The organism is Rhodocyclus gracilis, assembly GCF_009617575.1.
Classification (GTDB): Bacteria; Pseudomonadota; Gammaproteobacteria; order Burkholderiales; family Rhodocyclaceae; genus Rhodocyclus; species Rhodocyclus gracilis.
Genome location: NZ_WIXJ01000011.1, coordinates 1 through 55,348 on the forward strand (window position 1 = coordinate 1; position 55,348 = coordinate 55,348).

Sequence of the window (55,348 nt, forward strand, 5' to 3'; positions counted from 1 at the left end):
TCTTTTTGCTCCCGAACTCGCGTCCGGTCACCTCGACAAGCACCCACACCTATCAATTGTCTCGTTTTTAAAGAACTTTGAATTCAAGCACTTGCTTCGAATTCGTTCGCTGCGTCAGCAGCGAAGGAGCGAATTATACAGACACTCTGACTGGCGTCAACACCTTTTTTGAAAATACTCAAAAGCGGCAATTCCACGCCTCCGACCGAGCGATATTCGCCCGCCTCTTACTCTAGGCCGAAGGATGGCGCACCACCCAGCGAGCAGTGCACTCCACACAGCAGCGCGCCCCACACGCAAGAACGGCTTCCATTTTTGGAAGCCGTTCAAATTCTGGTGGCCAGTCGCGGAATCGAACCACGGACACGCGGATTTTCAATCCGCTGCTCTACCAACTGAGCTAACTGGCCAAGAGGGCTCGATTATAACGAGCACTTTTCCGTCCGTCAAAAGAAGTCGTAAAAAAGACGCAACTTTTCGCCATTGCAGGCGGCTCGCCGCCGTTTAGGCGAGGGGCGGACCGCCTTCGGCGGGGGATTGCGGGGCCGAAGGCGCTGGCGATGCCGCCGCTGGCGGATCGACGCGCCAGGTCGGAAACACAACACGCGCGATTGCGCCGGGCGCTGGCGCGGCCCGCCCCGCACGCGGCGCATTGGGGCGCAAGCTGGCGGCGGCACGGTGCAATTCGGCAATCTCGCGGACGATGGCGAGCCCCAAGCCGCTTCCCTCGACGCCGGTGCCATCGACGCGATAGAAGCGATCAAAGACACGGACGGCGTCTTCCTCAGTCAAGCCGATACCGCTGTCTTCCACTTCGAGCACTGCGAAATCGCCCTGGGCGACGATGCGGCATGTCACACAACCGCCTTCGGGCGTGTAGCGCAAGGCGTTATCAATCAGGTTATTAATCAACTCGCGCAATAACAGGGCATTGCCGAGAATGAGCACCTCGTCGTTGGCCGCCTCGTAGCCGAGATCGATGTGCCGGCTCATCGCGCGCGCCACCCAGTCACCGACGACATCGCGCAGCAGCCCATCCGGATCGAGCGGCACCAGCGTCTGCAGAGCGTTCTCGCTCGCCTCGGCTCGCGCCAGCGCCAACAGTTGATCAACAAGATGGGAGGCGCGATCAACACCACTGGCGATCTGCTGCAAAGCGTGCCGCAGATCGTCCGGATCGCGCTCACGCATCGCCAGCTGCGCCTGCATCTTCAGCCCCGTCAGCGGCGTGCGCATCTGATGCGCCGCGTCGGCGACGAAGCGCCGCTGCACATCCATATTGTGTTGCAAGCGGGCGATCATGGCATTGAACGCGTCGGTGAGCGGCTGCAGTTCCTCAGGTACACGGCGCGCGGAAATCGGCGACAGATCGCCCTCGGCCCGCGATTCGATCCGTTCGCGCAGGCGAGTGAGCGGCCGTAGCCCCTGCGAGAGGCCGAACCACACGAGGATGACGGCCAGCGGGATGATGACGAATTGCGGCAGGATGACGCTGGCGATGATCTTGTTGGCGAGCTGCGAGCGCTTGTCCATCGTCTCGCCCACTTCGACCCGCAACCATTTCTCGCGCGGCGCACTGGCCTCGGCGAGATGCAGATAGGCCACACGCAGGTCGCGGCCGTCGGCTTCTGCATCGCGGAAATACACCTCCCCCGCCTCCTCATTCAGCGGCACGGCCAACTCACGCGGCGGCGGCAATTCGCGATCCCCGGCGAGCAAGCGGCCATCCGGATCGAGGACGTGGAAGTAGACACTGTCGATCTCGTCCGCGCGCAGTAGAGCTCGCGCCGGCCCGGGGAAAACCACCCTGGGCCGACCGTTGACGAACTGCACCTGCCGCGCAACGGTGTTGACCTGCTCGCGCAGGGCTTGGTCGTAAGGAAAGCTGGCGACGCTGTAAGCGAAGTAGTGCGTTACGGCGATGCTGATCGGCCAGACGAAGAGCAGTGGCGCCAGCATCCAATCCAGAATCTCGCCAAAGAGCGAGCGCTGCCCTTCAGGGCTTGCGGTCTTCGGCGGGTTTTTCAAGGCAATACCCGAGTCCGCGGACCGTCGCGATACGCACCCCCCCCGACTCCAGCTTCTTGCGCAGGCGGTGTACGTACACCTCAATCGCGTTGTGGCTGACCTCCTCGCCCCAGCCACATAACTGCTCAACGAGCTGGTCCTTGCTGACAAGACGCCCTGCCCGCGCCACCAGCACCTCGAGCAGCCCGATCTCGCGAGCGGAAAGCTCCAGCGGCACGCCGGCCAACTGCGCCGTCCGTCCGGTCTGGTCGAAGCTCAAGGCGCCGCACTGAACCACCGGCGTGGTACCGGAAGAGCGCCGCGTCAACGCCCGCACTCGCGCCTCGAGTTCAACAAGCTCGAACGGCTTGGCCATGTAATCGTCGGCGCCCAGATCGAGTCCGCGCACGCGGTCACTGGTGCCATCAAGCGCCGTCAGGATCAGCACCGGCGTATTGCTGCCACGTGCACGCAAGCGGCGCAACACCTCCAGACCCGACATACGGCCGAGACCGAGGTCGAGGATCACCAGATCGTAGGTATGCGTGAGGAGTGCCGTATCGGCGTCGATACCGTTCAGCGCACAATCAACGGCATAACCCGACTGGCGCAGCGAGCGGCCAAGGCCGTCGGAAATGATCGGATCGTCTTCGGCAAACAGAATCCGCATGGCATCGAGAGAAAGTAGAAGGATCGGCACGCAGCCAAGGACGGCCAAACCTCACTGAGTGAGGAGCCAGCGAGCGCAAACAGCCGACGCAGTGTAACAAAGAGCGCTGCGCCGCGGCCAATGCAAGAACGCAATCCGTCTGGCATGACAGAGGAGCGGCGACCGACCAAAAAAAGACCCCGCTCGGAAGCGGGGTCTTTCGGGATACTGCGCAACGTCAGGCGATGCTTACATGCCCATGTCGCCCATGCCACCCATACCACCCATGCCCGGCATGCCGCCAGCCGGCTTTTCTTCGGCCAGCTCAGCAACCATGGCGTCGGTCGTCAGGATCAGGCCGGCAACCGAAGCGGCGTTTTGCAGCGCCGAACGGGTCACCTTGGCCGGGTCGAGAACGCCCAGCTCAACGAGGTCACCGTAGGTGCCGTTAGCGGCGTTGTAGCCGTAGTTACCCGTGCCTTCGAGCACCTTGTTGATGACCACGGAAGGCTCGTCGCCGGCGTTGGCGACGATCTGGCGCAGCGGCTCTTCGATCGAGCGCAGCACGATCTTGATACCGGCGTCCTGATCGGCGTTGTCGCCCTTCAGATCCTTGATGGCCGAACGAGCACGCAGCAGGGCCACGCCACCGCCCGCAACGATGCCTTCTTCAACGGCAGCGCGCGTGGCGTGCAGCGCGTCTTCGACACGCGCCTTCTTTTCCTTCATCTCGACTTCGGTGGCCGCGCCAACCTTGATCACGGCAACACCGCCGGCCAGCTTGGCGACGCGTTCTTGCAGCTTTTCACGGTCGTAGTCGGAGGTCGCTTCTTCGATCTGCACGCGGATTTGCTTGACGCGTGCTTCGATGGTGGCGGTTTGACCGGCACCGTCGATGATCGTCGTGTTTTCCTTGCCCACTTCGATACGCGCAGCCTGGCCGAGGTCTTGCAGCGTTGCCTTTTCGAGCGTCAGGCCGACTTCCTCGGCGATCACTTGGCCACCGGTCAGGATGGCGATGTCTTCGAGCATGGCCTTGCGACGGTCGCCAAAGCCCGGCGCCTTGACAGCAACGGTCTTCAGGATGCCGCGAATGTTGTTGACGACCAGGGTCGCCAGCGCTTCGCCTTCGACGTCTTCAGCGATGATCAGCAGCGGACGACCAGCCTTGGCGACTTGTTCCAGTACCGGCAGCAGATCGCGGATGTTGGAAATCTTCTTGTCGAAAAGCAGGACGAAAGGCTGATCGAGAACGGCGATCTGCTTTTCCTGATTGTTGATGAAGTAGGGCGACAGGTAGCCGCGGTCGAACTGCATACCTTCGACGACTTCGAGTTCGTTGTTCAGCGACTTGCCGTCTTCAACGGTGATGACGCCTTCCTTGCCGACCTTTTCCATGGCGTTGGCGATGATTTCGCCGATCGCCGAGTCGGAGTTGGCGGAGATCGAGCCGACTTGCGCGATTTCCTTGGAGGTCGTCGTCGGACGGGAGATGTTCTTCACTTCTTCGACGATGGCGCCAACGGCCTTGTCGATGCCGCGCTTCAGGTCGGCCGGGTTGAAACCGGCCGCGACGTACTTGAAGCCTTCACGAACGATGGCCTGCGCCAGCACGGTCGCGGTCGTGGTGCCGTCACCGGCGTTGTCGGAAGTCTTGGAAGCCACTTCCTTGACCAGTTGCGCGCCCATGTTTTCGAACTTGTCCTTCAGTTCGATTTCCTTGGCGACGGAAACGCCGTCCTTGGTCACGGTCGGGGCGCCGAAGGAGCGCTCGAGCACGACATTGCGGCCCTTCGGACCGAGGGTGACCTTGACCGCGTTGGCCAGAATGTTCACGCCGTTGACGATCTTGGCGCGTGCGTCGTCAGCGAAAAGTACTTGTTTTGCAGCCATTCGATATCTCCTGAAACGTTATTCGGTGCGGAAGGAAGCCTTAGGCCTCGATCACGCCCACGATGTCTTCTTCACGCATGACCAGCAGTTCCTGACCGTCAACCTTGACGGTTTGGCCGGCGTACTTGCCGAACAGGACGCGATCACCCACCTTGACGGCCATTTCGCGAACCTTGCCGTCTTCGAGGAGCTTGCCATTACCCACGGCGAGCACTTCGCCTTGATCGGGCTTTTCAGCGGCGGTGTCAGGAATGACGATGCCGGAAGCGGTCTTGCGCTCGTCTTCGAGACGCTTGACGATCACGCGGTCATGCAACGGACGGATTTTCATGCGGTATCTCCTTGGTTTTTTTGGCCTGAGACAGGCTCAAGTCACTACGAATCTCACGGCGCCCGACCCTCGGGTCCGGGCAGCGACGTATTAGCACTCGCGGCTAACGAGTGCTAATAATAGGGTCGCCCTCCACCTATTTCAAGGGCGTGCACAAAAAAAAACGGCCCGGAAGGTTCCGGGCCGCGCCACGTTACCGCCCCTCGCGGGCGGTCTGTGGGTTGAGACTTAGTGCGAGGCCGACGTCACGGCACCGATGCCGGTTTCGGAACGCACCTGCTGCGCCGGGAAGGCCGCGCGTTCTTTTTCCGCCTGCTTGCTGCGGTCGAGCACCGATACCAGCCAGATGGTGAAGAAAGCAGCGGACATCGAGAACAGTGCCGGCGACGAGTACGGGAACAGCGCCGTACCCTTGTCGTGATGCAGCACCGCCTCCCACACCGACGGCGAGACTATCGTCAGCGCGACGGAGAGGAAGAGCCCGACCGAACCGCCAGCGACCGCGCCACGCGTCGTGCAGTTCTTCCACAGCACCGACATGAACAGCACCGGGAAGTTGGCCGAACAAGCGATGGCGAAGGCCAGCATCACCATGTAGGCAACGTTTTCCTTCTCGAAGGCGATACCGAGGAAAACGGCGAGGATGCCGAGGCACACCGTCGTGATCTTCGACACACGCAGCTCCGACGCGGAATCGGCCTGCCCCTTCTTGAACACCGTCGCATAGAGGTCGTGCGAAACGGCGGTCGCCCCGGAGAGCGTCAGCCCGGCCACGACGGCGAGGATGGTCGCGAAGGCCACGGCCGAGATGAAGCCGAGGAAGGCGTTGCCACCGATGGCGTTGGCCAGATGCACCGCCGCCATGTTGCCGCCGCCCTTCAAGCCCTTGGCGATGTCGCCATCGACGTAGTAGGCCCCCGGATCCTGCGTAAGCAGCACGATCGCGCCGAAGCCGATGATGAAGGTCAGGATATAGAAGTAGCCGATCCAGGTCGTCGCCCACCCCACCGACTTGCGTGCTTCCTTGGCGCTCGGCACGGTGAAGAAGCGCATCAGGATGTGCGGCAGCCCCGCCGTACCGAACATCAGTGCCAGACCGACCGAGATGGCCGAAATCGGATCCTTGATCAGCCCGCCCGGCGCCATGATCAGGTCGTGCTTGGCGTGCACCTCGACGGCCTTGGCGAAGAGCTTCTCCGGATTGAAATCGAACTGCCAGAGCACGGCGATGGCCATGAAGGACGCGCCGGTGAGAAGCATACAGGCCTTGATGATCTGCACCCAGGTGGTAGCCGTCATGCCACCGAACAGCACGTAGAGCATCATCAGCACGCCGACGATGATCACCGCGTACTGATACTCCAGACCGAACAGCACCTTGATCAACTGACCGGCACCGACCATCTGCGCGATCATGTAGAAGGCGACGACGACCAGTGAACCGGTAGCCGCGAAGGTACGGATCGGCGTCTGGGCAAAGCGGTAGGCAGCGACGTCGGCGAAGGTAAACTTGCCGAGATTGCGCAGACGCTCCGCCATCAGGAAGGTCAGCACGGGCCAGCCGACCAGCCAGCCGATCGAGAAGATCAGGCCGTCGAAGCCGTTGGCGAAGACCAGTCCCGAAATCCCGAGGAAGGACGCCGCCGACATGAAGTCGCCGGCAATCGCCAGGCCGTTCTGGAAGCCGGTGATGCCACCACCCGCCGTATAAAAATCCGCCGCCGACTTGGTCTTGCCCGCCGCCCACTTGGTAATCCAGAGCGTCAGGGCGACAAAGGCGGTGAACATGCCGATGGCGACCCAGTTGGTCGCCTGCTTGGTGGTCTGGCCGAGATCCGCCCCGGCACCGAAGGCGACGCCCACGGCTAGCAGGCCGGTAAGCAGAACGAGCATTTGCCGCAGAAGAGGGTGGCTCATTTGTTGGCCTCCTCGCGGACGATGGCGTCATTCAGCGCGTCGAACTCGGTATTGGCACGGCGCACGTAGATGTTGGTGAGGATCACCGTCAGCACGATCACGCCGACGCCCATCGGAATCCCGATCGACGTCACCATCCCCTCGCCCAGCTTCTGCGCCAGCAATTCCTTGTCGAAGGCGATCAGCAGGATGTAGCCGTAGTAAATCACCATCACCAGCAATGCCATGATGATGCTGAACGACGCGCGAGTACTTTTGAGTTGTTGATACTTTGGATTGGCGACTATGCGCGCCACGATATCGTCTTTCATGTCTCCCTCCTCACGAGTGAACTACCGGACCGCCAGATGGACCGATTGCCAGAAAGAGAATAGAAGCCGCGCCTTACTTCCCGCTTACGATTTACGCGTGGCGAAAAACTTTTTTCAATGCATAACTTCCCTGCCAAACCTCTATGTCGCAGAAGGGGCGCCTGCGCGCCCCTTGCCAGATCATCACCACGCCCAGCTGGCGATGGCTGACGAAACGCCGGACCGGCAGCGATACCCCGGCCCGGCGCAACTCATCAACAGCGGAAGCGGTTGATCTGCGCGTGCAACTCACCGGCAATACGATCCAGCTCGGCGGCGGTATCCGCCGTCGACTGCGTCGCCGCGCTGGTTTCCTCGACCATCTGGGCGATTTCTTCCACGCGCTGGGCGATGCTGGTGCTGGCGATGCTCTGCTCGCGCGTCGCGCCGGCCACATCACGAATATGGCCCAGCGACTTGTCGGCACCATCGCGAATCTTGCGCAGTGCGTCGGCGGCGCCTTCCACGGACTGCACGCCTTCTGCCACTTCTGGCAGAGCCGCATCCATGACCTGCGCCGCGCTCCCGGTTTCCGACTGTACGGCGGCAATCATCGTTTCGATTTCGATCGTTGCCGCCGAAGTGCGTTCCGCCAGCTTCCTCACCTCGTCGGCAACGACGGCGAAGCCACGGCCCTGCTCGCCCGCCCGCGCCGCCTCAATGGCCGCGTTGAGCGCCAGCAGGTTGGTCTGCCCGGCGATGCCCTTGATGACCGCCGCAATCGAAGAAATTTCACCCGCGTGCGCTTCAAGGCTGCGAATCCGCGCCGACGCGTCAGTGACCGTGGCGGCGATGCGATTGATCTGCGCCGTCGCCGCCTGTGCCCGTTCGCCTCCTTCGTCGGCCAGACGCAAGGACTCGGTGGCGTCGAGCTCGGTATCGGCCGCGCTATCGGAAATATGCGTCACGCTGACGGTCATCTGCTCGATGGCCGCCGCCATCGACGAGGTCGCGTCGGTCTGGTGCTGCGACGCCACCGCCACCTCGCGTGCCGCCGTGACGATACGCTCGGCGTTTTTCGTCACCTGCGTCGCGCCGTTGCCAATCTCCAGCAACATCGAGCGCATCGCCGACAGCATCTCGCCAAACGAGCCGAGCATGCTGCCCTTCGGTGCGCCGGCGACGGACACCGTCAGATCGCCGGACGCGGCTCGTGCCATCAAGGCAATCGCCTCGTTAGGCTCGCCGCCCACCTGACGCAAAACACCGCGCGCAATAACGAAACCGATCAGCGCCACGAGCGCCAGCAGCACGCCGGCCACGCCCAGATCACGCACCAGACGCTGCATGAACTGCGCAGCAATATCATCCACATAGACGCCGGAGCCGATGGCCCACTTCCACGGCGTAAACGCCTTGGTGAACTGGATCTTGTCGACCGGCTCGGTCTGCCCCGGGCGCGGGAAAGCGCTGTCGACATAGCTGCCGCCTGCGTCGCCCGTCTGCGCGGCGGCGATGATGTCGCGCAAGGTGTAGCGACCCTTGCCGTCCTTTACCTCCTCGGTCACGTTACGGCCGAGGAACTTGGGATTGACGTGCGCAACCGTCGTCCCGTCAAAGGAGAAGATATAGACGTAATCGGTCTTGCCTTCGGGACCGCCGTACCGACTATCGCCGATGGTCGCTGCGGCGGCCTTTTGCGCTTCTTCGCGGGTCATCCGACCAGCGGTTTCTTCGGCGTAATAGTGCGCTGCGACATTCGTCGCTGCTTCGACGACGGCACGAATCTCCAAACGTCTCGCGTCTTCGAGGTCCTTCCGCGTTTCAATCGCAGACAGGGCGATAATGGCCGCCATTCCAGAAAGCGCCGCCAATATCAGCAGCACGATCTTCGCCTTCAGCGACATTCTTTCGAGCATTGCAGACCTCCGTCGTTTTAGTTATCGCATCCATGAATCGCAGTGCTCATCGCTGACCTCCCAAGGCAGCGAAGCGATTTCCCCAGCATCCTACCAATATTTTGCACAGATCAAGATTCGGCGAAAAAATTGATTGCAGGAAACCTTCCTATGATTGCCGTCATGAAACTGCTACTCCCCTTCTTCGCGCTCCTGTTGGCCACTTTTCCCGTACTGGCGGAAGAGCTGCCGACGGCGATGCGTGCGGCGCTGCGCGATGCCGGCATCCCCCTGCAAAGCGTCTCCGTCGTGGTTCAGGCCGTCGATGCGCCGCAGCCTGTGCTGGCACTAAACCCGTCACTCGCCATGAACCCGGCGTCGACGATGAAGCTGGTCACCACCTACGCCGGCCTTGAATTGCTCGGCCCCGCATTTACATGGACCACCGAAGCCCTCACGGATATCCCCATACGTAACGGCCGCCTCGCGGGAAATCTTTATCTGCGCGGCAGCGGCGATCCGAAACTCTCGCTGGAAGCCTTCTGGCTGCTGCTGCGGCAACTGCGCGCCCGTGGCCTCACGGAGATCGCCGGCGACCTCATTGTCGACCGCAGCGCCTTCGCTCTCCCCGCGCACGACCCGGCGGCGTTCGATAACGAACCCCTGCGCCCGTACAACGCCGGCCCGGACGCCCTTCTCCTCAACCTCAACAGCATTCATCTGACGCTGCAAGCCAATAGCGAGGCACGCCGGGTCACGCTCATCAACGAAACGCCGGGCGACGGCGTGCGTCTCATCAATCGTCTGCGCCTGAGCGAGGAAGCCTGCGGCGACTGGCGCGAAAAGCTGGCAATCGCCGTGAGTGGCGACACCCTCACGCTGACGGGCGTATTCCCGGCGGGTTGCGGCGAGAAGGCGCTGAACCTCTCGCCGTGGGCGCCCGACGTACAGGTGGAGCGGCTTTTCCGCACGCTCTGGCAGGAGATGGGAGGCACCTGGCGCGGCCGCCTGCGGACGGGCCTGACGCCCGCCGGCGCGCAACGCCTCGCCACAGAGGAATCGCCACCGCTCGCCGACGTCGTGCGCGACGTCAACAAGTACAGCAACAACGTCATGGCGCGGCAGATATTCCTGACACTCGCCAGCGAACGCCCGGCGACTCCCGCGGCGGCCCGCCAGCGAGTCGGCAACTGGCTCGCCGACAAGGGCGTCGATACGTCGGGGCTCATCCTCGACAACGGCTCGGGACTCTCCCGCAGCGAACGGGTAAGCGCCACGACGCTCGCCCAGCTATTGCAGGCGGCCTGGCAAAGCCCGGTGATGCCGGAGTTGATGGCCTCGCTACCGCTGGCGGGCGTCGACGGCACGCTTAAACGCCGTCTCGGCGACAGCCCGGCGACGGGGCGCGCGCATCTGAAAACCGGCTATCTCGACGGCGTTCGCGCCATCGCCGGCTACGTCCTCGACCGTTCCGGGCGGCGCTGGATCACGGTCTGCCTGATCAACGATCCGCAGGCGCGGCAAGGCAAACCGGCAATCGACGCACTATTGGGCTGGGTCGCCGCGCAGTAAGGCCGGTGTGGGTCGAGACCGTCCGGGATCAAGCGCGGAGAGCCGCCTGGAGACGCACCGTGGAGGTCTGGGCGACAGGGCGGCCCCCACGTCCGCCGCCCCAGCCTCAGGCAGTAGCGGCGACTACAGCCCCAAGTCCTGCCACATGGCGTCGACGCGCGCCTTGACGGCTGCGTCCATGACAATCGGCGTTCCCCATTCCCGCTGCGTCTCGCCCGGCCACTTGTTGGTCGCGTCGAGTCCCATCTTGCTGCCCAGACCGGCAACAGGGCTGGCGAAATCGAGATAATCGATCGGCGTGTTTTCGGCGATCAGCGTGTCGCGCGCGGCGTCGACGCGCGTCGTCATCGCCCAGATAACTTCTTTCCAGTCGCGGATGTTCACATCGTCATCGACGACGATGATGAACTTGGTGTACATGAACTGGCGCAGGAAACTCCAGATGCCGAACATCACGCGCTTGGCGTGACCGGGGTACTGCTTGCGGATGCTGACGACCGCCAGACGATACGAGCAGCCTTCGGGCGGCAGATAGAAGTCGACGATCTCGGTGAACTGCTTCTGCAAGAGCGGCACGAAGACTTCATTCAGCGCCACGCCAAGCATCGCCGGCTCGTCGGGCGGCTTGCCGGTATAGGTGCTGTGATAGATCGGCTGGCGGCGTTGGGTAATGCGGTCGATGGTGAACACCGGGAACGACGCCTGCTCGTTGTAGTAGCCGGTGTGATCGCCATACGGCCCTTCAATTGCCGTTTCCGCAGGATCGATATGGCCTTCGAGTACGATCTCGGCCGAGGCTGGCACCTGCAGGTCGGAGCCGATGCACTTCACCAGCTCGGTCTTGGCGCCACGCAAAAGGCCGGCGAACTGGTATTCGGAGAGGGAATCGGGCACCGGCGTGACGGCACCGAGAATCGTCGCCGGATCGGCGCCCAGCGCCACCGCCACCGGGAAAGGCTTGCCGGGGAATTTTTCGCAGTGATCGCGAAAGTCGAGCGCACCGCCGCGATGTGCCAGCCAGCGCATGATGAGCTTGTTCGGGCCGATCACCTGCTGACGGTAGATGCCAAGGTTCTGCCGCGTCTTGTGCGGCCCGCGCGTCACCGTCAGCCCCCAGGTGATCAGCGGCGCCACATCGCCCGGCCAGCAGTGCTGAATCGGCAGACGCGACAGATCGACGTCGGCCCCCTCGCGCACGACTTCCTGACAGGGCGCCGACGAAACGATTTTCGGCGACATGGTGAGTACCTGCTTCAGCACCGGCAGCTTTTCCCAAGCGTCCTTCAAGCCCTTGGGCGGCTCGGGTTCCTTGAGGTAGGCGAGCAGTTTGCCGACCTCCCGCAGCGCGGCGACCGAATCCTCGCCCATGCCCAGCGCAACGCGTCGCGGCGTGCCGAACAGATTCGCCAGCACCGGGATATCCACGGCCACACCGCCGGTCGTCGGCCGCTCAAAAAGGATCGCCGGCCCGCCCGCCCGCAGCACGCGGTCGCAGATCTCGGTCATTTCCAGCCGGGTGTCGACGGCGGCACTGACACGCTTCAGCTCGCCGATTTTCTCCAGCTGCGCCATGAAATCGCGCAGATCGTGATAGTTCACTCAGAAACCTCGGTCGGAAAAAAACAGGTCGAGCGCGATGCCCGCGAATATCGCCGCACCGAGCCAGTTGTTGTGCATGAACGCCTTGAAACAGGGCGGGCCCGCACGGTCACGAATCAGGGTCCAGTGATAAACCGCCATGCCGGCGGCGACGGCGAGCCCCGCATAAAAGAACGCGCCGAGGTGCTCGCCATAGCCCACCCAGCCAATCAACCCGAAAGTGACGGCGTAGCAGAACATGACGGCGGCGACATCGTAGCGGCCGAAGGTGATGGCCGAAGTCTTGATGCCGATTTTCAGATCGTCGGGGCGGTCGACCATCGCGTATTCAGTATCGTAAGCGACCGCCCAGAAAATATTGGCGAGCAAGAGCCACCAGGCTTCGGCCGGCACGCTGTTGATCTGCGCGGCGTAGGCCATGGGGATGCCAAAGCCGAAGGCAATGCCGAGATACGCCTGCGGGATGGCGAAAAAGCGCTTGGTAAACGGATAGCTCGCGGCAAGAAAGAGCGCCGCGAAGGAGAGCTCGATCACCAGCCAATTCTGCAACGGCAGGATCAGCACGAAGGAGACGATCACCAGCGCGACAAACAGCGCCAGCGTTTCTTTCGTCGTCACCTTACCGGCAGCCAGCGGACGCTGGCGGGTGCGGGCGACGTGCGGATCGAAGTCACGGTCGGCGAAGTCGTTGATCACACAGCCGGCGGAGCGCATGAGGAAGGTGCCGAGCGAAAAAATTCCGACAACCAGCCAGTCGGGATGGCCATGCGAGGACAACCAGAGCGCCCAGAACGTCGGCCACAACAGCAGCAAAGTGCCGATGGGCTTATCGAGCCGCATCAGCTTGCTGTAGTGGTCCGCGCGCTCGCGCAGACTTGGCGGCGGCGGCGAGCCGGGAAGGGGGTTGGAGAGAGGCGTCATGGCCGGCATTTTAGCCGCCCGCGCGCGCTTTGCGTCGGCAGCCGTCAGCCCGGCGCACAGGCGGACAGACGCCTCCCTCCGGCAGCGACGGACGCGGGCGGATCACCGACGCGCCCAACAGTCGCGCACACGGCGAAGGTATTCCGGCGCACGGACGAAGAAGCCCAGTGCCGCCAGCGCATTCGCCAGCGCGGCCAGGGCAAAGAGCTGCGGCAGCCCAACGCCCGCCGCGAGCAGTGCGGCAGCGCCGAGGGCGCCGGCAACCATGAACAGCGCGTTGAAAATGTTATTGGCGGCGACGATGCGCGCACGGTGCGCCGGGTCGCTCGCCACTTGCATGACGACGTACAAGGGCACGATGAAAAGCCCGCCAAACACGCCGAGCGCCAAGAGATCGAACATCGTCCGGCCAATGCCCGTGTGCGTCAGCCCCGCGGGAGACAGCAATTCGCCGACCGACACGGGCGCTGCGGCAATCGGGTTTGGCGTCGGCGCCGCCATCGGCGCGGCGAACTGAAAGCCGGGAAGCGACAGCGCCAGATCGAGGCCGAAGAGCGTGAGACCGAGCGCGCCCAGCGGCACCAGCGCCAGCTCAAGCTGGCGCCGCGAATAGCGTTCGCAAAGGAAGGAGCCGGTGCCGATACCGGCGGTGAAGATCGCCAACAGCAGCGTGACGACACCCTCGTCGCCACCCAGCACGTTTTTCGCCAGCGCCGGCATCTGCGCGAGGAACAGGGCGCCGTAGAGCCAGAACCAGGAAATACCAAGGATGGCGAGAAACACCCGCCGCTCCTGCCGGGCAAAACCAATGTTGCGCCAGGTCTCGCTGAAGGGATTAGGGTTGAAGCGCAGACTGGGCGCTGGCGCCGGCGCGGCGGGAATGCCCCGGCTGCACAGATAGCCGAGCGCCGCAATCGCCCCGCCCGCGACAGCGATCCAGAGCGGCGCGACATCGGCTGCGGCGATCAGCCCGCCCGCCAGCGTTCCGAGCAGGATGGCGACGAAGGTTCCCGCCTCGACGAGGGCGTTGCCGACGACCAACTCGTCGGCGGCGAGGTGTTGCGGCATGAGCGCGTATTTCACCGGCCCGAACAGCGTCGAATGCAGGCCGAGCAGAAACAGCGCCGCAAACAGCACCGGCAAGCTGTGCCAAAAGAAACCGACGCCGGCGACCAGCATGATCGCCATCTCCAGCCCTTTAACCGCGCGCGCGAGCATCGCCTTGTCGAACTTGTCGGCCAGCTGGCCAGCGCTGGCAGAAAAGAGGAAGAACGGCAGGATGAAAACGCCGCCTGCCAGATTGGCAAGGATGCCGGCATCGAGCGTCGTCCACTGCGCGGCGCGGAAGGTGAGCACGACCACCAGCGCATTCTTGAAGACGTTGTCGTTGAAGGCACCGAGAAACTGCGTCGCAAAGAAGGGAGCAAAGCGACGCGTCGACAGCAGTGAAAGGACGCTCATGCGCGCGCCCTCACCGCAGCATTCGTGGCGCCGTGCGTCGCACCATGGATAGCGCGCGCGGCAAAACCTTTCAGGCAGGTTGCAGGCGTCATCGTCTCAGGCTTTCAGCAGTTCTTCGCGCCAACCGATCCAGCGCGCCAGATGGCGCTCCGCTGCCGCCCGTCCCGCCTCGGACGATAGCAGGCGCGTCGCCGCGTCGCGGGCGAGTTCGATCAGCTCAGTGTCGGTTTCGAGATCGGCATAGCGCAGCAGCGGTGTTCCCGACTGACGGCTGCCGACAAATTCGCCGGGGCCGCGCAAGTGCAGATCCTGACGGGCAATCTCGAAGCCATCGGTGCATTCGTGCATGACCCGCAGACGCTCGCGCGCCGTCGGCGACAGCGGCCCCTGATAGAGAAGGACGCACGCCGACTCCGCTGCGCCACGTCCGACGCGGCCGCGTAGCTGGTGCAGTTGCGACAGGCCGAAGCGTTCGGCGTGTTCGATCACCATCAAACTGGCATTCGGCACGTCGACGCCAACCTCGATCACCGTCGTCGCCACCAACACGTGGATATCGCCGGCGGCAAAAGCCGCCATCGTCGCCGCCTTCTCGGCGGCTTTCATGCGCCCGTGCACCAGACCGACCGTCAGCCCGCCCAACTCCGCGACGAGCGTCGCGTGCGTGTCGATGGCGGTCTGCAACTGGAGCTTTTCCGACTCCTCGATCAGCGGACAGACCCAGTACGCCTGCCGCCCGCCCGCCACGGCACCGCGCAGGCGCGCGATCACCTCGTCGCGCCGCGCATCGCTCACGAGGCGGGTCTTGATCGGCGTGCGCCCCGGCGGCAGCTCGTCGAGCGTCGACACGTCCAGATCGGCGTAATAGCTCATCGCCAGCGTGCGCGGAATCGGCGTCGCCGACATCATCAGCTGGTGCGGCGTGCCGCCCTTGCGCCGCAGTTCGAGGCGCTGGGCGACACCGAAGCGGTGCTGCTCGTCAACGATGGCAAGGCCAAGCCGCACGAAATCGACATCCTCCTGAATCAGGGCATGCGTACCGATCACCAGTTGTGCGCCCGCCGCTGCCTGCGCCTGCATGGCGCGCTTCTGCGATTTTTTCAGGCTGCCGGTGAGCCAGACGACGGAGACGCCAAGCGGCGAGAGCCAGGCCGTGAGCTTGAGATAGTGCTGCTCGGCGAGAATTTCCGTCGGCGCCATGAAGGCCGTCTGATAGCCCGCCTCGATGGCCTGACACGCCGCCAGCGCCGCGACAATGGTTTTGCCGCTGCCGACATCGCCCTGCAACAGGCGCTGCATCGGCCAGGGCTGCGCCAGATCGGCACGAATTTCCTCCACCACCCGGCGCTGCGCGCCGGTCAGCGGGAATGGCAGACTCGCCAGCAAGGCCTGCGCCAGCGCACCGGCCGGCGCCAGCACCGGCGCCCCCTGACGGCGCCGGGCACGGCTCGCCCGCTGCAAGGAAAGCTGCTGCGCCAGCAATTCGTCGAACTTGATGCGCTGCCATGCCGGATGATCGCGCGAGTGCAAGGCCGCCTCCGGCGCAGCGGGCGGCGGCGCATGCAGGTAGCGCACGGCATCGGCGAAAGTCCAAAGGGCTGGCATGGGCGCGCCCGCCCCGGTCACCTCTGTTCGCCCGGCCACGCTTCCCCCACCTTCGGCGACCAGCGCACCGGGCGCAAACAGCTCGTCGAGCGACACCTGCTTCAATGCCCCCGACACCAGACGCCGCAAGACGGCTTGCGAAACACCCGCCGTGGCCGGATAGACCGGCGTCAGCGCGGCGGGTAGCGGCGCGTCGGCGTCGACGGCGACGCAGCGCGGATGCACCATTTCCGCCCCAAGAAAGCCGTGCCGCAACTCGCCGAAGACACGCAGGCGACGACCCGCGTCGCGGACGTTTTCCAGACTGCGCGTCTGGCTGCCGTAAAAGTTCAGGAAGCGCAGCGTCAGCGTGCCCGTCGCATCGGCGGTGCGTGCCAGCAACTGCCGGCGCGGACGATACTGCACGCTGACGTCGAGCACCTCGACCTCAAGCTGGACGCTAACGCCGGGAGCCGCCTCGGCAATCGTCGATAGCGACGTCTCGTCTTCGTAGCGCAAGGGCAGGTGCAGCACGAGATCATCCTGCCGGCGCAAGCCCAGACTGAGCAATCGGCCGCGCAGCGCCGGCGACACCGCCAGCATCTCGGCGTCGGGGGGAATCGCTACCGTCGACGCCTTTTGGGCGGAAGAAGCGCTTTTCTCCCTGGCGCCAGCGCGCGACGCTGCGGCACGTGGGCTGGCGCGAGGCACATCCGACAGCGCCGTGCGTGCTGCCGGCGCGGCCTCCTTCGTCGTGCGCGAAGCGGTGCTCGCGCGGCGCGGCGAAGGTTTTACCGCTGACGACATCAGCCGCCGAGCACCATCACGCCATCGGCTTCGACGCGGGCACCGCGCGGCAGCGCCGCCACGCCCACCGCCGCCCGCGCCGGGAACGGCGCGCTGAAATGACGCGCCATCGCTTCATTCACCTTGCCGAAATCGTTGAGGTCGACGAGGTAGACGTTGAGTTTGACGATATCCGCCAAGCTGCCGCCGGCCGCCAGAGCGACGGCTTTGAGGTTGGCAAACACGCGCTCGATCTGCGTCTCGACATCATCCGCAAGGATCATCGTCTGCGGGTCGAAGCCGATCTGGCCGGAAAGATAGACGGTATCGCCGACACGGATCGCCTGCGAATAGGTGCCGATGGCGGCGGGAGCGTCAGGCGTGGAAATGATCGTTTTAGCCATGATGTTCATCCTCGAAAAAAGGCGGTAGCCGGAAGAGGTTGGAGGTTAGCCTTCGGACGGTTTGAAGAACGCAAAAAGCGCGCGCTCTCGGGGGGGCCGCTCCTGCCACCGTACCGGCACGCAGTGGCGGGTGGCGATGCGGCGGAGGTTTCGCCGCGCCGCCGCTTCGGTAGTGCGCTCAGTGACGCGAAGAGGCTTTCGGCGGCGACAGCAGCACCGAGTCGATACCCAGCGCCTCGAGTTTCGCGCGCGCCGCCTTCGCCTCGGCACGCGAGCGGAAGGGCCCGGCCTGCACCCGCGCCTCGATGGTCGATGGAATGCCGTTCAGGGTCAGCATGGCATGCATTTCTTCCGCCCGCCGCACATCGGAGAAAACCCCGGTCTGCAAGGCAAAGCCACTCAGCAAACGCGGTGTCGTGTTCGGCAGCGCCGGCGCGGCAGCGGGAGCCGCCGGGGGGGCCGCTGCCGCGGCAGAGGCCGGCGCTGGCGCAGCAGCGGGGCGCGCCGCCGGCGGATTGGCGGCAGCGGGCGCTGGCGCCGTGCTGACGACGGGCGGCGATGCCTTGGGGCTTTTGTCCGCCGATGCATTGTGTGCGGGAGCCGCGGCACGCGACGGCGATGGCTGGGCGGCAACTTCCGGGCGCGCCGGAGCTTCTGCCGCAGTGGCGGCCGGCGTCGCCGGACGCGTCGGCGCGGCGCTGGATTCGGCGACCGGCGCCTTGTCGATCGGCTTGGTCGGCGTTTCGGCACTTGGCGCGCCGCTGGCCGCCTGCGTCACCGGCTGCGTGGCTGTCTGGGCAGGCGCCGGCGTCGGCTTTGCCGTGGGCACCGGCGCGGTGAAGCGCGGCGACTCTTCTTCGTCGTCCGGCGTATTCAGGCGGTCGAACATGGCGAGCACGGCAAGCAGGACGACAATCATGAGTCCGGCGACGCCCATTCGCCAGGCGAGCTTGCGCTTGAGTTCGGGGGCTTCGACCTTGGCGGGGCTGGCAGCGGCTTTTTCAGCCATGCACGACTCCTTGGTGGTGTTTGTTCATGTCGTCCTCCCGACCGTTCACGGGGCTTCGTCGTGGTTGCGCGTCAAGGCGACAACCAACTCGGCCTCGGCGCGGGCGATACCGCAACGCCGCGCGATATCGAGCGCGTCGGCACCTTGCAGCGCCATTTGCATCGCTTCTCCGTAGAGCGGCGAAACATGCTGCGTCACACTCGCCTGCTCCATTTCGCGGCGCAATTCGTCGCGCAGGGCGGTAATGTCGTCTTGCAGGGTAATCCGCACGCGCGAGAGTTCGGCGTCGAGCAGACCGACCCGCTCCCGCAAGGCGGCGGTTTCGTTGCGCAGGCGCGCGGCTTCGCGCTCCAGCGCCTCGACGTCGCGGCGATCCGCCGGCTCCAGCGGCGGCGGCTCGTTCCAGGCGAAATCGGCAACACGTGTCGGCGCTGCGGGGGCTGGCTCTTCCTTCGCGGGCGGCGCCGGAGTGGCGAGGGATGGCTCCTCGGCAACAGCGGCGTAGGCGGCGAGCGCCGTGCCAGCCGCCGCGGGCGTCACGGGCGACGTCGCTGGCGCACGCTGCAATGCGCGCATGCGCAGAAAGACGAAGCCGACATAGACGGCCAGCAGCACGACCAGACCGACCAGTGCGTCGCGCCAAGACAGGGAAGCGAATACTTCCGGGTTCATCGTTCTTCCGCAGGGATGGTTGCGCCCTATTATCCTTGATCCGTCGCCGGACGGGGATGCCAGAAGAGCATGCCAGAAGCGAATTTCGCGCGTTTAGCGGGGCATTGGCGGGTTTTCGCCGGACGGCGGATGGCGCCGACCGATGTAGACCGTTTTGTCGATGCCCGCGTGCACGACGCCTTCAGCATCGCAGAAGTCGACATGGAAATGCCGGTCGCAGCGCCCCTCACGCGCGACGGTTTCGCGGACGACACGCAGGTCTTCGGGCGAAATGCGAAAGTCGGCGAACAAGGTGGTGCGGCCAGGGCGGCGGTAGCGGATCGACGCCGCCTTGTCCCAGACCACGTAGTCAGGCCCCAGATTGACGGCGAGGAGCAAGGCGAACAGAGGATCGGTCGCCGCGTACAGGCTCCCGCCGAAGGTCGTGCCGGCGCCGTTGCAGGTCCGCCAACCGAGAGGCAGGCGCACGCGCGCGCCCAACATATCCGGCGCCACGGCGACGACGCGCCCGCCCGTCGCCCGGTAGGCAGGGAAAAAGTTCAGCCCGAAACGAAAGAGTGCCGGCCGCCAGCGTGGCGGAATGCGGTTCCAGAAAGAGGGGATCATCAACGCGTCCGCCGGCTGGGGCAGGACACCCCGGCCGGCGGAATGGGCATCAGCGAATGGCTTCGAAGATGCCGGCGGCGCCCATGCCGGTACCGATGCACATGGTCACCATGCCGTAGCGCAGCTTTTCACGTTGCAGCGCATGCACCGTCGTCGCCGTGCGGATGGCGCCGGTGGCGCCGAGCGGGTGACCGAGCGCGATGGCGCCGCCGAGCGGGTTCACCTTCGCCGGATCGAGGCCGACCGTCCGGATGACCGCCAGCGCCTGCGCCGCGAAGGCCTCGTTGAGCTCGATCCAGTCGATGTCGGCGAGCGCGACACCGGCCTGCTTGAGCGCACGCGGAATCGCCTCGATCGGGCCGATGCCCATGATCTCGGGCGGCACGCCGGCGACCGAATAGCCGGCAAAGCGCGCCAGCGGCTTCAGGTTGAACTGCTTGAGGATCTTTTCGGAAACGACCAGAACGGCGCCCGATCCGTCGGACATCTGCGAGCTGTTGCCGGCCGTCACCGAACCGCGCGCGGCGAACACCGGCTTGAGCTTGGCAAGTTTTTCCAGGCTCGAATCCGGGCGCGGCCCTTCGTCGGTGTCGGCGACGAACTCGCTGACGCGCACCTGCCCGGTCTTCAGGTCGGGCAGATGGCTGACGACGGTGTAGGGCGAGATTTCGTCGCGGAACTTGCCGGCAGCGATGGCGGCGACCGCCTTCTGGTGCGAAGCGACGGCGAAGGCGTCCTGGTCTTCGCGCGACACCTGCCAGCGCTGCGCCACCTTCTCGGCGGTGATGCCCATGCCGAAGGCGATGGCGGTGTTTTCGTCCTTCTCGAAGATGGCCGGATTGATGGCGATCTTGTTGCCCATCATCTGGCTCATCAGGCTCATCGTTTCGGTGCCGGCGGCGATGATCGCGTCGGCTTCGCCGAGGCGGATGCGCGCCGCCGCGTCGGCGACGGCCTGCAGGCCGGACGAACAGAAGCGGTTGATAGTGATGCCGGGCACCGTGTTCGGCAGGCCGGCGAGCAGCACGCCGATGCGCGCGACGTTCATTCCCTGCTCGGCTTCCGGCATGGCGCAGCCGACGATGACGTCGTCGAGCAGCGCCGGATCGAAGCCCGGCGCCTGCGCGACGACCGACTTCAGCGCGTGCGCCAGCATGTCGTCGGGGCGGACGTTACCGAACATTCCCTTGCGCTTGCCGACCGGCAGACGCGTCGCGGCAACGATGTAGGCATCCTGAATCTGTTTGCTCATGGGGTTTTTCTCCTTGGCTATCCGTTCGGGTCAGCCTTAGTTGCGCAGGGGCTTGCCGGTTTCCAGCATGTGCACGATGCGCTGCTGGGTCTTCTCGTTCTTCAGCAGCGCGACGAACTGCTGGCGCTCGACGGTGAGCAACCACTGCTCGTCGACCAGGCTGCCACCCTCGACGTCGCCGCCGCACAGCGCCGTCGCTGCCGCCTTGGCGACGACGTAGTCGTGCGCCGAAACCATGCCGCCTTCCTTCATGTTGGCGAGCATCATCTCCAGCGTGGCGATTCCCGGCCGGCCGGCGACGCGCACCTTGCGCGGCGACAGTTTCGGCGCGTAACCGGCTTTGGCCAGCGCCCGCGCTTCGCGCAGCGCGACGTAGAGCAGTTCGTCGGCGTTGAACAGCAGCGTGTCGGTATCGAGAACGAAGCCGAGCTCGCGCGCCTGCGCCCCGCTCTTCGACACCTTGGCCATGGCGATGGTCTGGAACACCGGCGCGATGAAGTCGAAGGGATCGGCATTGGCCGTCTTCGGCGCCGCCGCCGCGGCGCGCAGCGCGAACTCCTTGCTGCCACCACCGGCCGGGATCAGGCCGACGCCGGCCTCGACCAGACCGATGTACGACTCGAGCGCAACGACACGGCGCGCGCAGTGCATCAGGAACTCGCAACCACCGCCGAGCGCCATTCCCTGCACCGCGGCGACGACCGGCACCTTGGCGTACTTGAGCGACATCGACGCATCCTGGAAGGCCGCAACGTAGGTCTCGAGCAGATCGAACTGACCGGCAGCGACGCTCTCGGCGACTTCCTTGAGATTGGCGCCGACGGCAAACGGCGCGTCGTGCCACAGCACCAGCCCCTTGAGGTTGGCTTCGGCGTAGGCGACCGCCTGCTGCAGACCTTCGATCACGTCGCGGCCGAGCGCGTGCATCTTGCTGCGGAAGGAGACGATGCCGATCTCAGCGTCGACCGACGGCAGGCGCCACAGGCGCAGGCCGGCATTCTCGAACAACGTTTCGCCGGCGTGCGTGAACGGCAGCGCCGGTTCGCCAAAGACGCGCTCGGGGAAGAGCTGGCGCTGGTAGACCGGCAAGGTCGAACGCGGACGCAGCGTGTTGGCCGAGGCGGAGTATGAACCCTCGGCGGCATGCACGCCGGGTTTGTCACCACTCCGGCCGGCCACCCAGGCCGGCAGCGGCGCTGCCGTCAAGGCGCGACCGGCAGCGATGTCTTCGGCGACGGCATCGGCGATCGCCTGCCAGCCGGCGGCCTGCCAGGTTTCGAACGGACCCTGCGCCCAGCCGAAGCCCCAGCGCATGGCGAAGTCGACATCGCGCGCGTTGTCGGCGATGTCGGCGAGGTGGAAGGCACAGTAGTGGAAGACGTCGCGGAAGATCGCCCACAGGAACTGCGCCTGCGGATGTTCGCAGGCACGCAGCGCGGCAAACTTCTCGGCCGGGTTCTTGATCTTGAGGATGGCGAACACTTCCGGCGCCACTGCCTTGTCGGCGGGCAGCGCGTCGCGGTAATCCTGCGCGGCAAGGTCGAGCACCTTGATTGCCTTGCCGTCCTTGCGGAAGATGCCGCAGCGCGTCTTCTGGCCGAGCGCCCCCTTGCCGATCAGCGCCGTCAGCCACACCGGCGGCGCGTAGTAAGCGGCCCACGGATCGTTCGGCAGCGTGTCCTGCATCGTCTTGATGACGTGCGCCATGGTGTCGAGACCGACCACGTCGGCGGTACGGTAAGTGGCGCTCTTCGGCCGGCCGATCAGCGGACCGGTCAGCGCGTCGACCTCGTCGAAACCGAGGCCCAGGCGCTGCGTGTGGTGCATCGCCGCCAGCATGGAGAAGACGCCGACACGGTTGGCGACGAAATTTGGCGTGTCGAGCGCGCGCACCACGCCCTTGCCGAGACGCGACACCAACCAGGATTCGAGGTCGTCAAGCAGCGACGGCGCGGTGTCGCGCGTGGCGATCAGCTCGACCAGCCGCATGTAGCGTGGCGGGTTGAAGAAGTGGATGCCGCAGAAGCGCGGGCGCAGCGACTCGGGCAGCGCTTCGGCGAGACGGTTGATCGACAAGCCCGAGGTGTTCGAGGCGATGATCGCGTCGGGCGCGACGAAGGGCGCGATCTTGCGGTAGAGATCGTCCTTCCACTCCATCTTCTCGGCGATGGCCTCGATGATCAGGTCACAGCCGCGCAGTTGTTCGAGGTGCTGGTCGTAGTTGGCGGCGTCGATGTAGAGGACGCGATCCGAGGTCGCCAATGGCGACGGCTCGAGCTTCTTCAGACCGTCGATGGCTTTCTTGACGATGCCGTTGAGGTCGCCTTCCTTGGCCGCCAAATCGAAAAGCACGACCGGCGTTTCGGCATTGGCCAGATGCGCCGCAATCTGCGCGCCCATGACACCGGCGCCCAGCACTGCGGCCTTGCGTACGATGAAATTGCTCAAGCTGTCCTCCTGATGGTCGATTTCACGCCACGCACCGACTGGGCTCTTTCCAAAGCACGCCCGCGCCAATTAAGGCGGCGCTACGCGACAAGGCACGCACACGGAAAGGTCGGGACGGTGGAACGTTTAGGCCGGGAACGACCCGGAACGGGGATACAAACGGGGATACAGAAACAAGGGGCAAAACAGTTAAACGAACGTTTGAATTCTAGTGCGAACTGTCAGCACGTCAAGCGATAAAACAGGAACGGCGGCGAAAAAAACGCCCCGGCAATGCGGGGCGTTTTCTCTGGAAAGGCGAGCGAATAATCAGAACGCCAGCGAGTACTGCGCACCAACGATCCAGCAGCTGTCCGCATACGTTCCGTCGACCAGACCACGGTAGGGAGAAGCCAACGTACCTTGATTATTGCTGATCTTCGCGTCCTTGACGTAAAGATAGGCCAAGCCGGCATCAAGGGCGGAAGCCTTATCCAGTTTCCACTGCACACCGGTCGAGAACCAGAGCCGATTATTGTCAGGCAAGGATACGAGTCGCGTCGACGCGCCCTTCACCGGCGACTGATCGTAGGCAATGCCGAACTTGAACTTCAGCGCGTCCGTGTATTTGTAATTCGCGCCGAGCGCGACACGCCAGGTGTTCCGGAACTCGGTATCGAGGGTCTGGATCGGCGTTGCAGAACCCGTCGAAGAGTTCATGATGTCGATCTTCGGAATCTTGGCCCATCCGGTCCAGCTCACATCGCCCAGCATGTCCCAACGATCACTGAGGTTTTGCGCGACGCTGAGAATGAAGGTGTCGGGCAGCTTTACTTCTGTTTTGGCATTGCTCGAACGTGCAGCATTGAAAGTCGCGCTCGGACCATCAACGGAAACAGTACCTTCTGCCGTGTATTTGATGGCCGAACGATAGGAAACCCCAACTTTTGTCGCAGGGGAGAGGGTGAACAACGCCCCGACATTCCAGCCCCACGCATCATCCTTGAGTTTGAGCGTAACGTTCGAGCTTGACAGCGGAACACCGACTTGGGCGGTGGTGTAAATACCTGCCAAACGCTTGTACTCAACATCCAGCTTCTGCCAGTTCAGCCCCCCGCCGATGGATACCGTTTCATTGACGCGAAAAGCCACGGACGGGTTGATGTTCATCGTCTTGACATCGAACTTGGTCGATTGCGCCGCCCCCTGCCAAGGGGACTTATATTCGGTCATCAGGCCAAACGGTGCGCCGATACCCAAACCAAGGTAGAGGTCCTTGTTCAGCGCCCACGACAAATAACCATTCGGCAGAGCGGCCCAACTTCCCGCATCGCCCCCGTTACCTGTGTTTTGGAAAGCACCAACGTTAGACGAGCCGCTGTCGGTGAAGGTAAAACTCGGCTTTACCATGGCGATACCGCCAGACACCTCGCGATCCTGCAACTGCGTCATGCCCGCCGGGTTGTAAAAGATCGTCGACGCGTTTTCCGCCACCGCCGCCGAACCGGCAAACGCATTACCGATTCCACTCGCGTTCTGCTCGATCAGCTGAAAGCCCGACGCCGACGCGTAGCCGGAACACAGGGCGAGGACAGCGACCGAAATCGCTTTCATGGGGGTTCCTCTCTTCATCACATCTCTCTCCTTTTGCGTGCGCTGTTTTAGTGGTTTTGACTACGGGGGGAACTGCGGAGTGTTGCGGGATATTGCCTAGTGTTGCCGTTTGTTGCAATTTCGCTACGGCGATTTTATCGGCAGCCGGCGGCCGCGCAAGCGTTTTTATTCTTCCGGCGGCAACAGGCGCTTAGCCCCCTGTTGGTCCAGCGCAACATAGGTCAGCGTCGCCTCGGTCACCTTCACCGTCAGGGGATTCGCAGGATGCCGCTCGGCGTAAACCTCGACGTTAACGGTGACCGAACTGCGGCCGCTGGCGACCACTTCGGCATAGAAGCTGACGATATCGCCCATCGATACCGGCTGTTTGAAGAGAAAGGAATTCACCGCCACGGTCGCCACGCGACCGCGGGCGCGCTTGGCGGCGATGGCGGCGCCGGCGACGTCCACCTGCGCCATGATCCAGCCGCCGAAGACATCGCCATGGTGGTTAAGATCGGCTGGCAGCGGCATGACGCGCAACGCCGGTTGACGGTCAGGAAGGGCTACGGGGATTTCAGGCATGCGAATTTTTCCGGTAGTTGAGCGGCCCGCCGGTGAACGGAGCAAAGCCGGTACCGAAGATCACTCCGGCATCGGCCAGCTCGGCATCGGCGACGATGCCGGAATCTACCAGTTCTTGCGCGCGCACGAGGAGAGGCTCGACCAGACGCTGCGCCAAACCTTGCGGAACGGCCCCCGGCGTCGCCTTCACCGCCTTGCCGTCACGCCAGGTGTAGAAGCCACTGCCGCTCTTGCGACCGAGACGGCCGCCAGCAACGCGTTCGGCGAGGCACGCCGGCGGTTCGGCGACGTCGCTGACGAGGCTGCGTCCGGCGGCGAGCGCGATGTCGAGACCGACGGTGTCGGCCAGTTCGATCGGCCCCATTGGCATGCCGAAGGCGAGCATCGCCTCGTCGAGGGTTTCCGGCGACAAGCCCTCGTCGACGCAGCGCATCGCCGCCTGCAAATAGGGAGCGAGAACGGCGTTGACCAGGAAACCCGGCGCGCTCTTCACCGGCAGCGGCAGGCGATCGATCTGGCGCACGAAGGCGGCGGCACGCGCCAACATCGCCGGATCGGCGCCCTCGGCGGCCACCACCTCGACCAGCGGCATCTTCGCCACCGGGTTGAAGAAGTGGATGCCGACCAGCCGCTCGGGGCGTGCCAGCACGTCGCGCAGGTCTTCGAGGCGCAGGCTCGAGGTGTTGGTGGCGAGCACCGCGTCGGGGCGCATCTGCGCATCGAGGCGACGGAACAGCTCGCGCTTGACCTCGACGTTCTCGACGATGGCTTCGATGACGACGTCGGCGCGCGCCGCGCCGCAACCGTCGACGTCGGGAATCAGTCGATCGGCGGCGGCGCGCTGCAGCAGCGGGTCGCGCAGGCGGCGCTTGAACAGCGTGTGCGCGCGCTGGATCGCCGGAGCGATGCGTGCAATGTCCTGGTCGGCGAGCGTCACCGTCAGCCCGCGCAGCGCGCACCAGGCGGCGATGTCGCCCCCCATGACACCGGCGCCGATGACATGCACGTGTTTCGCCGCGGCGACGCCGTCGACCTTGCCGAAACTCTTCAGCCGCTCCTGCAGGTGATAGACGCGAACGAGGTTGCGCGCCGTCGGTGAGCGCACGATACCGTCGATCAGCTCCGGCGCAGCGAGCGCATCGCCGTCGTGGCGCGCCCACAGGTCGATGATCGCGTACGGCGCCGGGTAGTGCTCGGGACGCGCGCGCGCGGCGACCTTCTTCTTCGCCTGAGAAGCAACGACGCTGCGCAGCGGCCCCGACAGCAGGCGGGTGACGAAAGGCAGCGGCTTGCGCGGCTGGCCGGAAACGACCAGCTGGCGCGCCGCCTCGGCCATCACGCGCGGCGGCACGCAGGCGTCGGCCAGCCCGATCTTGTAGGCGCGGCGCGCGTCGACAGTCTTGCCGGCGAGCATCAGGTCGAGCGCCACCGGCCCGCCGACGCGCTGCGGCAGGCGGCGCATGCCGCCCCAGCCGGGGAAGATGCCGAGCATCACCTCGGGCAGGCCGAGGCGAGTGCCGGGTTCGTCAACGACGAGCAGGTAGCGGCAGGCGAGCGCCAGTTCGAGGCCGCCGCCGAGGCAGTGACCGCGCACCAGCGCCAGCGTCGGGTAGCGCACCGCCGCCAGCCGGTTGAACAGCTGCCAGCCGCGCGCGACCAGCGCCTGCGCGTCCTCGGCGCTGGCCAGCGCGCCGAACTCGTCTATGTCGGCACCGGCGATGAAACCCGCGTCCTTGCCGGAGCGAATGATCAGCCCTTTCGGCGGCGCCGCGTCGAGCGTATCGAGCACTTGCGCCAGTTCGCCGAGCACGGCGGCCGACAGCGCGTTGGCCGAGGCGCCGGCACGGTCGAGCGTGGCGGTGGCGAGACCGTCGGCCGTGCGTTCGAGACGCCAGTGGGTGAAGGCCGCGGCGGCGTCCACCGGTGCGAGGGAATGAGGAGTCAGGTTCATGCGCAGGTCTCCACCAGCATGGCGCCGCCTTGCCCGCCGCCGATGCAGATGCTGGCAATGCCGCGGCCGCCGCCTTGGGCCTTAAGCGCGTGCACGAGATGCAGGACGATGCGCGCGCCCGAGGCGCCGACCGGGTGGCCGAGCGCGATGGCGCCGCCATCGACATTGAGGCGCGAGTCGTCGAGCCGGCCGAGCGCGCCGGGCAAGCCCAGCTGCTCGCGGCAATAGTCGTCGGATTCCCACGCCGCCAGACAGGCGAGCACCTGCGCGGCGAAGGCTTCATTGATTTCCCAGCGGTCGATATCGGCCAGCGACAGGCCGTGCCGCTGCAGGATCGGCGTCGCCGCATGAACAGGCCCGAGGCCCATCTGCGCCGGGTCGAGGCCCGCCCACTGACTGTCGGTGATCTTGGCCAGCGGCTTGAGATTCCAGCGCGCCACTGCTTCGGCCGAGGCCAGCACCAGCCACGCCGCACCGTCGGTGATCTGCGAGCTGTTGCCGGCGGTGATGCGGCCGTACTTGCGGTCGAAGAAGGGCTTCAGCGTGCCGAGCTTGTCGGCGTTGGAGTCGGCGCGCACGCCGTCGTCGTCGGCGTAGACCTTCCCCGCAGCGTCGATCAGCGGCACGATTTCCTTGAGCCGGCCAGACTGCTGCGCGGCGATGGTGCGCTGGTGACTGCGCACCGAAAACTCGTCCATCTGCCGGCGCGACAGGTCGAACTTCCACGCCAGGTTTTCCGCCGTCTGCCCCATCATCAGGCCGACCACCGGATCGGTCAGGCCCTTCACGATGCCGATGATCGGCGCGAACATCGCCTTCAGCGGCAGCTTCGCAAACATCTGCGCGCGCGCTGCGGGCGTCTTGGCCGTCGACAGCGCACCGAACCAGCGCACCATCGCTGGCGGGTAGAGCAAGGGCGCGTGCGACAGGGCATCGACGCCGCCGGCCAGCACCAGTTGCGAACGGCCGCACTGCAGGTTGGCGATGGCCGAGTCGATCGCCTGCATGCCCGAGGCGCAGTTGCGCATCACCGTCCAGCCGGGAACGCGCTGGCCGCAGCCCATGCGCAGGGCAACGACGCGGCCGATGTTCACCTCGTCCGGCGAGGGGCTGGCGCAGCCGAGGATGACCTCGTCGAGGTCTGTCGGCGCGAACGGCTGGCGCAGCAGCAGGGCACGGCCGGCCTGCACCGCGAGGTCGCTGGCGGCGAACGGCCCCGGCGCATTGCGCGCCTTGAGGAAAGGCGTACGCGCGCCGTCGACGATGTAGATGGGTTCACGAGCCACGGATCACGATCCTCCGCGGGTTCAGGCCGCCGCGCGCCGCAGCGGCGCAGGCGCGGGGGAGGTTTGACGGGCGTGACCGAAGGCCATGTCGAAATCGTCCACATGAACGACGACATCGCGCAGCGCGTCGCGCCGGCGCAGGAGGGCGTGCTCGGCCGGCGTCACCAGCCCGGCGGCGAAGGCGGCTTCGGCCAGATCGCGCACGTTGGCCTGCGGATTGTCGTGCAGCGCACCGTTCTTCATCGCCGTGCGGATCTTGGCGTCGATCGGTTCGGCGTCGATGGTGGCGATCAGCGCCGCTTCGAGCGTGCCGACCGGCTCGTGCTCGTTCTGCGGGAGGTGCACCAGTGCCGTCAGGCGGTCACGCGTTGCCGAAGGCTCGATCATCGCCTTGGCGATGTCGCGGCCGAGGCGGTCCGCCGGCGCCGCGCAGGCCGCGCCGAACGGGAAGAGGACGCGACGCAGCAGATTCGGCAGTGCCCGGCCAGGGAAGTTGGCGAGAACACCGTCGAAGGCCTGCTGCGCGCGAAACAGGGAATCCTGAACCGCCCAGTGCATGAACGCCGCATCGCTTGCCGGTCGGCCCTCGTCCTCGTAGCGCTTCAACGCCGCCGAGGCGAGGTAGAGCATGGCGAGGATGTCGCCAAGACGGGCAGACAGCTTCTCGCGGCGCTTCAGCGCGCCGCCGAGCGTGAGCATCGAGACGTCGGCGAGGAAGGCGAAGGCGGCCGAGAAGCGCGACAACTGCTGGTAGTAGCGGCGGGTTTCCGGTGCTGCGCCGGCGGGGGCGGCGAGCGTGCGCGCGCCGCTCAGCCCGGCGACGAAGGCGCGCACGCCGTTGCGTACGACGAAGGCGACGTGCGCCGAGATGGCGCGGTCGAAATCGACGAGGCCGCGCGCGACATCCGGGTTCTTCGCCGCCTGCATTTCGTGCAGCACGAACGGATGGCAGCGGATCGCGCCCTGACCGAAGAGGATCAGGCTGCGCGTGAGGATGTTGGCGCCCTCGACGGTGATGCCGATCGGCACCTGCTGGTAGGCGCGGCCGAGGAAGTTGGACGGGCCGAGGCAGATGCCCTTGCCGCCGATGACGTCCATGCCGTCATTGACGACCTGACGTGCGCGCTCGGTGACGTGGTACTTGGCGATCGCCGACACCACCGACGGCTTCTCGCCGAGGTCGATGGCACCTGCGGTCATGCGGCGCACGGCGTCGTTGAGCCAGGTGTTGCCGCCGATGCGGCCGAGCGCTTCCTCGACGCCTTCGAAGCGGCCGATCGCCATCTTGAACTGGCTGCGCACGCGGGCGTAGGCGCCGACGGTGCGCGCCGTCACCTGCGCCATGCCGGTGTTCGACGACGGCAGCGAGATCGAGCGGCCGGCGGCGAGGCACTCCATCAGCATACGCCAGCCATGGCCGGCCATCGCCTGGCCGCCGATGATGAAGTCGAGCGGCATGAAGACGTCGCGGCCGCGCGTCGGGCCGTTCATGAACATCGCGTTCAAGGGGAACAGGCGGCGGCGTGTCTCGACGCCCGGCGTGTCCCACGGCACCAGCGCGCAGGTGATGCCGATGTGCTTCTTGTCGCCGAGCAGGCCGTCCGGATCATAGAGATGGAAAGCCAGTCCAAGGATGGTGCACACCGGGCCGAGCGTGATGTAGCGCTTGTCCCAGGTAACGCGCATGCCGACCACTTCCTTGCCTTGCCACATGCCCTTGCAGACAATGCCAACGTCGGGAATCGACGCCGCATCGGAGCCGGCCCACGGGCTGGTCAGCGCGAACGCCGGGATTTCAATACCTTTGGCCAGGCGCGGCAGGTAGTGGTTCTTCTGTTCCTCGGTACCGTAGTGCAGCAGTAGTTCGGCCGGGCCGAGCGAGTTCGGCACCATCACCGACACCGCCAGCGCCGAACTGCGCGTCGACAGGCGCGTCACCACCTGCGAGTGGGCGAAGGCCGAAAACTCGAGGCCACCGTAGCGCTTGGGGATGATCATGCCAAGGAAGCCCTTGTCCTTGATGTACTGCCAGGCTTCCTGCGTCATGTCGTAATCCTCGTGCGAGACCTTCCAGTCGTCGACGAGGCGACAGGCTTCGTTGCACTCGTTGTCGAGGAAAGACTGCTCCTCGGGCGTCAGCTTCGGCGCCGGATAGGCGTGCAGCTTCGACCAGTCGGGCTTGCCGCGGAACAGCTCACCTTCCCACCAGACGGTGCCGGCCTCGAGCGCTTCGCGCTCGGTGTCGGACATGGTCGGCAGCACCTTGCGGTAAATGCGGAAGACGCGGCCGGTGATCAGCGCGCGCCGCACGCCGGGCGTGGCGAGGACGAGTACAGCGAGGGCGACGAGCGCCAAAACGAAGGTGAGGATCGCAGACATGGCGGTTCTCCGAACTGGGTTCAGGCGTGTGAAGGGGTGACGCGGGATGACGCGCCCGACGGCGCGTCGCAGGAGTCGCCGGAGGCAGCCGACGACGAAGACAGGGAAGCCAGCGGCGCCGGCAATGGCGCACGCAGGCCGGCAAGCAGAAACGGCATGACCCGCGCCGACAGACGACGGGCGGCGGCGGGATCGGTCGCCATGGCGTCACCGGGCTCGTAGCCGGTGACGATCTCGAGCACGTCGGTTCCGGCGAGCGCGTACGACATCGAGCCGAGCATGAAATGAAAGCGCCAGAGGATTTCCTCCTGCGGCACATCCGGCAGGGCGCGAAACAGCGCGTGCTTGTAACGCTCAACGACTTCCGCGTATTCCCCGGCGAAAAAGGTGCGAATGAAATCGGCCGGCTCGGTCAGCGTCCGCCCGAGCAGGCGCAGGAAGACCATGCCGCCGAGCGCCGGATCTTCACCCATGCGCAGCAGCGTGCCGAAAAACGCTTCCAGCACTTGCGACGGCTTCAGCGGCGCGCCTGCCGCCGCCGCTTCAAGGGCGTCGAGCAGGACGATGCGCTCGCGGTTCAGCCACAGCAGACGGCGGCGGAAGACCTCGCGCATCAGGGCTTCCTTGGAACCGAAGTGGTAATTGACCGCCGCCAGATTGACCTCGGCCTCGCTGGTGATCATGCGCATCGACGTTCCCTCGTAGCCGTTGGCCATGAAGAGGCGCTCGGCGACGTCGAGAATGCGATCATGAGTATCGGGGCAGTGTTTCTGGTCGGGCATGGCGAGCAATCGGCAAAAACGGGGACGGCGAAAACAGTGGAGGAACTGGAGCGGCGCATTCGTGGAGTCGCGTATTCGCGTATGCACGGACTCGCCGATTCGCGGGAGCTAGGGCGTGCGCGGCGAAACCACGATGTTGCGTGGCTGCGCACGCGCAAATCAAACGTTCGTTTGAATCCTAAGGACTCGTCTGTCGAATGGCAAGCGTTTTTTCGCAACCTGCCGTCGCCTCGCTTCTACCCCCTGCTTCTAACGCCTCGCTTCTCACACCGGCGTCACCTCCCGCTTCGCCAATCCGCAACAGCCGCGTATGGTGGCCCGGCCGGCAAATACCGACACGCGCCGAGCTTGAGCTTTTAGCGAGCCCGCCCGCATACTCGGAAATTCAGTCCTGATCGCCTCCGCCCGCGCCATGCGCCACTCGTCTTCGCCCCGTCCACCTCGCCCGCCCGGCGCGCCACAGCCACCGACCCAGATGTGGCAAACGCTGCGCGCCCTCGGGCCGTATCTCTGGACGTACAAGGGGCGCGTGCTGCTCGCCCTCGCCTGTCTGGTCGCCGCCAAGCTCGCCAACGTGGCGGTACCGCTCGTCTTCAAGGAGATGATCGACGGCCTCTCAGCGGCACCGCAGGCGCTGGTCCTGCCGGCACTGCTACTTGCGCTCTACGGCAGCCTGCGTTTTTCGACCTCGCTGTTTACCGAACTGCGCGAAATCCTCTTCGCCCGCGTCACGCAGCGCGCGGTGCGGCGCATTGCGCTGGAGGTATTCCGGCATTTGCACTCGCTCTCCCTGCGCTTCCATCTGGAGCGGCAGACCGGCGGCGTATCGCGCGACATTGAGCGCGGCACGCGCGCCATCGCCAGCCTGATCAGCTACACGCTGTATTCGATCCTGCCGACGCTGGTCGAAATCGGTCTGGTGCTGAGCATTCTTTTCGTCAAATACGATGTCGATTTCGTCATCATCACGGTGATCTCGCTAGCGGCGTATATCGTCTTCACGGTGCAGGTCAGCAACTGGCGCATGGATATCCGGCGACGCGTCAACGACACCGACTCGGAAGCCAACACGCGCGCCGTCGACAGCCTGCTCAACTACGAGACGGTGAAGTATTTCAACAACGAAGACTTCGAAGCCCGCCGCTACGACGCGCAACTGCAACGCTGGGAAGAAGCGGCGACGAAAAGCCAGGTGTCGCTCTCCTGGCTCAATATCGGCCAGCAACTGATCATCGCCGCCGGGGTGACGGCGATGATGTGGCGCGCCGCCAGCGGTGTGGTCGACGGACGCATGTCGATCGGCGATCTGGTGCTGGTCAACGCCTTCCTCATCCAGCTCTACGTGCCGCTTAATTTCCTCGGCGTCGTCTACCGCGAAATCCGGCAGGCGCTGGCCGACATTGAGCGCATGTTCAAGCTGCTCGCCGTCCACCGCGAAATTGCCAACCGCGCCGACGCGGTCGACGTGCCGGGCGGCCCGGTCGAGCTGCGTTTCGAGGGGGTGAATTTCGACTACGAACCGCGCCGGCGCATTCTCGCAGACGTCAGCTTCGTCGTCCCGGCGGGACGCACCCTCGCCGTCGTCGGCCACTCCGGCGCAGGCAAATCGACGCTGGCGCGGCTGCTCTTCCGCTTCTACGACGTCACCGACGGCGCCATCCGGCTCAATGGCATCGACCTGCGCCAACTGCGCCAGGAAAGCCTGCGCGCGGCGGTGGGTATCGTGCCGCAAGACACCGTGCTGTTTAACGACAGCATCTTCTACAACATTCAGTATGGCCGCCCGGAGGCCTCGCGTGAGCAAGTACTCGCGGCGGCCGACGCCGCCCAACTGACAGCTTTCATCGCCAGCCTGCCGGACGGCTTCGACACCCGCGTCGGCGAACGCGGCCTCAAGCTCTCCGGCGGCGAGAAGCAACGCGTCGCCATCGCCCGCGCCTTGCTCAAGAATCCACCGGTACTTGTCTTCGACGAAGCCACCTCGGCCCTCGACTCGCGCACCGAAAAAGCCATTCAGGCCAGTCTCGACGACGCCGCGCGGGGCCGCACGACGCTGATCATCGCGCACCGCCTGTCGACGATCATGAACGCCGACGAGATCCTCGTCCTCGACGCCGGTCGCATTGTCGAACGCGGCACACACAGCGAGCTGCTCGACGCCAACGGCCGCTACGCCAGCATGTGGGCCTTGCAACAGGAGGAAGCACGCAGCGAAGACGCGCTGCCCGCGGCGGACATCTAGCCCGCCACGCCGTCACGCAGCGCGGGAATCTTTGTCATTTGTCATACTCACAGCAGACAACGCCGACGAACGCCCGTCGGTGCGCCCGCCCCGGAGTTGTCTATGCCCAAGCCACTACTTATCGTCGCCCGCGAGCAGAACGCTCCCGACAGCCTGACGGGCGCTCTGGGCATCGGCGACTATCAGTTGACCCGCGAGGCCGATCCCGAGCAGGCATGGCGGAGCATCACGGCAGCCGATGCGGACTTCGCCGCCGTCATCATCGACCTGACGCTCCCCGACACCGGCGGACTGGCGCTCTTGCGCCGCATCAAGCACCTGCCGCGCCTCGCGGAACTGCCCGTCATCATGCAGATGCCTCCCGTCGACAGCCAGGAACTCGCGTCCTTGCTGCGCGCGGGCCTCAAAACCGGCGCCTACTTCTTCATCAGCTCGCCGTGCGAACCATCGACCGTGCTGGAAACCTTGAACGCGGCGATGGAAGACGCCCAAGTCAAGCATGCGCTGGCACGCCGCCAACGCGAAAGCGGCGGTTACATGCGCCTCTTGCGCGAAGCGAGCTTCGTCGTGCGCACCCTCGACGAAGCCGAGCAACTCGCATCCTTCGTGGCGCTGGCCGCACCGCAGCCCGAGCGCGCACTGCTTGGCCTCACGGAACTGTTGATCAACAGCATCGAACACGGCAACCTCGGCATCAGCTATGAGGAGAAACGCATGCTGAAGGAAGTCGACCGCTGGCGCGACGAAGTCGACCGCCGTGCCGCCCTGCCGGAAAACCTCGACAAGCGGGTGCGGGTGCGGCTGCACCGCGACAGCAACCGATTGCTCATACGCGTCAGCGACGACGGACCGGGTTTTGACTGGCGCCACTATCTCGACTTCGACCCCCGGCGCGCCTTCGACCCGAACGGGCGCGGCATCGCCATGGCCCGGCTGGCAAGCTTCGACGGACTTGAGTATGAAGGCGACGGTCGCGTCGCCATCGCCACCATTCTGGAAACCGGGCCTGCCGGAGCACACGCGCATGGGCAGTGAAGGCGCCATCATCGCCGAGCCGGCGGGCATGCGGATTCTCATCCTCGACGAAGACCCCTTCGACCGGCGCATCCTCGAAGACTCCCTGCGCCGCCTCGGCCATACGGCGATCATCGCGCGCAATGCCAGCGAAGCCCTCGAAGCCTTCGCGCGTGATCGCCCGGACCTGATCATTCTCGACATCGTCAGCTCCGACCTCGACGGTTACGAACTCGCCCGCCGCATCCGCGCTGAGCGGCGCGAGCGCTGGACGCCGATCATCTTCCTCTCGGCGCTTGATCGCGAGGAAGACATCATTGCCGGTTTCGAAGCCGGCGGTGACGACTTCATCGGCAAGCCATTCAACATCGCCCTGCTCGACGCCAAGCTGCGCTCGCTGCAACACGCGCTGAATCTGCAACGGCAAGCCTACGTCGCGCTCAAGCGCGTGCGCGCGCTTTCCGACAACGTCCTCGACGCCATCGTCACCATCGACGCCAAGGAAACCATCGTTGCCGCCAACTCTTCCTGCGAGCGAATCTTCGGCTGGAAGCCGAGCGAACTGATCGGCCGCAACCTGCGCGTCCTCATGCCCGAGCCGTTCCGCAGCCAGCACGCCGGACACGTTGCGCATTACGTGCACGGCGGCGCTGCCCGCATCATCGGCATCGGCCGCGAATCGCTGGCGCAGCATAAGGACGGCACCATCTTTCCGATCGACCTCGGCGTCAGCGAGGTGCGCGTCGACGACGAGCGCCTCTTCATCGGCATCATGCGCGACATCCGCGAGCGCAAGGAAGCCGAGCGCAAGCTGCTGGAGAATGCCGAACTCCTCCAGCGCTATCACGACGAAGCCGAGGCCGAAGGCGAACTGGCGCGCAGCCTGATCGACCGCCAGCTGCGGCGGCCGGGGCTCGACGACCCGCAACTGCGCTACTGGCTGATGCCCGCCCGCAATTTCAGCGGCGACGTCGTCGCGGCGGCGCGTTCGGCCGAAGGTCGGCGCTATGCGCTGCTCGCCGACGCCACCGGTCACGGACTCACCGCCGCCATCAGCACGCTGCCGGTGCTCTCGCTCTTTTACAGCATGGCGCCGACGAATGCCTCACTCGGCGAGATCGTCGGCGAGATCAACGCGCAGCTTTGCCAGTCGATGCCTGCCGGACGCTTTGTCGCCGCCGTGCTGGTCTGCATCGACGAAGCCTCGGGCGAAGGAGAGATCTGGAATGGCGGCCTGCCCGAAGCGCTGCTGCTCGATAGCGGCGGACGGGTGCAGTTTCGCTTTACCTCGCAACGCACGCCGCTCGGCATCATCGATAGTGACGAGTGGGTCTGCAAAACGCAGCGTTTTGCCTGGGCGGGCGATGCACAGCTGCTGCTGTGCTCGGACGGGCTACTCGAAGCCACCGACGCGAGTGGCGATCCGTTCGGGCAGGGGCGGCTCCTCTCCGCACTGCTCGGCATTCCGCCCGAGCAGCGCGCCAACAGCGTGCGCGCTGCGCTGGCCCGGCATCTGGGGGATCATCCGGCGCACGACGACGTATCGCTTTTTGTCCTCGACTGCCCACGTCATAACTGATGCCCACGCCATTTTTCTCGCTAAGTTGCTAAGCCGGCAGCGAAAGTCGCGATTGCATCCACCTCGCGCAGACTCCATAATTCGCCGGTCCGCCCGTCGATATGCTGTCCTGCAGCGTCCGGGCGCTCGTCATCCCTTCCCCTGCAACCCTCTCGCGCGAGGTAATGATGAAGACCCTGACCACGGCGGCAGCCGCACTGCTGGCTGCCTCTTTGCTGACGACGCCTGCGTTTTCGGCCGAATTGACCGGCACGCTGAAGAAAATCAAGGACACCGGCACGATCACGCTCGCTCACCGCGAATCGTCGATCCCCTTCTCCTACTATGACGATCAGCAGCAGGTCATTGGCTACTCGCAAGAGATGATGCTCAAGGCCGTCGCCGCCATCAAGAACGACCTCAAGCTGGCGAAGCTCGACGTCAAGATGATGCCGGTGACCTCGGCCAACCGGATTCCGCTGGTGCAAAACGGCACGGTCGACATCGAATGCGGCTCGACCACCAACAACCTCGAACGGCAAAAGCAGGTCAGCTTCTCGACCAGCATCTTCATCATCGGCACCCGCCTGATGACGCGTAAGGATTCCGGCATCAAGGACTTCGCCGATCTCGCCAGCAAGAACGTCGTCACCACCGCCGGTACGACGTCCGAGCGTCTCCTGCGCAAGATGAACGAAGACAAGAAAATGGGCATGAATATCATCAGCGCCAAGGATCACGGTGAATCCTTCCTGACGCTGGAAACCGGCCGCGCCGTCGCGTTCATGATGGACGACGCGCTGCTCTACGGTGAGATGGCGAAGGCCCGCCGCCCGGGAGACTGGGTCGTCACCGGCACGCCGCAATCCTTCGAAGCCTACGGCTGTATGCTGCGCAAGGACGATGCCGCCTTCAAGAAGGTGGTCGACGATGCGCTGACCAAGGCCATGACCTCTGGCGAAGCCGAAAAGATCTACACCAAGTGGTTCCTGCAACCGATCCCGCCGAAGGGGCTCAACCTCGCGTTCCCGCTGTCCGAGTCGATGAAGGCGCTCTACAAGGCACCGAACGACAAGGCATTCGAATAGTCCGCGACCACGGCCTCTCTGAAGTGGCGGAAGGTTTTGCCTTCCGCCACTTTTCTTGAACGGACACACTGCTCGACACTGACCAATGGCTTACAACTGGAACTGGGCGATTTTCCTCAGCGAGACGCCCTCGGGAGAGTCGACGTACCTGGGCTGGCTGCTGACCGGTTTGCAATGGACCGTCACCCTGTCCCTCTCCGCCTGGATCATCGCACTGACGGTCGGATCGCTGTTTGGCGTTCTGCGTACCGTCCCGAATCGCTGGTTGTCGATGCTGGCGGCGGCCTACGTCGAAACCTTCCGCAACGTGCCGCTGCTGGTGCAACTGTTTCTCTGGTACTTCGTTCTGCCCGAACTCCTGCCGCGCGGCATGGGCGACGCCTTCAAACAACTCAATCCGCTGATGCAGCAATACATTGCCGCGACACTCTGCCTGGGGCTCTTCACCGGCGCGCGGGTGAGTGAGCAGGTTCGCTCGGGCATCGGCGCGCTGCCGCGCGGGCAGCGCAACGCGGCGCTGGCGCTTGGCCTGACACTGCCGCAGGCGTATCGGCACGTCATGCTGCCGATGGCCTTCCGCCTCGTCATCCCGCCGCTCACCTCCGAGTTTCTCAATATCTTCAAGAACTCCGCTGTAGCGACGACCATCGGTCTGATCGAACTCTCGCGTCAGGCACAACAGCTGGTGGACTACACCGCCCAGCCCTACGAAGCTTTCATTGCCGTGACGCTGATGTACGTCATGATCAACGTCACCGTCATGTTCTTCATGCGCCGACTGGAGCAGAAAGTGCGCGTCCCGGGCTATCTTGGAGGTAACCCGTCATGAACGACGCCTACGACGGCTACGGCTTCGACTGGAGCTCGATTCCCGGCGCACTGCCCCTTCTCGCCAAGGGGCTGTCGATCACCTTCGAGGTGACGGTGACGGCCATCGTGGTCGGCATCATCTGGGGCACGCTGCTGGCGGTCGCCCGATTGTCGAAGTCGAAGCTGCTGTCCACCGCAGCCGCCGGCTACGTCAATCTGTTCCGCTCGGTGCCGCTGGTGATGGTGATCCTGTGGTTCTACCTCATCGTGCCGCAGCTGCTCAAATCGGTGTTCGGCGAAGGCATTGCTGACATCCGCCTGGCCTCGGCCTTGTGCGCTTTCGCCCTCTTTGAGGCGGCGTACTACTCGGAAATCATCCGTGCCGGCATTCAGTCTGTGTCGCGCGGGCAGGCCTCCGCCGCACTGGCGCTCGGACTGACCCCGGGGCAGACGATGCGTCTGGTGATCCTGCCGCAGGCTTTCCGCAACATGCTGCCCTTGTTGCTGACGCAGGCCATCATCCTCTTTCAGGATACCTCGCTGGTCTACGTCATCGGCCTGTCGGATTTCTTCGGCACCGCCTACAAAGTGGGGGACCGCGACGGCCGCTTGGTGGAATTGCTCCTCTTCGCAGGGGCCGTCTATTTCGTCTTCTGTTTCAGTGCTTCGCAGATCGTTCGCCATCTGCAGCGGAGGTTCGTAAAGTGATTTCGATTCGTCAGGTTTCCAAGTCCTATGGCAGTTTCCAGGTTCTCAGCGACTGCTCCACCGAGATCAAGAAGGGCGAAGTGATCGTCGTCTGCGGCCCGTCGGGCTCGGGCAAGTCGACCCTGATCAAATGCGTCAATGGGCTGGAGCCTTTCCAGTCCGGCGAAATCATCGTTGACGGCATTTCGGTCGGCGACCCGCGCACCAAGCTATCGACGCTACGCGCCCGTGTTGGGATGGTCTTCCAACACTTCGAGCTCTTTCCGCACATGACCATCGTCGACAATCTGACACTGGCCCAGGTCAAGGTCTTGGGCCGCTCGCGCGACGAGGCGGCCGAGAAGGGACTGAAGCTGCTCGAACGCGTTGGCCTGAAGGCCCACGCCAACAAGCACCCCGGCGCACTCTCCGGCGGACAGCAACAGCGCGTCGCCATCGCCCGCGCGCTGTCGATGGACCCGATCGCCATGCTCTTCGACGAACCGACGTCGGCACTCGACCCGGAGATGATCAACGAAGTTCTCGACGTCATGGTCGAACTGGCCAACGAAGGCATGACCATGATGTGCGTAACCCACGAAATGGGCTTCGCGCGCAAGGTCGCGCACCGCGTCATCTTCATGGACCAGGGACGCATCGTCGAAGACGCGCCGAAGGATGACTTCTTCGGCCAGCCGCGTTCGGAGCGCGCCCAGCAGTTCCTGTCGAAGATTCTGCACCACTAGAGATCGCTCACACTGGCCGGTCTCGTTCGACACGGCAGACGCACGAGCCCCTCCTGAGGACTGGCGGGGCTTTTTTTCCACTCGCCCCCCTAAACCCAGTCGGCCGCTGGCGCTCACGGACTACCCGGCACTCGCTCACCGCTAGCGCGCCGCATGCGCAGCTCCGGATCCCCGCACTCGCGAAATGTCGCACCCGGGCGGTGAACAAAAAAAAGCCAGGCAAACGCCTGGCTTTTTTTCAGCGGGAGAAGGGCTTACGCCGCTTCGACGGCTTCCGCTTCTTCGGTCACTTCCGGCTGATCGAGCAGTTGCACATACGCCATCGGTGCGTTGTCGCCTTGACGGAAACCGCACTTCAGGATGCGCAGGTAACCACCGTTACGCGACGCAAAACGCGGGCCGAGAACGTCGAACAGCTTGACGACGATTTCGCGGTCGCGCAGGCGGTCGAACGCCAAACGGCGATTAGCGAGGCTCGGCTTCTTGCCCAGCGTGATCAGCGGCTCCACGACACGACGCAGTTCCTTTGCCTTCGGCAAAGTCGTCTTGATCGTTTCGTGACGCAGCAGGGAGACCGACATGTTGCGCAGCATCGCCAAGCGGTGCGCGCTGGTACGGTTAAGTTTACGGAGACCCAGACGGTGACGCATTTATTGTTCCTCTCTTAGGCTAGCCAGGGTGGCATTACTTCTCGAGGCCAGCCGGAGGCCAGTTTTCCAGCTTCATCCCCAGCGTGAGACCGCGCGCGGCCAGCACTTCCTTGATTTCGTTGAGCGACTTGCGACCGAGATTGGGCGTCTTCAGAAGCTCATTCTCGGTGCGTTGGATCAGATCGCCGATGTAGTAGATGTTTTCCGCCTTGAGGCAGTTGGCAGAACGCACGGTCAGCTCGAGATCATCCACCGGACGCAGCAGTACCGGATCGACCTGAACCGCCTTGTGGTGCTCCACCGGAGCGGCCGTCCCTTCAAGAGCGGCGAAGACTTCCAACTGCTCCATCAGGATGCGCGCGCTCGTACGGATCGCTTCCTCGGGCTCGATTACGCCGTTGGTTTCGATGTCCATCACCAGCTTGTCGAGGTCGGTACGTTGTTCGACGCGGGCGCTCTCGACGGTGTAGGCAACGCGGGTCACCGGGCTGAACGACGCGTCCAGCACCAGATTGCCGATGCTCTTGCCGGCATCGCCGAGGTTACGCACGTTGCCCGACACGTAGCCGCGGCCCTTCTCAACCTTCAGCTCCATCGCCAGCTTGCCGCCCGGCGACAGGTGAGCAATGACGTGCTCCGGATTGATGATCTCGACGTCGTGCGAGATCTCGATATCCGACGCGCGAACAATGCCTTCGCCGTCTTTCTTCAGGTGCAGGACCACCTCATCGCGGTCATGCAGTTTGAAGACGATGCCTTTCAGGTTGAGCAGGATGTCGACGACGTCTTCTTGCACACCGTCGATCGTCGAGTATTCGTGCAACACGCCTTCGATGCTCACTTCCGTCGGCGCGTAGCCGGGCATCGACGACAGCAGAATGCGACGCAGCGCGTTGCCCAGCGTGTGACCGTAGCCGCGTTCGAACGGCTCCATCACGACGCGGGCCTGCACCGGCGACACGCTCTGCACATCGATGATGCGCGGTTTTAAAAGTCCACTGCTTTGCATGTGTTGTCCTTTGCCTGATTCGGTCAAGCGCAGCCGCGATTACTTCGAATACAGTTCGATCACGAGGCTCTCGTTGATCGTCGGCGGCAATTCGCTGCGTTGCGGACGAGCCTTGAACGTACCCTTGCCGGCCTTGGCGTCGACTTCCACCCACTCAGCGAAGCCACGCGACTCGGCAGCGGCGAGCGCGGCTTTGACGCGAAGTTGTCCCTTGGCCTTTTCGGCGAGTTCAACGACGTCACCCGGGCTGACCTGGAACGACGGGATGTTCACACGACGGCCGTTGACGAGGATGCCGTTATGGCGAACCAGCTGACGCGATTCGGCACGCGAGGCAGCGAAGCCCATGCGATGCGCAACCGTATCAAGACGCGATTCGAGCAGTTGCAGCAGGATTTCGCCCGTCACGCCACGGCGACGGTCGGCTTCCTTGTAAACACGACGGAACTGGCCTTCAAGAACGCCGTAGATACGACGAATCTTCTGCTTTTCACGCAGGTGAACGCCATAGTCAGACAGACGCTGACCGGACTTTTGACCGTGTTGCCCCGGTGCATACGAACGACGCTCGATGGAGCACTTGTCCGTGAAGCACTTTTCACCCTTGAGGAAGAGCTTCTCTCCCTCACGGCGGCACTGACGGCATTTCGGATCGAGATTGCGAGCCACTGTTCTTTCTCCTTAAATGCGGCGCTTCTTGGGCGGCCGGCAACCGTTGTGCGGGATCGGCGTCACATCGGTGATGGCCGTAATCTTCATACCGAGCGCGTTCAGGGCGCGAACCGACGATTCGCGGCCAGGGCCGGGGCCCTTGATGCGAACTTCGAGGTTCTTGACGCCGCATTCCTGCGCCGCCTTGCCAGCCGCTTCAGCCGCGACCTGAGCAGCAAACGGCGTGCTCTTACGCGAACCCTTGAAGCCAGCGCCACCGGAGGTCGCCCACGACAGCGCGTTGCCCTGACGGTCGGTGATGGTGATGATGGTGTTGTTAAAAGACGCGTGGATGTGGGCGATACCCTCAGCAACGTTCTTTTTTACTTTTTTGCGCACTTTCGTGGCGGTCTTAGCCATGATCTAGTCCTCTTACTTCTTGCCGGCGATGGGCTTACGCGGTCCCTTGCGGGTGCGCGCGTTGGTACGGGTACGCTGACCACGAACCGGCAAGCCCTTGCGATGCCGGAGCCCACGGTAGCAACCGAGGTCCATCAGGCGCTTGATGCTCATGGTGACTTCACGACGCAAGTCACCTTCGACGGTGTACTTGCCGACCTGGTCGCGCAGACGGTCCATCTCTGCGTCGGTCAGATCCTTCATCTTCGTGGAACGGTTAACCCCAGCCGCATCACAGATTTTCTGCGAACGCGTGCGGCCGATACCGTAGATCGCGGTAAGCGCGATTTCGGCGTGCTGGTGGTTGGGAATATTTACCCCTGCGATGCGGGCCATCGATTCACCCCAAATAAGCGAAACTGGTATTTATGTGTTCAATCAGACGAACGAAAACGACTCGTTCCTGATCAGCCCTGACGCTGCTTGTGGCGCGGATCGGTACAGATCACACGCACTACACCGTGGCGTCGAATGATTTTGCAGTTGCGGCAGATGCGCTTTACGGATGCCAGCACTTTCATGATCAACTCCTGTTTGCTCGACTTTGGGGCGCAGCCAGCCTTCTGTCGAATTGCCTATCTTGCGTAGAGATTCGTTATTTGGCGCGGAAAACAATTCGCGCCCGTGAAAGATCGTAGGGCGTCAGTTGAACCGTCACCTTGTCCCCCGGAAGTATGCGAATGTAGTGCATGCGCATTTTTCCGGAGATAAAACCGAGAACCATGTGTCCGTTTTCGAGCTTGACGCGGAACGTCGCGTTCGGGAGGTTTTCAACAACCTCACCCTGCATTTCGATCAGATCTTCCTTGGCCATCCTATTTCGCCGTAAATCCGGGGCCCTTGAAGTTTGCTTTCTTCAACAACCCCTCGTACTGGTGAGACATGACGTAAGCCTGCACCTGCGCCATGAAGTCCATCGTCACGACCACGATGATCAAGAGTGAAGTTCCCCCGAAGTAGAACGGTACGTTCCACTTCAAAATCAGGAACTCCGGAAGCAGACACACAAGCGTGATGTAGGCAGCACCCACCAGCGTCAAGCGCATGAGTATCTTGTCGATGTAACGCGCGGTCTGTTCGCCCGGACGGATACCCGGTACGAACGCGCCACTCTTCTTCAGGTTCTCGGCGGTTTCCTTCGCGTTGAAAACAAGCGCCGTGTAGAAGAAGCAAAAGAACACGATGGCTGCCGCATACATCATCACGTAGATCGGCTGACCTGGCGACAAGGTACCGGCGAAATCCTTAAGCCAGTGCATCGACTCGCTCGATCCAAACCAGCCAGCGATCGTCGCCGGAAAGAGAATGATCGACGAAGCGAAGATCGGCGGGATGACGCCCGACATATTCAACTTCAGCGGCAGATGCGAGCTCTGTCCACCGTAAACCTTGTTACCCACCTGACGCTTGGCGTAATTCACCAGAATCTTGCGCTGGCCACGTTCGACGAACACAACGAATGCCGTCACCAGACCAACCAGTAGGGTGACCACGATCGCCGTCAGCGGGTGCATCGCACCGGTCCGCACCAACTCGAGCAGGCCGCCGATTGCATTCGGCAGACCCGCGGCGATACCGGCGAAGATGATTATCGAGATGCCGTTACCAATACCGCGCTCGGTGATCTGCTCGCCGAGCCACATGAGGAACATAGTCCCGGTAAGCAGCGTCGTCACCGCGATCAGGCGGAACATCAAGCCCGGCTCAATCACTAGACCCGGCTGCGATTCCAGCGCGATGGCGATGCCGATACCCTGGAACAACGCAAGAAACACTGTGCCGTAGCGGGTGTACTGCGTAATCTTGCGGCGACCGGCCTCGCCCTCTTTCTTCAATGCCTCAAGCGTCGGGCTCGCCACCGTCATCAACTGCATGATGATGGAGGCGGAGATGTAAGGCATGATCCCCAGCGCGAAAATCGTAAAGCGGGACAAAGCGCCACCCGAGAACATGTTGAACATGCCCAGGATGCCGCCCTGTTGCCGACTGAACAGCTCGCTCAGCGCCTGCGGATCAATGCCAGGCACCGGAATGTGCGCACCGATCCGATAGACGATCAGCGCCCCCAGCAGAAACCACAGTCGGCGCTTCAGATCGCCAAACTTTCCGCTTTTGTTCACCGCGCCGGAGTTAGTTGCCAAAACCCTTCACCCTGCCCGCTTACTCAGCGACGGAGCCGCCAGCGGCTTCAATCGCCGCGCGCGCACCCTTCGTCGCGCCAACGCCCTTGAGCGTGACCTTGCGAGAAATCTCACCCGACAGCACGACCTTGGCCGACAGCGCATGCTGAGCGACGAGGTTGGCTTGCTTCAACGCCAGCAGATCGACTTCGTCGAACGGCAGATCGTTGATTTCGGACAGACGCACTTCAACGTTGCGAGCGTTCGTCAGCGAAACAAAGCCGCGCTTCGGCAGACGACGTTGCAGCGGCATTTGACCGCCTTCGAAGCCGACCTTGTGGAAGCCGCCAGCGCGGGACTTTTGACCCTTGTGACCGCGTCCGCAGGTCTTGCCCAAGCCGGAGCCGATGCCGCGACCAACGCGGCGACGTTCCTTCTTCGACCCTTCGGCCGGCTGAATCGTGTTCAGTTTCATCTTAACCCTCGCACTTCAGCAGGTAGGAGACCTTGTTGATCATGCCACGAACCGCCGGCGTGTCCTGCAACTCCGAAGAACTGTTAAGACGACGCAGGCCGAGGCCGCGCACGGTGGCGCGATGCGACTGCTTGGTACCGATCAGGCTCTTCACGAGCGTGACCTTGATTTTCTTCTCGGACATGATTTACCCCGTGATCTCGGCAACCGTCTTACCACGCTTGGCGGCGATTTCCGACGGCGTGCTCATCGACTTCAGGCCATTGATCGTGGCGCGAACGATGTTGTAAGGATTGGTGGAGCCGTGCGCCTTCGCGACGACGTTGGTCACGCCAACCACATCGAACACAGCGCGCATTGCGCCGCCGGCGATCACGCCCGTACCATCCGGTGCCGGCTGGATCATCACGGTCGACGCGCCATGGCGCCCAAACACCGTGTGATGCAAGGTGCCGTTCTTCAGGCTGATCTTCACCAGCTTGCGACGTGCCTCTTCCATAGCCTTTTGCACGGCAACCGGCACTTCGCGCGACTTGCCCTTGCCCATGCCGACGCCACCATCACCATCACCAACGACGGTCAGTGCAGCGAAGCCCAGGATACGACCGCCCTTGACCACTTTCGTGACGCGGTTGATCGACACCATCTTTTCGCGCATGCCATCATCACGCTCGTCGGCCTGCTGCGGTTTCCTGCTTTGCGGTTTAGCCATTGCTTACTCCGTTCCTTATTCCGGGCCGCTTAGAACTTGAGGCCGGCTTCACGCGCGGCTTCCGCCAGCGCCTTGACGCGTCCGTGGTACTGAAAGCCGGCACGATCGAAGGCCACGGCGGAAATGCCGGCCTTGATAGCACGCTCAGCGATCAACTTACCGACCACGACAGCCGCACTCACATTGCCGCCGTTGGGCAGATCCTTGCGAATTTCCGGCTCGAGCGACGATGCAGACGCCAGCGTCTTGCTGCCGCAGGACGAAATCACTTGTGCGTAGATATGGCCGTTGGTGCGATGCACCGACAAGCGCACTGACTTCAGCTCGGCGATTTTTGCCCGGGTTTTGCGGGCACGGCGCAACCTTGCCTGTTTCTTGTCAATCATTTAAGCACCCTTACTTCTTTTTCGTTTCCTTGAGGATGATCACTTCGTCGGCATAACGCACGCCCTTGCCCTTATAGGGCTCCGGCTTGCGATAGGCGCGGATTTCAGCCGCCACCTGACCAACGAGCTGCTTATCGACGCCCTTGACGATGATTTCCGTCTGCGTCGGCGTCTCAACCTTGATACCGGCCGGCATCTTGTGCGCGACGGGATGGGAGAAGCCGAGCGTCAAATTGAGCGTTTCGCCCTGGGCTTGCGCACGGTAACCGACGCCAACCAGCGTCAGCTTGCGCGAGAAGCCTTGGCTTACGCCCGTCACCATGTTGGCGACGATGGCGCGCACCGTACCGGAGAGCGCGTCCGCATTCGCCGCACCTTCAACCGGGCGGCACAGCAGATGACCATCTTCGAGCACCACGTTGACCGCGGAATTAGCGGCAAAATCGAGCGCACCGAGTGGACCGGCAACGGAAATCTTCTCCGCGGAAATCTTGGCCGTAACGCCTTGCGGCAGGGCGATGGGGTTCTTAGCAACGCGAGACATGTTCCCCCCCTTACGCCACGATGCAGAGGACTTCGCCGCCAACGCGACTAGCGCGGGCCTTGCGATCAGTCATGACACCTTGGGGCGTCGACACAATCGCCACACCAAGACCATTCATCACACGCGGAATATCGTCAGCGCCGCGGTAAACACGCAGACCAGGACGCGAGACGCGCTCGATGCGTTCGATAACCGGACGGCCAGCATAGTACTTCAGGCCAATTTCCAGCTGCGGCTTGCCGTCGTTCTCACGAACCGTGAATTCGTCGATGTAGCCTTCGTCCTGCAGCACCTTCGCAATCGCCTTCTTGATTTTGGAAGCGGGCATAGCAACCGTCGCCTTTTCCGCCATCTGGGCATTACGGATGCGGGTCAGCATATCGCTGATCGGATCACTCATACTCATGTCTTATCTCCTGCTTACCAGCTGGCCTTGGTCACGCCGGGCACTTGGCCGAGCATGACAAACTCACGCAGCTTGCTGCGTCCCAGACCGAACTTGCGGTAAACGCCACGCGGACGACCCGTAAGCTGGCAACGATTACGCAGACGAACCGGGCTGGCGTCACGCGGGAATGCCTGAATTTCCAAGCGGGCCGCGAAGCGCTCTTCTTCCGAACGCGACTGGTCATTAATGATCGCCGTCAATTCAGCACGCTTTTTGGCATATTTTTCGACCATCTTGCGCCGCTTGAGATCGCGGTTGATCAATGCAAGTTTCGCCATGTTCGCCTCAGTTCTTGAACGGGAATTTGAAGGCGCCCAGCAGTGCACGCGCTTCTTCGTCGGTCTTGGCGGTCGTGGTAACACTGATGTTCATACCACGCAGCGCGTCGATCTTGTCGTATTCGATTTCCGGAAAAATGATCTGCTCTTTGACGCCCATGTTGTAATTGCCTTGGCCATCAAAACCCTTACCGGAAACCCCACGGAAATCTCGCACCCGCGGCAATGCGATCGTCACCAGACGATCCAGGAATTCGTACATCCGCGGGCCGCGCAACGTCACCATGCAGCCGATGGGATAGCCCTCGCGAATCTTGAAACCGGCGATCGACTTGCGCGACTTCGTGACCACGGGCTTTTGCCCAGCGATCTTCGTCATGTCGCCAACGGCGTTCTCGAGCACCTTCTTGTCAGCCACAGCCTCACCGACGCCCATATTCAGGGTGATCTTGGTGATGCGCGGGACTTCCATCACGGACTTGTAACCGAACTTCTCGGTCAAGCTCGGCGCAACGGTCGATTTATAGTAATCCTGCAAACGCGCCATGATCGCCTCAGCCCCCTACCACTTCGCCAGTCGACTTGAAGACACGAACCTTCGCGCCATCTTCAAGCACCTTGAACCCAACGCGGTCAGCCTTGCCCGTCGCCGGGTTGAACACTGCCACGTTGGAAACATGGATCGGCATGTTCTTATCGACGATGCCACCCTGCACACCCTTCACCGGGTTCGGCTTGACGTGCTTTTTGGCGCGATTGATGCCATCAACCACGAGCGACTCTTCGCCACTCCAGGCCAATACTGAACCACGCTTGCCCTTGTCTTTGCCGGCGATGACGATGACTTCGTCGCCTTTACGAATCTTGTTCATAGCCACACCCTCACAGCACTTCGGGCGCGAGCGACACAATCTTCATGAAGCGCTCGGTACGCAACTCACGCGTAACCGGCCCGAAGATACGCGTGCCGATCGGCTCCAGCTTGGAATTCAGGAGCACCGCCGCATTGTTGTCGAACTTGACCAGGGAACCATCGGGACGACGAACGCCCTTGGCGGTACGAACCACCACGGCGCTATAAACATCGCCCTTTTTAACGCGAGCACGAGGGGCTGCGTCCTTGATGCTGACCTTGATGATGTCACCAATGGCCGCGTAACGGCGCTTGGAACCGCCAAGCACCTTAATACACATGACCGAACGCGCGCCGGTGTTGTCGGCGACGTCCAGTACCGTCTGCATCTGAATCATTTTTTACTCCAACTTATCCCGCCGATTCGCGGTCAGTCTTGGAACCCGTGCGGGAGATACGCTCGGCCAAGGGCGGCCGAGCGACGAAGAGGCGAGAGTATACCCGCCCCAAGGAGAATTGCAAAGCGTTAAATTACGGACGCTTTTTCCAGCAGACGCGAAACCTTCCACGCCTTGGTCTTCGAGAGAGGACGGGTTTCCTCGATCTGCACCAGATCGCCCGTCTTCGCTTCGTTGTTCTCGTTGTGCGCGTGGTACTTGCTCGCACGAACGATGATCTTGTCGTACATCGGATGCTGAACGCGGCGTTCAATCAGGACGGTGACGGTCTTATCCATCTTGTCGCTGACCACACGCCCAACCAGCGTACGCTTGATAGGAGTCGTTTCGCTCATTGCTGCACCGCCTTTTCACGGAGAATGGTACGCACACGTGCGATGTCGCGACGAACCTTGCCAAGCTGGCTGGTGTTGGAAATCTGCTGAGTCGCAACCTGGACGCGCAGGCCGAACTGCGCCTTCAGCAGACCAAGCAACTCCGCATTCAGCTCGTCCACACTTTTCGTTTTGAGTTCACTGGCTTTCATTTTCATCCCACCATGCGCGTGACGAAGGTCGTCGAGATCGGCAGCTTGGCGGCTGCCAAGGCAAACGCCTCGCGGGCCAGCGCCTCGTCAACACCGTCCATCTCATAAAGCACCTTGCCGGGCTGGATTTCGGCAACGTAGTACTCGGGGTTACCTTTACCGTTACCCATCCGGACTTCCGCCGGCTTCTTCGAAATGGGTTTATCCGGGAACACACGGATCCAGATACGCCCACCCCGCTTGATGTGACGCGTCATCGCGCGGCGCGCCGCTTCGATCTGACGCGCCGTCAGGCGCCCACGCCCGGTGGCCTTGAGCCCGAACTCGCCGAAGCTCACCTTGGCGCCGCGAGTCGCGAGGCCGGTGTTACGGCCCTTCTGCTCCTTGCGGTACTTCCTTCTAGCTGGCTGCAGCATCTTTCGTTCCTGCCTTTCTCACTCGTTTCGCGGGAGCCTTGGCTTCGCCATCGGCACCTTCAGTCTTGACCGCCTCAGGGGCGCCATCGGCACGCGGCTTCACCGCACGCGTACGCGGACGATCCGCAGCCTCGCCATCACGGCCAGCCGGACGCACACCACGGCGCGCCTTGCGAGCAGCATCGTCGCTCTCCGGAGCAGCAGCCAGAGCGTCGGCGCGATTCAGAATCTCGCCCTTGAACACCCAGACCTTGATACCGATAATGCCGTAGGTCGTTTCGGCTTCGGACGTCGCGTAATCGATGTCCGCACGCAGCGTGTGCAGCGGCACGCGGCCTTCGCGGTACCACTCGCGACGAGCGATTTCGGCGCCATTGAGACGACCGGAGCTCATGATTTTGATACCCTGGGCGCCCAGACGCATTGCGTTTTGCATGGCACGCTTCATCGCACGGCGGAACATGATCCGCTTTTCCAGCTGCTGTGCGATCGAGTCGGCAATCAGTTGGGCGTCGAGTTCCGGCTTGCGGATTTCTTCGATCGTCACGTGAACCGGAACGCCGAGGATGCGCTGCAGATCCGTACGCAACTGATCGATGTCCTCGCCCTTCTTGCCGATGACGACGCCCGGACGAGCCGAGAAAACCGTCACACGCGCGTTCTTGGCCGGACGCTCGATCAGCACACGGCCGACGGACGCGTGCTTCAGCTTCTTCTTGAGGTATTCACGTACCTTGATATCTTCATTGAGCATGCCCGCGAAATTCTGGCTATTGGCATACCAACGCGACGACCAATCCCGGCTAACTGCCAGGCGGAAACCGGTCGGATGAATCTTCTGTCCCATTTGTCTTCCTCAGTTCCCGACGGTCAGATAGATGTGGCACGTGGGCTTGACGATGCGATTGCCACGACCCTTGGCGCGGGCGGTGAAACGCTTGAGCACCGCCCCCTTTTCCACGTAGATGGTCTTGACCTTAAGCTCATCAATGTCAGCACCGTCGTTGTGTTCGGCATTTGCGATCGCCGATTCCAACACCTTCTTGATGATCCCGGCACCCTTTTTCGGGCTGAACGCCAGAATGTTGAGGGCCTTATCCACCGGCAGACCGCGAATCTGATCGGCGACGAGGCGCCCTTTCTGGTCAGACAAACGAACGCCGCGCAACACAGCACGAGTTTCCATATCCATCCCCTTACCTCTTCGCCTTCTTGCCGGCGGTATGTCCCTTGAAGGTACGCGTCAAGGAAAACTCACCCAGCTTGTGGCCGACCATATTTTCGGTGACATACACCGGAATGTGCTGCTTGCCGTTATGGACAGCGATCGTCAGCCCAACAAAGTCAGGCAGAACAGTCGAACGACGCGACCAGGTCTTGATCGGACGCTTGTCTTTAGTCAGACGCACGGCATCAATTTTCTTGAGCAGGTGCGCATCGACAAACGGGCCTTTTTTAACTGAACGTCCCATGGTTCCCTACCCCTTAGCGTTTGTGACGGCGCTGCACGATCATCGAGTTCGTGCGCTTGTTGCGGCGAGTACGATAGCCCTTAGTCTTGACGCCCCAAGGACTGACCGGATTCATACCGGCAGCCGTACGACCTTCACCACCGCCGTGGGGGTGATCCACCGGGTTCATGGCAACGCCGCGAACGGTCGGACGGATGCCACGCCAGCGGTTCGCACCGGCCTTACCGATGGAACGCAGGCTGTGTTCTTCGTTACCCACTTCGCCAACCGTCGCGCGGCACTCGACGTGCACACGGCGGATTTCACCGGAACGCAGGCGCAGCTGAGCGTAAACCCCTTCGCGCGCCAGCAACTGAACCGAGGCACCGGCGGCACGAGCCAACTGCGCGCCCTTGCCCGGAATCATCTCAATGCAGTGGATAGTGGTACCGACCGGGATGTTGCGGATCGGCAGCGTATTACCGGCCTTGATCGGCGCCTCGGAGCCGCTCAGCAGTTGCTGACCGACCACCAAGCCCTTCGGAGCGATGATGTAACGACGCTCACCATCGGCGTAGCACAGGAGGGCGATATTCGCACTGCGGTTAGGATCGTATTCGATCCGTTCAACCGTTGCCGGAATACCGTCCTTGGTGCGACGAAAATCCACGACACGATAGTGTTGCTTGTGGCCACCGCCCTGGTGACGCGTCGTGATACGACCGTTGTTGTTACGACCGGCCTTCTTCGACTGCGCCTCGACGAGCGCGGCGTGCGGGCGACCCTTGTGCAGGTCGGGATTAACGACCTTGACAACGGCACGACGCCCGGGAGAGGTCGGCTTGACTTTGACGAGAGCCATTTACGCTGCCCCCCCTTCCACAAAATTGATCTCTTGACCCGGCTTCAGGCAAACGAAAGCCTTCTTCCAGCCCTTGCGACGACCGTTGAAACGGCCGAAACGCTTTTGCTTACCCTTGACGTTGGCGATCTGCACAGCCTCGACTTCGACCTTGAAGAGCAACTCAACGGCAGCCTTGACTTCCGGCTTGGTCGCATCGGTGGCCACGCGGAAAATCACTTGCTCGCGCTTCTCGGCCACCCACGTCGCTTTCTCCGAAATCTGGGGTGCCAGCAGCACCTGCAACAGACGTTCTTGGTTCATCCCAGAATCTCCTCAAACTTGGCAACAGCAGCCTTAGTCATCAGCACCTTCGGGAAACGGACGAGCGACACGGGATCAGCCTCATTGACTTCGATCACGAGCACGTTCGGCAGATTGCGCGAAGCAAGGAACACGTTCTCATCGAGCGTGTCGGTGATGACGAGCACCGAGTCGTAACCCATGCCCTTGATCTTTTGTGCGAAGAGCTTTGTCTTCGGCGCTTCGACGGCGATGCCATCGACCACAGCCAGACGATCATCACGCGCCAGCTGCGAAAGGATCGACGCCATACCGGCTCGATACATCTTCTTGTTCAGCTTCTGCGTGAAGTTTTCTTCGGGAGAATTCGGGAAGGTACGACCGCCCCCACGCCACAGCGGCGAGGACGACATACCGGAACGGGCACGACCCGTACCCTTTTGACCCCAAGGCTTATGCGTGGTGTGGCTAACCTGCTCGCGATCCTTCTGCGCGCGGTTACCACTGCGGGCATTCGCTTGATACGCAACGACGACCTGGTGAATCAGCGCCTCGTTGTACTCGCGGCCAAACAGAACGTCGGACGCGGCGAGACGGCTCGCCTCTTGGCCCTGCTCGTTAATGACTTTCAGTTCCATTATGCCCCCGCCTTCACTGCCGGACGAACGACCACGTCCGAACCCTTAGAGCCAGGGACAGCGCCCTTGACCAACAGCAATTGACGCTCGACATCGACACGCACGACCTCGAGGTTTTGCTGCGTCCGCTTCGCATCACCGAGGTGGCCGGCCATGCGCTTACCCGGGAAAACGCGACCCGGATCTTGCGCCATACCGATCGAGCCCGGCGCATTGTGCGAAACCGAGTTACCGTGCGAAGCACGTTGCGAGCTGAAGTGGTGGCGCTTGATGCCACCCGCAAAGCCCTTACCGATCGTCTGACCCGACACGTCAACCTTTTGGCCGACAGCAAAGATGGTCACGCTGATCGTGTCGCCCGCCTTAAGCGTAGCCAGATCAGCAAGTGCAACCGGGAATTCTTTGAGAACGCTACCCGCTTCGACACCCGCCTTGGCGAAATGTCCAGCGGCCGCCTTCACAACACGCGACGCGCGACGCGCGCCGAAAGCCACTTGGACGGCAGCATAGCCGTCCACTTCAGGCGTCTTCACTTGGGTCACGCGATTGTTCGACACGTCGAGCACGGTTACCGGGACGGAAGCACCGTCATCGGTAAAAATGCGCGTCATGCCGACCTTGCGCCCAACAAGGCCTAGACTCATATTTATTCTCCTCGCGCCGGCTACGATTGGCCGGCAACGATGCAAGTCAAAAATCGGGCAGCACTTGCAGTGCCACCCGGCGAAAACCGCCGATTATATCGACGTTAGCTTCCCACTTCAAGCAACTACTGCAACTTGATCTCGACGTCAACGCCCGCCGGGAGATCCAGCTTCATCAGCGCATCAACCGTCTTGTCGGTCGGCTCGATGATGTCCATCAAACGCAAATGGGTGCGAATTTCGAACTGATCGCGCGAGGTCTTGTTGACGTGAGGGGAACGCAGCACATCGAAGCGCTCGATACGCGTCGGCAGCGGAACCGGCCCACGGACAACCGCGCCCGTGCGCTTCGCCGTTTCAACGATCTCGAGAGCCGACTGGTCGATGAGGCGATAGTCGAAGGCCTTGAGGCGAATGCGGATTTTCTGGCTTTGCATGTTTTCTTTCCAAAGAGCAGAAAGGCGCGCCCAAGAGAGGCGCGCCTTCGGTGAGAAAAATTACTCGATGATTTTAGCCACGACGCCGGCGCCGACGGTACGGCCGCCTTCGCGGATGGCGAAGCGCAGACCGTCTTCCATGGCGATCGGAGCGATCAGCTTGACGGTGATCGACACGTTGTCGCCCGGCATGACCATCTCAACACCTTCCGGCAGCGCGATGGCACCGGTCACGTCGGTCGTGCGGAAGTAGAACTGCGGACGGTAGTTGTTGAAGAACGGGGTGTGACGACCCCCTTCGTCCTTCGACAGCACGTACACTTCACCCGTGAAGTGGGTGTGCGGCGTGATGGAACCCGGCTTGGCCAGCACCTGGCCGCGTTCGACGTCCTCACGCTTGGTACCGCGCAGCAGCACGCCGACGTTGTCGCCAGCCTGACCTTGGTCGAGCAGCTTGCGGAACATTTCAACGCCCGTGCAGGTGGTCTTGACGGTGGCCTTGATGCCGACGATTTCGATTTCTTCGCCGACCTTGACGATGCCGCGTTCGAGACGGCCCGTTACCACGGTGCCGCGGCCGGAGATCGAGAAGACGTCTTCGATCGGCAACAGGAAGGGCTTGTCGATGGCGCGTTCCGGCGTCGGGATGTAGCTGTCGAGGGCGTCGGCCAGACGGAAGATGGCGGCTTCGCCGATTTCGCTTTGGTCGCCTTCGAGGGCCTTCAGGGCGGAGCCGTGAATGATCGGGATGTCGTCACCCGGGAAGTCGTACTTCGAGAGGAGTTCGCGAACTTCCATTTCGACGAGCTCGAGCAGCTCGGCGTCGTCCACCATGTCGCACTTGTTCAGGAAGACGATGATGTACGGCACACCGACCTGACGGGCGAGCAGGATGTGTTCGCGCGTTTGCGGCATGGGGCCGTCAGCGGCGGAACAGACGAGGATGGCGCCGTCCATCTGGGCGGCACCGGTGATCATGTTCTTGACGTAGTCCGCGTGCCCCGGGCAGTCAACGTGGGCGTAGTGACGCGTCGCGGTTTCGTATTCAAC

General features: G+C 63.3%; 61 protein-coding genes and 1 tRNA gene (1 of these 62 cut by a window edge). 8 read left to right on the plus strand and 54 right to left on the minus strand.

Translation table 11 applies throughout. The annotated features are described in order from the left end of the window. Positions 1 to 334: 334 nt before the first annotated feature. The 8 genes from GHK24_RS11830 to GHK24_RS11865 form a co-directional block, all read right to left on the minus strand. A tRNA-Phe gene (locus GHK24_RS11830) sits at positions 335 to 410 on the minus strand. 94 nt (positions 411 to 504) lie between these two features. Next, positions 505 to 2,028, minus strand: coding sequence for a sensor histidine kinase (locus tag GHK24_RS11835; protein ID WP_228384684.1), 1,524 nt, complete (start codon positions 2,026 to 2,028; stop codon positions 505 to 507). After that, positions 1,997 to 2,677, minus strand: coding sequence for a response regulator transcription factor (locus tag GHK24_RS11840; RefSeq protein WP_153473097.1), 681 nt, complete (start codon positions 2,675 to 2,677; stop codon positions 1,997 to 1,999). The genes GHK24_RS11835 and GHK24_RS11840 overlap by 32 nt, the downstream gene beginning before the upstream one ends. A gap of 228 nt (positions 2,678 to 2,905) precedes the next feature. After that, positions 2,906 to 4,549: a chaperonin GroEL gene (gene groL, locus GHK24_RS11845; protein WP_153473098.1), complete on the minus strand. Its 1,644-nt coding sequence runs from the start codon at positions 4,547 to 4,549 to the stop codon at positions 2,906 to 2,908. A 40-nt stretch (positions 4,550 to 4,589) separates the two neighbouring features. Then, entirely contained in the window at positions 4,590 to 4,880 is a 291-nt protein-coding gene (gene groES, locus GHK24_RS11850) for a co-chaperone GroES (protein ID WP_153473099.1), read from the minus strand. 228 nt (positions 4,881 to 5,108) lie between these two features. Beyond that, a complete protein-coding gene (locus GHK24_RS11855; RefSeq protein ID WP_153473158.1) occupies positions 5,109 to 6,773 on the minus strand; it encodes a cation acetate symporter in 1,665 nt (554 codons plus the stop codon). Positions 6,774 to 6,793: 20 nt separating this feature from the next. Next, a complete protein-coding gene (locus GHK24_RS11860; protein WP_153473100.1) occupies positions 6,794 to 7,108 on the minus strand; it encodes a DUF485 domain-containing protein in 315 nt (104 codons plus the stop codon). 254 nt (positions 7,109 to 7,362) lie between these two features. Then, positions 7,363 to 9,006 (minus strand): methyl-accepting chemotaxis protein, encoded by a 1,644-nt coding sequence (locus tag GHK24_RS11865; RefSeq protein ID WP_153473101.1) that lies wholly within the window; start codon positions 9,004 to 9,006, stop codon positions 7,363 to 7,365. 162 nt (positions 9,007 to 9,168) lie between these two features. Between GHK24_RS11865 and dacB the strand changes: the two genes are divergently transcribed. Next, positions 9,169 to 10,557: a D-alanyl-D-alanine carboxypeptidase/D-alanyl-D-alanine endopeptidase gene (gene dacB, locus GHK24_RS11870; RefSeq protein WP_153473102.1), complete on the plus strand. Its 1,389-nt coding sequence runs from the start codon at positions 9,169 to 9,171 to the stop codon at positions 10,555 to 10,557. 123 nt (positions 10,558 to 10,680) lie between these two features. Here the strand turns inward: dacB and ubiD are convergent, their stop codons facing one another. The 16 genes from ubiD to GHK24_RS11950 form a co-directional block, all read right to left on the minus strand. Beyond that, the gene (gene ubiD, locus GHK24_RS11875) at positions 10,681 to 12,156 is read right to left on the minus strand and encodes a 4-hydroxy-3-polyprenylbenzoate decarboxylase (RefSeq protein WP_340666181.1); all 1,476 of its coding nucleotides are present in this window, start codon (positions 12,154 to 12,156) and stop codon (positions 10,681 to 10,683) included. Continuing rightward, positions 12,157 to 13,086, minus strand: coding sequence for a 4-hydroxybenzoate octaprenyltransferase (ubiA, locus tag GHK24_RS11880; protein ID WP_422917824.1), 930 nt, complete (start codon positions 13,084 to 13,086; stop codon positions 12,157 to 12,159). Positions 13,087 to 13,179: 93 nt separating this feature from the next. Continuing rightward, entirely contained in the window at positions 13,180 to 14,538 is a 1,359-nt protein-coding gene (locus tag GHK24_RS11885) for an MFS transporter (protein ID WP_153473103.1), read from the minus strand. 96 nt (positions 14,539 to 14,634) lie between these two features. Further along, on the minus strand, positions 14,635 to 16,929 hold the full coding sequence (recG, locus tag GHK24_RS11890) for an ATP-dependent DNA helicase RecG (protein WP_153473104.1): 2,295 nt from the start codon (positions 16,927 to 16,929) through the stop codon (positions 14,635 to 14,637). Continuing rightward, the gene (locus GHK24_RS11895) at positions 16,929 to 17,312 is read right to left on the minus strand and encodes a RidA family protein (protein ID WP_153473105.1); all 384 of its coding nucleotides are present in this window, start codon (positions 17,310 to 17,312) and stop codon (positions 16,929 to 16,931) included. The genes recG and GHK24_RS11895 overlap by 1 nt, the downstream gene beginning before the upstream one ends. A gap of 178 nt (positions 17,313 to 17,490) precedes the next feature. Beyond that, positions 17,491 to 18,321, minus strand: coding sequence for an SPOR domain-containing protein (locus tag GHK24_RS11900; protein ID WP_153473106.1), 831 nt, complete (start codon positions 18,319 to 18,321; stop codon positions 17,491 to 17,493). A gap of 45 nt (positions 18,322 to 18,366) precedes the next feature. After that, positions 18,367 to 18,993, minus strand: a complete 627-nt coding sequence (locus GHK24_RS11905) for a DUF2802 domain-containing protein (protein WP_153473107.1) — start codon at positions 18,991 to 18,993, stop codon at positions 18,367 to 18,369. 93 nt (positions 18,994 to 19,086) lie between these two features. Beyond that, positions 19,087 to 19,599 (minus strand): DUF4442 domain-containing protein, encoded by a 513-nt coding sequence (locus GHK24_RS11910; RefSeq protein ID WP_153473108.1) that lies wholly within the window; start codon positions 19,597 to 19,599, stop codon positions 19,087 to 19,089. 49 nt (positions 19,600 to 19,648) lie between these two features. Beyond that, positions 19,649 to 20,851 carry an acetyl-CoA C-acyltransferase gene (locus GHK24_RS11915; RefSeq protein WP_153473109.1) on the minus strand — a complete coding sequence of 401 codons (1,203 nt, stop codon included), beginning with the start codon at positions 20,849 to 20,851 and terminating at the stop codon, positions 19,649 to 19,651. A gap of 36 nt (positions 20,852 to 20,887) precedes the next feature. Beyond that, positions 20,888 to 23,299 (minus strand): 3-hydroxyacyl-CoA dehydrogenase/enoyl-CoA hydratase family protein, encoded by a 2,412-nt coding sequence (locus GHK24_RS11920; RefSeq protein WP_153473110.1) that lies wholly within the window; start codon positions 23,297 to 23,299, stop codon positions 20,888 to 20,890. A gap of 309 nt (positions 23,300 to 23,608) precedes the next feature. Then, complete coding sequence (locus tag GHK24_RS11925; RefSeq protein WP_228384685.1) at positions 23,609 to 24,892, minus strand: OmpP1/FadL family transporter; 1,284 nt, start codon at positions 24,890 to 24,892, stop codon at positions 23,609 to 23,611. Between the two features lie 165 nt (positions 24,893 to 25,057). Beyond that, positions 25,058 to 25,456: an acyl-CoA thioesterase gene (locus GHK24_RS11930; RefSeq protein WP_153473112.1), complete on the minus strand. Its 399-nt coding sequence runs from the start codon at positions 25,454 to 25,456 to the stop codon at positions 25,058 to 25,060. Then, on the minus strand, positions 25,449 to 27,407 hold the full coding sequence (locus tag GHK24_RS11935) for a 3-hydroxyacyl-CoA dehydrogenase NAD-binding domain-containing protein (RefSeq protein ID WP_153473113.1): 1,959 nt from the start codon (positions 27,405 to 27,407) through the stop codon (positions 25,449 to 25,451). Before GHK24_RS11935 ends, GHK24_RS11930 begins: the two co-directional genes overlap by 8 nt. Then, on the minus strand, positions 27,404 to 28,693 hold the full coding sequence (locus tag GHK24_RS11940) for an acetyl-CoA C-acetyltransferase (RefSeq protein WP_340666182.1): 1,290 nt from the start codon (positions 28,691 to 28,693) through the stop codon (positions 27,404 to 27,406). The genes GHK24_RS11935 and GHK24_RS11940 overlap by 4 nt, the downstream gene beginning before the upstream one ends. A gap of 21 nt (positions 28,694 to 28,714) precedes the next feature. After that, positions 28,715 to 31,072: an acyl-CoA dehydrogenase gene (locus tag GHK24_RS11945; RefSeq protein WP_153473114.1), complete on the minus strand. Its 2,358-nt coding sequence runs from the start codon at positions 31,070 to 31,072 to the stop codon at positions 28,715 to 28,717. A gap of 20 nt (positions 31,073 to 31,092) precedes the next feature. Then, positions 31,093 to 31,854, minus strand: coding sequence for a TetR/AcrR family transcriptional regulator (locus GHK24_RS11950; protein ID WP_153473115.1), 762 nt, complete (start codon positions 31,852 to 31,854; stop codon positions 31,093 to 31,095). 412 nt (positions 31,855 to 32,266) lie between these two features. Here GHK24_RS11950 and GHK24_RS11955 point away from each other — a divergent pair, with 412 nt between their 5' ends. From GHK24_RS11955 to GHK24_RS11985, 7 genes are all read left to right on the plus strand, one after another. Beyond that, a complete protein-coding gene (locus tag GHK24_RS11955; protein WP_153473116.1) occupies positions 32,267 to 34,096 on the plus strand; it encodes an ABCB family ABC transporter ATP-binding protein/permease in 1,830 nt (609 codons plus the stop codon). Between the two features lie 102 nt (positions 34,097 to 34,198). Then, complete coding sequence (locus tag GHK24_RS11960; RefSeq protein WP_153473117.1) at positions 34,199 to 35,131, plus strand: ATP-binding response regulator; 933 nt, start codon at positions 34,199 to 34,201, stop codon at positions 35,129 to 35,131. Further along, on the plus strand, positions 35,055 to 36,689 hold the full coding sequence (locus tag GHK24_RS11965) for a SpoIIE family protein phosphatase (protein ID WP_228384686.1): 1,635 nt from the start codon (positions 35,055 to 35,057) through the stop codon (positions 36,687 to 36,689). Before GHK24_RS11960 ends, GHK24_RS11965 begins: the two co-directional genes overlap by 77 nt. A gap of 164 nt (positions 36,690 to 36,853) precedes the next feature. Further along, positions 36,854 to 37,756 (plus strand): glutamate/aspartate ABC transporter substrate-binding protein, encoded by a 903-nt coding sequence (locus tag GHK24_RS11970; protein WP_153473119.1) that lies wholly within the window; start codon positions 36,854 to 36,856, stop codon positions 37,754 to 37,756. Positions 37,757 to 37,841: 85 nt separating this feature from the next. Next, on the plus strand, positions 37,842 to 38,585 hold the full coding sequence (locus tag GHK24_RS11975) for an amino acid ABC transporter permease (protein WP_153473120.1): 744 nt from the start codon (positions 37,842 to 37,844) through the stop codon (positions 38,583 to 38,585). Continuing rightward, on the plus strand, positions 38,582 to 39,274 hold the full coding sequence (gene gltK / locus GHK24_RS11980; RefSeq protein ID WP_153473121.1) for a glutamate/aspartate ABC transporter permease GltK: 693 nt from the start codon (positions 38,582 to 38,584) through the stop codon (positions 39,272 to 39,274). Before GHK24_RS11975 ends, gltK begins: the two co-directional genes overlap by 4 nt. Next, entirely contained in the window at positions 39,271 to 39,999 is a 729-nt protein-coding gene (locus GHK24_RS11985) for an ATP-binding cassette domain-containing protein (RefSeq protein ID WP_167681047.1), read from the plus strand. Before gltK ends, GHK24_RS11985 begins: the two co-directional genes overlap by 4 nt. Positions 40,000 to 40,253: 254 nt before the next feature. Here GHK24_RS11985 and rplQ read toward each other — a convergent pair whose 3' ends face one another. From rplQ to tuf, 30 genes are all read right to left on the minus strand, one after another. Next, a complete protein-coding gene (rplQ, locus tag GHK24_RS11990; RefSeq protein WP_153473123.1) occupies positions 40,254 to 40,649 on the minus strand; it encodes a 50S ribosomal protein L17 in 396 nt (131 codons plus the stop codon). Positions 40,650 to 40,683: 34 nt separating this feature from the next. Beyond that, a complete protein-coding gene (locus GHK24_RS11995; RefSeq protein ID WP_153473124.1) occupies positions 40,684 to 41,658 on the minus strand; it encodes a DNA-directed RNA polymerase subunit alpha in 975 nt (324 codons plus the stop codon). A gap of 39 nt (positions 41,659 to 41,697) precedes the next feature. Then, the gene (gene rpsD, locus GHK24_RS12000) at positions 41,698 to 42,327 is read right to left on the minus strand and encodes a 30S ribosomal protein S4 (protein WP_340642806.1); all 630 of its coding nucleotides are present in this window, start codon (positions 42,325 to 42,327) and stop codon (positions 41,698 to 41,700) included. A 12-nt stretch (positions 42,328 to 42,339) separates the two neighbouring features. Continuing rightward, a complete protein-coding gene (rpsK, locus tag GHK24_RS12005; protein WP_153473125.1) occupies positions 42,340 to 42,729 on the minus strand; it encodes a 30S ribosomal protein S11 in 390 nt (129 codons plus the stop codon). Between the two features lie 12 nt (positions 42,730 to 42,741). Beyond that, positions 42,742 to 43,104: a 30S ribosomal protein S13 gene (gene rpsM / locus GHK24_RS12010; RefSeq protein WP_153473126.1), complete on the minus strand. Its 363-nt coding sequence runs from the start codon at positions 43,102 to 43,104 to the stop codon at positions 42,742 to 42,744. 71 nt (positions 43,105 to 43,175) lie between these two features. Then, positions 43,176 to 43,289: a 50S ribosomal protein L36 gene (rpmJ, locus tag GHK24_RS12015; RefSeq protein WP_153473127.1), complete on the minus strand. Its 114-nt coding sequence runs from the start codon at positions 43,287 to 43,289 to the stop codon at positions 43,176 to 43,178. A gap of 74 nt (positions 43,290 to 43,363) precedes the next feature. Next, entirely contained in the window at positions 43,364 to 43,582 is a 219-nt protein-coding gene (infA, locus tag GHK24_RS12020; RefSeq protein ID WP_014235458.1) for a translation initiation factor IF-1, read from the minus strand. A gap of 1 nt (position 43,583) precedes the next feature. After that, positions 43,584 to 44,909 (minus strand): preprotein translocase subunit SecY, encoded by a 1,326-nt coding sequence (gene secY / locus GHK24_RS12025; RefSeq protein WP_153473128.1) that lies wholly within the window; start codon positions 44,907 to 44,909, stop codon positions 43,584 to 43,586. A gap of 19 nt (positions 44,910 to 44,928) precedes the next feature. After that, positions 44,929 to 45,363: a 50S ribosomal protein L15 gene (rplO, locus tag GHK24_RS12030; protein ID WP_153473129.1), complete on the minus strand. Its 435-nt coding sequence runs from the start codon at positions 45,361 to 45,363 to the stop codon at positions 44,929 to 44,931. Position 45,364: 1 nt separating this feature from the next. After that, positions 45,365 to 45,547, minus strand: coding sequence for a 50S ribosomal protein L30 (rpmD, locus tag GHK24_RS12035; RefSeq protein ID WP_153115104.1), 183 nt, complete (start codon positions 45,545 to 45,547; stop codon positions 45,365 to 45,367). Between the two features lie 3 nt (positions 45,548 to 45,550). Next, positions 45,551 to 46,075, minus strand: coding sequence for a 30S ribosomal protein S5 (gene rpsE / locus GHK24_RS12040; RefSeq protein ID WP_153473130.1), 525 nt, complete (start codon positions 46,073 to 46,075; stop codon positions 45,551 to 45,553). A 29-nt stretch (positions 46,076 to 46,104) separates the two neighbouring features. Further along, positions 46,105 to 46,458 (minus strand): 50S ribosomal protein L18, encoded by a 354-nt coding sequence (gene rplR, locus GHK24_RS12045; protein WP_167681114.1) that lies wholly within the window; start codon positions 46,456 to 46,458, stop codon positions 46,105 to 46,107. A gap of 13 nt (positions 46,459 to 46,471) precedes the next feature. Beyond that, entirely contained in the window at positions 46,472 to 47,005 is a 534-nt protein-coding gene (gene rplF, locus GHK24_RS12050) for a 50S ribosomal protein L6 (RefSeq protein ID WP_153473132.1), read from the minus strand. Between the two features lie 10 nt (positions 47,006 to 47,015). Further along, complete coding sequence (rpsH, locus tag GHK24_RS12055; RefSeq protein WP_153473133.1) at positions 47,016 to 47,411, minus strand: 30S ribosomal protein S8; 396 nt, start codon at positions 47,409 to 47,411, stop codon at positions 47,016 to 47,018. A gap of 14 nt (positions 47,412 to 47,425) precedes the next feature. Then, complete coding sequence (gene rpsN / locus GHK24_RS12060; protein WP_153473134.1) at positions 47,426 to 47,731, minus strand: 30S ribosomal protein S14; 306 nt, start codon at positions 47,729 to 47,731, stop codon at positions 47,426 to 47,428. A gap of 7 nt (positions 47,732 to 47,738) precedes the next feature. Further along, complete coding sequence (gene rplE, locus GHK24_RS12065) at positions 47,739 to 48,278, minus strand: 50S ribosomal protein L5 (RefSeq protein WP_153473135.1); 540 nt, start codon at positions 48,276 to 48,278, stop codon at positions 47,739 to 47,741. Positions 48,279 to 48,285: 7 nt separating this feature from the next. After that, positions 48,286 to 48,603, minus strand: coding sequence for a 50S ribosomal protein L24 (rplX, locus tag GHK24_RS12070; protein WP_153473136.1), 318 nt, complete (start codon positions 48,601 to 48,603; stop codon positions 48,286 to 48,288). A 10-nt stretch (positions 48,604 to 48,613) separates the two neighbouring features. Then, the gene (rplN, locus tag GHK24_RS12075) at positions 48,614 to 48,982 is read right to left on the minus strand and encodes a 50S ribosomal protein L14 (protein ID WP_153473137.1); all 369 of its coding nucleotides are present in this window, start codon (positions 48,980 to 48,982) and stop codon (positions 48,614 to 48,616) included. 128 nt (positions 48,983 to 49,110) lie between these two features. Continuing rightward, positions 49,111 to 49,377 (minus strand): 30S ribosomal protein S17, encoded by a 267-nt coding sequence (gene rpsQ / locus GHK24_RS12080; RefSeq protein ID WP_153473138.1) that lies wholly within the window; start codon positions 49,375 to 49,377, stop codon positions 49,111 to 49,113. Further along, a complete protein-coding gene (rpmC, locus tag GHK24_RS12085; protein WP_153473161.1) occupies positions 49,374 to 49,568 on the minus strand; it encodes a 50S ribosomal protein L29 in 195 nt (64 codons plus the stop codon). The genes rpsQ and rpmC overlap by 4 nt, the downstream gene beginning before the upstream one ends. A 2-nt stretch (positions 49,569 to 49,570) precedes the next feature. Beyond that, positions 49,571 to 49,984, minus strand: coding sequence for a 50S ribosomal protein L16 (gene rplP, locus GHK24_RS12090; protein ID WP_153473139.1), 414 nt, complete (start codon positions 49,982 to 49,984; stop codon positions 49,571 to 49,573). Continuing rightward, positions 49,968 to 50,831: a 30S ribosomal protein S3 gene (rpsC, locus tag GHK24_RS12095; protein ID WP_153473140.1), complete on the minus strand. Its 864-nt coding sequence runs from the start codon at positions 50,829 to 50,831 to the stop codon at positions 49,968 to 49,970. Before rpsC ends, rplP begins: the two co-directional genes overlap by 17 nt. Positions 50,832 to 50,840: 9 nt before the next feature. Then, the gene (gene rplV, locus GHK24_RS12100; protein WP_153473162.1) at positions 50,841 to 51,170 is read right to left on the minus strand and encodes a 50S ribosomal protein L22; all 330 of its coding nucleotides are present in this window, start codon (positions 51,168 to 51,170) and stop codon (positions 50,841 to 50,843) included. A 10-nt stretch (positions 51,171 to 51,180) separates the two neighbouring features. Continuing rightward, positions 51,181 to 51,456, minus strand: coding sequence for a 30S ribosomal protein S19 (gene rpsS / locus GHK24_RS12105; RefSeq protein WP_153473141.1), 276 nt, complete (start codon positions 51,454 to 51,456; stop codon positions 51,181 to 51,183). Positions 51,457 to 51,469: 13 nt separating this feature from the next. Then, the gene (gene rplB, locus GHK24_RS12110; RefSeq protein ID WP_153473142.1) at positions 51,470 to 52,297 is read right to left on the minus strand and encodes a 50S ribosomal protein L2; all 828 of its coding nucleotides are present in this window, start codon (positions 52,295 to 52,297) and stop codon (positions 51,470 to 51,472) included. After that, positions 52,298 to 52,600 carry a 50S ribosomal protein L23 gene (gene rplW / locus GHK24_RS12115; protein ID WP_153473143.1) on the minus strand — a complete coding sequence of 101 codons (303 nt, stop codon included), beginning with the start codon at positions 52,598 to 52,600 and terminating at the stop codon, positions 52,298 to 52,300. Then, on the minus strand, positions 52,597 to 53,217 hold the full coding sequence (rplD, locus tag GHK24_RS12120; protein ID WP_153473144.1) for a 50S ribosomal protein L4: 621 nt from the start codon (positions 53,215 to 53,217) through the stop codon (positions 52,597 to 52,599). Before rplD ends, rplW begins: the two co-directional genes overlap by 4 nt. Then, positions 53,217 to 53,861, minus strand: a complete 645-nt coding sequence (rplC, locus tag GHK24_RS12125; RefSeq protein ID WP_153473145.1) for a 50S ribosomal protein L3 — start codon at positions 53,859 to 53,861, stop codon at positions 53,217 to 53,219. The genes rplD and rplC overlap by 1 nt, the downstream gene beginning before the upstream one ends. Positions 53,862 to 53,986: 125 nt before the next feature. Then, positions 53,987 to 54,298 carry a 30S ribosomal protein S10 gene (gene rpsJ / locus GHK24_RS12130; RefSeq protein ID WP_153473146.1) on the minus strand — a complete coding sequence of 104 codons (312 nt, stop codon included), beginning with the start codon at positions 54,296 to 54,298 and terminating at the stop codon, positions 53,987 to 53,989. A 60-nt stretch (positions 54,299 to 54,358) separates the two neighbouring features. Next, a protein-coding gene (gene tuf, locus GHK24_RS12135) for an elongation factor Tu (protein WP_153473147.1) crosses the window boundary here: on the minus strand, positions 54,359 to 55,348 show its 3' portion. It continues 201 nt past the right edge of the window; the window shows 990 of its 1,191 coding nt (coding positions 202-1,191); its start codon lies beyond the right edge, outside the window; the stop codon is at positions 54,359 to 54,361.

Excerpts from the sequence above, each read along its gene's own strand:
- GHK24_RS11840 (WP_153473097.1), bottom strand. The coding sequence starts at position 2,677 with ATGCGGATTCTGTTTGCCGAAGACGATCCGATCATTTCCGACGGCCTT.
- groL (WP_153473098.1), bottom strand. The coding sequence starts at position 4,549 with ATGGCTGCAAAACAAGTACTTTTCGCTGACGACGCACGCGCCAAGATC.
- groES (WP_153473099.1), bottom strand. The coding sequence starts at position 4,880 with ATGAAAATCCGTCCGTTGCATGACCGCGTGATCGTCAAGCGTCTCGAA.
- GHK24_RS11855 (WP_153473158.1), bottom strand. The coding sequence starts at position 6,773 with ATGCTCGTTCTGCTTACCGGCCTGCTAGCCGTGGGCGTCGCCTTCGGT.
- GHK24_RS11860 (WP_153473100.1), bottom strand. The coding sequence starts at position 7,108 with ATGAAAGACGATATCGTGGCGCGCATAGTCGCCAATCCAAAGTATCAA.
- GHK24_RS11865 (WP_153473101.1), bottom strand. The coding sequence starts at position 9,006 with ATGCTCGAAAGAATGTCGCTGAAGGCGAAGATCGTGCTGCTGATATTG.
- dacB (WP_153473102.1), top strand. The coding sequence starts at position 9,169 with ATGAAACTGCTACTCCCCTTCTTCGCGCTCCTGTTGGCCACTTTTCCC.
- ubiA (WP_422917824.1), bottom strand. The coding sequence starts at position 13,086 with ATGCCGGCCATGACGCCTCTCTCCAACCCCCTTCCCGGCTCGCCGCCG.
- GHK24_RS11885 (WP_153473103.1), bottom strand. The coding sequence starts at position 14,538 with ATGAGCGTCCTTTCACTGCTGTCGACGCGTCGCTTTGCTCCCTTCTTT.
- recG (WP_153473104.1), bottom strand. The coding sequence starts at position 16,929 with ATGTCGTCAGCGGTAAAACCTTCGCCGCGCCGCGCGAGCACCGCTTCG.
- GHK24_RS11895 (WP_153473105.1), bottom strand. The coding sequence starts at position 17,312 with ATGGCTAAAACGATCATTTCCACGCCTGACGCTCCCGCCGCCATCGGC.
- GHK24_RS11900 (WP_153473106.1), bottom strand. The coding sequence starts at position 18,321 with ATGGCTGAAAAAGCCGCTGCCAGCCCCGCCAAGGTCGAAGCCCCCGAA.
- GHK24_RS11905 (WP_153473107.1), bottom strand. The coding sequence starts at position 18,993 with ATGAACCCGGAAGTATTCGCTTCCCTGTCTTGGCGCGACGCACTGGTC.
- GHK24_RS11910 (WP_153473108.1), bottom strand. The coding sequence starts at position 19,599 with ATGATCCCCTCTTTCTGGAACCGCATTCCGCCACGCTGGCGGCCGGCA.
- GHK24_RS11915 (WP_153473109.1), bottom strand. The coding sequence starts at position 20,851 with ATGAGCAAACAGATTCAGGATGCCTACATCGTTGCCGCGACGCGTCTG.
- GHK24_RS11925 (WP_228384685.1), bottom strand. The coding sequence starts at position 24,892 with ATGAAAGCGATTTCGGTCGCTGTCCTCGCCCTGTGTTCCGGCTACGCG.
- GHK24_RS11930 (WP_153473112.1), bottom strand. The coding sequence starts at position 25,456 with ATGCCTGAAATCCCCGTAGCCCTTCCTGACCGTCAACCGGCGTTGCGC.
- GHK24_RS11935 (WP_153473113.1), bottom strand. The coding sequence starts at position 27,407 with ATGAACCTGACTCCTCATTCCCTCGCACCGGTGGACGCCGCCGCGGCC.
- GHK24_RS11945 (WP_153473114.1), bottom strand. The coding sequence starts at position 31,072 with ATGTCTGCGATCCTCACCTTCGTTTTGGCGCTCGTCGCCCTCGCTGTA.
- GHK24_RS11950 (WP_153473115.1), bottom strand. The coding sequence starts at position 31,854 with ATGCCCGACCAGAAACACTGCCCCGATACTCATGATCGCATTCTCGAC.
- GHK24_RS11955 (WP_153473116.1), top strand. The coding sequence starts at position 32,267 with ATGCGCCACTCGTCTTCGCCCCGTCCACCTCGCCCGCCCGGCGCGCCA.
- GHK24_RS11960 (WP_153473117.1), top strand. The coding sequence starts at position 34,199 with ATGCCCAAGCCACTACTTATCGTCGCCCGCGAGCAGAACGCTCCCGAC.
- GHK24_RS11965 (WP_228384686.1), top strand. The coding sequence starts at position 35,055 with ATGAAGGCGACGGTCGCGTCGCCATCGCCACCATTCTGGAAACCGGGC.
- GHK24_RS11970 (WP_153473119.1), top strand. The coding sequence starts at position 36,854 with ATGATGAAGACCCTGACCACGGCGGCAGCCGCACTGCTGGCTGCCTCT.
- GHK24_RS11975 (WP_153473120.1), top strand. The coding sequence starts at position 37,842 with ATGGCTTACAACTGGAACTGGGCGATTTTCCTCAGCGAGACGCCCTCG.
- gltK (WP_153473121.1), top strand. The coding sequence starts at position 38,582 with ATGAACGACGCCTACGACGGCTACGGCTTCGACTGGAGCTCGATTCCC.
- rplQ (WP_153473123.1), bottom strand. The coding sequence starts at position 40,649 with ATGCGTCACCGTCTGGGTCTCCGTAAACTTAACCGTACCAGCGCGCAC.
- GHK24_RS11995 (WP_153473124.1), bottom strand. The coding sequence starts at position 41,658 with ATGCAAAGCAGTGGACTTTTAAAACCGCGCATCATCGATGTGCAGAGC.
- rpsK (WP_153473125.1), bottom strand. The coding sequence starts at position 42,729 with ATGGCTAAGACCGCCACGAAAGTGCGCAAAAAAGTAAAAAAGAACGTT.
- rpsM (WP_153473126.1), bottom strand. The coding sequence starts at position 43,104 with ATGGCCCGCATCGCAGGGGTAAATATTCCCAACCACCAGCACGCCGAA.
- rpmJ (WP_153473127.1), bottom strand. The coding sequence starts at position 43,289 with ATGAAAGTGCTGGCATCCGTAAAGCGCATCTGCCGCAACTGCAAAATC.
- infA (WP_014235458.1), bottom strand. The coding sequence starts at position 43,582 with ATGGCCAAGGAAGATCTGATCGAAATGCAGGGTGAGGTTGTTGAAAAC.
- rplO (WP_153473129.1), bottom strand. The coding sequence starts at position 45,363 with ATGAAACTGAACACGATTCAGCCGGCCGAAGGGTCGAAGAAGGAACGT.
- rpmD (WP_153115104.1), bottom strand. The coding sequence starts at position 45,547 with ATGTCCGAGAAGAAAATCAAGGTCACGCTCGTGAAGAGCCTGATCGGT.
- rpsE (WP_153473130.1), bottom strand. The coding sequence starts at position 46,075 with ATGGCTAAACCGCAAAGCAGGAAACCGCAGCAGGCCGACGAGCGTGAT.
- rplF (WP_153473132.1), bottom strand. The coding sequence starts at position 47,005 with ATGTCTCGCGTTGCTAAGAACCCCATCGCCCTGCCGCAAGGCGTTACG.
- rpsH (WP_153473133.1), bottom strand. The coding sequence starts at position 47,411 with ATGAGTATGAGTGATCCGATCAGCGATATGCTGACCCGCATCCGTAAT.
- rpsN (WP_153473134.1), bottom strand. The coding sequence starts at position 47,731 with ATGGCGAAACTTGCATTGATCAACCGCGATCTCAAGCGGCGCAAGATG.
- rplE (WP_153473135.1), bottom strand. The coding sequence starts at position 48,278 with ATGGCGCGTTTGCAGGATTACTATAAATCGACCGTTGCGCCGAGCTTG.
- rplX (WP_153473136.1), bottom strand. The coding sequence starts at position 48,603 with ATGAACAAGATTCGTAAAGGCGACGAAGTCATCGTCATCGCCGGCAAA.
- rplN (WP_153473137.1), bottom strand. The coding sequence starts at position 48,982 with ATGATTCAGATGCAGACGGTACTGGACGTCGCCGACAACACCGGCGCG.
- rpsQ (WP_153473138.1), bottom strand. The coding sequence starts at position 49,377 with ATGAGCGAAACGACTCCTATCAAGCGTACGCTGGTTGGGCGTGTGGTC.
- rpmC (WP_153473161.1), bottom strand. The coding sequence starts at position 49,568 with ATGAAAGCCAGTGAACTCAAAACGAAAAGTGTGGACGAGCTGAATGCG.
- rplP (WP_153473139.1), bottom strand. The coding sequence starts at position 49,984 with ATGCTGCAGCCAGCTAGAAGGAAGTACCGCAAGGAGCAGAAGGGCCGT.
- rpsC (WP_153473140.1), bottom strand. The coding sequence starts at position 50,831 with ATGGGACAGAAGATTCATCCGACCGGTTTCCGCCTGGCAGTTAGCCGG.
- rplV (WP_153473162.1), bottom strand. The coding sequence starts at position 51,170 with ATGGAAACTCGTGCTGTGTTGCGCGGCGTTCGTTTGTCTGACCAGAAA.
- rpsS (WP_153473141.1), bottom strand. The coding sequence starts at position 51,456 with ATGGGACGTTCAGTTAAAAAAGGCCCGTTTGTCGATGCGCACCTGCTC.
- rplB (WP_153473142.1), bottom strand. The coding sequence starts at position 52,297 with ATGGCTCTCGTCAAAGTCAAGCCGACCTCTCCCGGGCGTCGTGCCGTT.
- rplW (WP_153473143.1), bottom strand. The coding sequence starts at position 52,600 with ATGAACCAAGAACGTCTGTTGCAGGTGCTGCTGGCACCCCAGATTTCG.
- rplD (WP_153473144.1), bottom strand. The coding sequence starts at position 53,217 with ATGGAACTGAAAGTCATTAACGAGCAGGGCCAAGAGGCGAGCCGTCTC.
- rplC (WP_153473145.1), bottom strand. The coding sequence starts at position 53,861 with ATGAGTCTAGGCCTTGTTGGGCGCAAGGTCGGCATGACGCGCATTTTT.
- rpsJ (WP_153473146.1), bottom strand. The coding sequence starts at position 54,298 with ATGCAAAGCCAGAAAATCCGCATTCGCCTCAAGGCCTTCGACTATCGC.